We start from the raw sequence: 56,609 nt of genomic DNA, 5'->3' as shown, positions 1-56,609 counted from the left end.
TCCGCACGTGGACGTCGGCCAGGAACTCGCCGCCCTTGCCGGTGAAGCGCAGCGCCAGCGGCCACTTCGCCTCGTTGTGCTGGAACGCCGTCGATTCGTCCTGCCCGACGCCGCCGGACACGAAGGTGACGTCACCCTGCTGGCGCGCGGCCGGCAAGCCGTCGGACTGCGCGTACGCGCCGGTCGCACCGGCTGCGAGGCCGGCGGCCAACGCCACGGCGACGGCAAATCGGGACACGTTGCGTGGATATTGCATGGCTCTCTCCTTGGGGTCGGAACACATACGGGGCGCCGCGTCACGCGGTCGAGCGGCGGCGCCCGCCGCGGCCGGCCGAGCCGGCCGTCGGCCATGCCGGTCAGCTCAGGTCGACCGGCACGAAGATCTGCGCATTATCGCGCTGGATCAGAAGAGCAAGACTGTTGCCCGCGCCCTTGACCGCGTCGCGCAACTGCTCGGGGCTCGTGACCGGGCGGCCGTTGACCGCGAGGATCACGTCGCCGGGCTGGATACCCGCATTGGCAGCCGGACCGCCGGCCTGCTGCACGATCAGCCCGTGCGACAGGTTGTCGGCACTGCGCTCCTGCGGCGACAGCGGACGCACCGCGACACCCAGGCGGCCCTGCTCGACCGGCCCGCCGTCGTTCGACGCGAGCTTCGCATCGGCCATCGCGCCGAGCGTCACGCTGATCGACTTCTTCGACTTGTCGCGCCAGATCTGCAGGTCGGCCTTCGAACCGGGCTTCAGGTTCGCGATCTGCGCGGGCAGCGACGTCGAATCGGCGACCGGCGAACCGTTGACCGACAGGATCACGTCGCCCGGCTGCAGGCCGGCCTTCGCGGCCGGGCCGTTCGGGTCGACCGAGCTGACCAGCGCGCCGTCCGGCTTCGGCAGCCCGAACGAACTGGCGAGCGTCTGGTTCAGCCCCTGCACGGCGACGCCGAGGCGGCCGCGGCTCACGTGGCCGGTCTTCACGAGCTCGTCCTTGACCTTGATCGCCTCGTTGATTGGGATCGCGAACGACAGGCCCTGGAAGCCGCCCGTCTGCGAGTAGATCATCGAGTTGATGCCGATCACCTCGCCCTGCAGGTTGAACAGCGGGCCGCCCGAGTTGCCGGGGTTCACCGGCACGTCGGTCTGGATGAACGGCGTGTAGTTCTCGTCCGGCAGCGCGCGCGACTTCGCGCTGATGATGCCCGACGTGACCGTGTTGTCGAAGCCGTACGGCGAGCCGATCGCGACGACCCACTGGCCGACCTTGCTCTGCGCCGGATCGCCGATCTTCACGGTCGGCAGGCCGCTCGCGTCGATCTTCAGCACCGCGACGTCGGACTGCTTGTCTGCGCCGACGACCTTCGCCTTGTATTCGCGCTTGTCGGTCAGCTTGACCGTGACGACGTTCGCGCCGTCGATCACGTGCGCATTGGTGAGGATGTACCCGTCGGAGCTGATGATGAACCCGGAACCGAGGCTCGCGCTCGGCTGGTCGTCGGGCTGCGCGTCGCCACCCATGCCCGGCACCTGGCCGTAGAAGTGCTTGAAGAACTGGTAGAACGGGTCGCTCGGGTCGATCGGCAGTTGCGGCTGCGGCACGCGCCGCGACACCTGCTTCACGACGTGCTTCGCGCTGATGTTCACGACCGCCGGGCCATAGGTCTCGACGAGCCCGGAGAAATCGGGAATGCCGGTCTTGGCGGCCGCTTCGGCCGGCATCAGCGCGGCCTGCGCGGGCGTGATGATCTGCGGATCGGCGCGGCGCGTACCGGCGAAATAGCCGGCTGACAGGGCGGCCGCCACGGCGACCGCGACGGTGCCGCGCGCAAGGAATCGGGTATTCATCGTAGGACCTCCTCTTTGTTAGGACGCAGCGTAACGACCCTGACTTAAAGGAGGCTTAATCAGCCTTAAGCGGGGCTTAAGCGGCCGCCGGCGGCCGCCTGGCGGCACGCGTCACGCGGATTCGGAAGGCTGCGGCGCCTCGGCGGGCATCTCGGCGTCGCGGAACACGACGCTGACGAGCAGGCCGCCCGCGGCCGCGTCGCCGAGCGACACCGTCGCGCCCTGCTGGGCCGCCACGCGCTTGACGATCGCGAGCCCGAGCCCGCTGCCCGCCACGTCGGTGCGCGCCCGCGCGGAGCTGTCGCGGTAGAAGCGGTCGAACACGCGCTCGCGTTCGTCGGCCGGGATGCCGGGCCCGCTGTCGCCGATCTGGACGCACGCGCGGCCGGCCGCGTCGCGGGTCAGCGACACGTCGATGCGGCCGCCGTCCGGCGTGTACTTCACCGCGTTGTCGAGCAGGTTGCCGAACATCACGCGCAGCGCGCCAATGTCCGCGACGACGCTCGCCGCGCGCGTCTCCTCGAAGCCGAGATCGATGTCGCGCCGCTGCGCGAGCGGCGCATGCGCGGTCACGCATTCGGCGAGCAGCGCCTGCAGGTCGACCGGTTCGCGCATCGTCGCGCCGTCCGGCTCGGCACGCGCGAGCGCGAGCAGTTGCTCCGTGAGGCGCGTCGCGCGCGACACGCCGTCCTGGAGATCCGCGACCGCCTCGCGGCGCGATGCGTCGTCCTTCGCGCGGGCGACGAGCTGCGCCTGGATCTGCACGGCCGCGAGCGGCGTGCGCAACTCGTGCGCGGCGTCGGCGACGAACGCCTTCTGCGTGTCGAGCGCGGCCGACAGCCGCGCGAGCAGCCCGTTCAGCGCGCGCACGAGCGGCTGCACCTCGAGCGGCAGGCGCGCGTCGGGCAGCGGATCGAGCGCTTCCGGCCGGCGCGCCTCGACCGCGCGCGTCACGCGGCCGAGCGGCGCGAGGCCGCGCCCGACGATCACCCAGACGGCCGCGCCGAGGAACGGCAGCAGCACGATCAGCGGCCACAGCGTGCGCAGCGCGACGTTCGCCGCGAGCCGGTTGCGCACCGACAGCGGCTGCGCGAGCTGCACGACGTTGTCGCCGACGATCGCGCCGTACACGCGCCATTCGCCGCGATCGGTGCGCTCGGTCGAGAAGCCGAGTTCCGCGCGCGGCGCGATCGGCGCACGCGGATGCGAGAAGTACATCAGCACGCCGTTGCGGTTCCAGATCTGGATCACGATGCCTTCGTCGCCGTTGGTGCGCGAGCCGAACACCTGCGAGAACGGCTCCGACGGCAGCGCCGCGGCGATTTCCTGCAGCTGGTAGTCGAACAGCTCGTTCGCCTCCGCGAGCGCCTGCCGGTAGATGAGCCAGCCCGCGATGCCCACGCCCGCGACGACGATCGCGAGCAGCCAGATCAGCAATTGATGACGAATCGACCTCACGCGTCAGCTTTCCTTGACGACCATGTAGCCGAGCCCGCGCACGTTGCGGATCAGGTCCGAGCCGAGCTTCTTGCGCAGCGCGTGGATGTAGACCTCGACGGTGTTGCTGCCGATCTCCTCGCCCCAGCCGTACATCTTTTCCTCGAGCTGGCTCTTCGACAGCACCGCACCGGGCCGCGCGAGCAGCGCCTCGAGCAGCGCGAACTCGCGCGCGGACAGCGCGACGGGCGCGCCGTCGAGCGTCACCTGGTGCGAAGCGGGGTCGAGCGTCAGCGCGCCGTGGCGGATCAGCGACTCGCTGCGCCCGGCCTGGCGGCGGATCAGCGCGCGCATCCGCGCGCCGAGTTCGTCGAGGTCGAACGGCTTGACGAGGTAGTCGTCGGCGCCCGCGTCGAGCCCCTTCACGCGGTCGGCGATCGCGTCGCGCGCGGTGACGATCAGCACCGGCAGCGACAGCCCGCGCGCGCGCAGCGTGCGCAGCACGTCGACGCCGTCGCGCTTCGGCAGGCCGAGATCGAGCAGCAGCAGGTCGTACGTCTCGCCGCCGAGCGCCGTGAGCGCCGCGTCGCCGTCCTGCACCCAGTCGACCGCAAAGCCGTCCGAGCGCAGCGCCTTGCGCACGCCCTCCGCAATCATTCGATCATCTTCGACGAGCAGTATCCGCATCGGGACAGGTATCCATGGGGCGAGTCAAACACGCCGACCATTGTAGCGCCGCGAATCGCGTGCGCGGCACCGTGCAATGCAACAGTAAGGCGGATTGCAAGGGGCCTGCGCGGACTTGTCTCTACAATGTGCGCTTTGGCGCCGCCGCGCGCCCTGCCCGAGCCCCTGCTTTTCCCGTATTCGCCCATGCCGATTTCCGATCTTTCCGCCCGGTTCGCCCCCCGCGCCCGCCTGTGCCTGCGCGCGGCCGCCGTCGTCGCCACCTGCACGGCCCTCGCGTTCGCACCGCCCGCGCAGGCCCGCAAGAAATCCCACAAGGACGCGCGCAAGACCGCCGTCGTGTCGCCGGCCGCGCGCGCGGCCGGCCTGCCGGCGTCCGTGCTCGTCGCGCTGCAGCGCGCGAAGGTGCCGGCCTCGGCGATGAGCGTCGTCGTCGAGCGCGTCGGCGATCCCGAGCCGCTGATCGCGTGGAATGCGAGCCGGCCGATGCTGCCGGCCTCGACGATGAAGCTCGTGACGACCTTCTCGGGCCTGTCGATCCTCGGCCCCGACTACCGCTGGCGCACGACCGCGTACACGGACGGCACGGTCGATCCCGACGGCACGCTGCAAGGCAACCTGTACATCAAGGGCACCGGCGATCCGAAGCTCGTGCCCGAGGAGCTGATCGACCTCGTCGACAAGCTCCGCAAGGCCGGCGTCAAGCGCGTGGCCGGCGGCCTCGTGCTCGACAAGAGCTATTTCGCGGCGTCGACGCGCGACCTGCCGTCGTTCGACGACGATGCCAGCGCGCCGTACAACGTCGGCCCCGATCCGCTGCTGTACGCGTTCAAGGCCGTGTCGTTCACGGTCACGCCGGGCGACGACGGCAAGGTGGCCGTCGACGTGCTGCCGCCGCTCGCGAACCTGTCGATCGACAACCAGCTCGTCGAAGGCTCGGGCTCGTGCAGCGCGGCCGCCGCGGCCGCGCGCCCGACGCTGTCGGCCGGCGGCGGGATCATGACGGCCTCGTTCGCCGGCGACTACCCGCTGCGCTGCGGCGCGCACACGACCAACCTCGCGATCCTCGATCACACGACGTTCTTCGCGCGCGGCTTCCTCGCGCTGTGGCAGCAGGACGGCGGCACGATCGCCGGCCCCGTGAGCGAAGGCAAGGTGCCGACCACCGCGCGGCCGCTCGCGGTGCACCACAGCCCGGTGCTCGGCAGCATCGTCTACGACATCAACAAGTTCAGCAACAACGTGATGGCGCGCAACCTGTTCCTGACGATCGGCGCGGTCGGCGGCAAGCCGCCCGCGACGCCCGAACAGTCGAGCCGCGTGATCCAGGCATTCCTGCAGAAGAACGGCATCGCGATGCCCGACCTCGTGCTCGAGAACGGCTCGGGCCTGTCGCGCGAAGAGCACGTGAGCGCGCAGTCACTCGCCGCGCTGCTGCAGGCCGCGAACGCGAGCCCCGTCGCGCAGGCCTTCATCGATTCGCTGCCGATCGCCGGCATCGACGGCACGATGAAGAACCGCCTCACCAACGCCGGCGTGCTCGGCAACGCGCACATCAAGACCGGCACGCTGCGCGACGTGCGCGCGATCGCGGGCTACGTCGGCGGCGCCGACGGCCAGAGCTACATCGTCGTCAGCTTCATCAACAACGATCACGCGGAAGCCGCGCGCGCCGCGCACGACACGCTGCTCGAGTGGATCTACGCGGGCGCGCACTGACGCGTTGACGCACCGCACATCGCGCAACGGGCCGCCCTCGCGGGCGGCCCGCGCCGATTTTCCGCCGCGCCCGCGCTCGCCTTTCGCATTGCCCGGTTTGAAACGCCGCCGCCGCCGGCGCACGCCGCACCGCGCGCCGGCCGCGCCCGTAAAACAGGGCCGCACCGCCCGGCCCCGTGCCGCGCGGCTTCCGTAGAAACCCTGTCCTCAGAGGGAACCCTCTACGCTGCCCCCTCGCCTAGCGCGTGGCGATTGCGTAGGCTGTTGGCCTGACCGATATCTACAACGGGCCACACGCCCGGCCTCATGGCTTGCAGGGGAAAGAAGGAGACACGCCCATGCGATTCGACGTCGAATTGCTTCTGCTCGCGCTGGCGCCCGTCTTCCTGCTCTGCATCGCATGGGAGGCCTGGCACCTCGCCCGCACACGTGCGCAAGACCCTGTCTATGCGTGGCGCGACACGCTGTGCAACGCGGCGCTCGCGCTGATGCACCAGGGCGCCGACAAGATCGCGTGGCTGTTCGTGATTCCCGTCTATGCGTACTGCTACCGGCACTATCGTCTTTACACGTGGCACGACGGCTGGCTGTCGTTCGCGGTGCTGTTCGTCGCGCAGGACTTCCTCTACTACGTGTTTCATCGCGCGAGCCATCGCGTGCGCTGGCTGTGGGCCGCGCACGTCGTGCACCACTCGTCCGAGCGGATGAATTTCTCGACCGCGTTCCGCCAGAGCCTGATGTACCCCGTCGCGGGCATGTGGGTGTTCTGGCTGCCGCTCGCGTTCGCCGGCTTTCCGCCGCAACAGGTCGTCGGCATCGTGCTGATCAACCTCGCGTTCCAGTTCTTCGTACACACGCAGGCGATCGGCAAGCTCGGCTGGCTCGAATACGTGCTGAATACGCCGTCGATCCATCGCGCGCACCATGCGCGCAACGCGCGCTACATCGACCGCAATTACGCAGGCGTCCTGGTGATCTGGGATCGCCTGTTCGGCAGCTATGTCGAGGAAACGCCCGACGACCCGCCGCAGTACGGAATCGTCGAGCGGCTCGGCTCGAACAACCCGCTCGTCGCGACGTTCCACGAATGGGTGTCGATGGCGTCCGACGCGTTGCGCGTCGACGGATGGGGCAACAAGCTGCGCGCGATTTTCGGCCCGCCCGAATGGGCGAGCGCTTATCATGCGCAGATTGCCGAGGCCGCGAACCAGGATCCACGCACCGTGCCGCTGGCGGCTGCGCGTGACCGATAAACCGTTTCAGCCAACGGCCGCCGCGCAGCCCGGAACCGAGCAGGCACGCGGCAGATGAGAAACACATCAGGCCATATCTACGAGGAGATCGAACGATGCAGACACAACAACACGCACCTTCCCGCACCCGTCAGCGCATGCTGCGCACCGCGCAGGTCGCGATCGCCGGCGCCGCGCTCGCGCTGCTCGCCGCGTGCGGCGGCGGTGACGACAACAACGGCAGCAGTTCGTCGAACACGCCGCCGTCGGGCGTGAAGATGCAGGTCGTGTCGTTCGGCGACAGCCTGTCCGACGCGGGCACCTACTCGCAGATCAAGCTCGGCTTCGGCGGCGGCCGCTTCACGACCAACCCGGGCCAGGTGTGGACGCAGAACGTCGCGCAGTACTACGGCGACACGCTGCAGCCCGCGAACCAGGGCGGCTTCGGCATCCCGCTGCAGGCCACCGGCGGCCTCGGCTACGCACAAGGCGGCTCGCGCGTGACGCTGCAGCCGGGCATCGGCCACGCGGACGCCAGCGGGCCGAACGCCGACTACGCGCAGGCAACGACGACGCCGATCGCCGACCAGGTCAAGCAGTACCTGTCGCAGCACGGCAGCTTCAACGCCGGCCAGATCGTGCTGATCAACGGCGGCGCGAACGACATCTTCTATCAGGCGCAGGTCGCGCAGGCGCAAGGCAACACGCCGGCCGCGCAGCTCGCGGCCGCGCAGGCGATCGGCCTGGCCGCGCAGCAGCTCGGCGGGATCGTCCAGCAGATCGTCGCGGCAGGCGCGACGCACGTGTTCGTCGCGAACGTGCCGGACATCGGCGGCACGCCGCTCGCACTGCAAGGCGGCACGCAGGCCGCGTTCACGCAACTGTCGGGCCTCTTCAACAAGACGCTCGTCGGCACGCTCGCCGCGCTGAAGGTCGATACGACGAAGTATGCGGTGGTCGATTCGTTCACGTGGCAGGACGGCATCGCGGCCAACTACCAGGCGAACGGCTTCAGCGTGTCGAACACCGACACCGCCTGCAACCTGAAGGCGATGGTCCAGGCCGCCACGCAGTACGGCGTCGCGAACGCAACCGCCTTCGGCTCGTCGCTGTTCTGCTCGCCGCAGACCTACACGGTCGCGAACGCGGACCAGACCTACATGTTCGCCGACACGGTCCACCCGACGACGCGCCTGCATGCGCTGTTCGCGCAGTACGTCGAGCAGCAGATCGCGAAGTCCGGCGTCGGCAAGTAAGCCGCCGGCCACGCGCCCAAACGAAAACGCCCGACCGGTTCGCCGGTCGGGCGTTTTTTCATGCGTGAAGCGCGATGAACGTCAGTCGCGCGCCTCGAACGCGGCAGCCGCGCGGCCGAGGCGATCGTTGACCGCGATCCATTCGACGGTCTCGGGCAGCTTCTCGACGAGGATACGCGCGACTTGCGCACGGTCGAGCGCGCGCAGCATCCCGTACAGGTCGCGCGCATAGGCCCGCGGATCTTCCGGCGCCGCGACGAAATGCACGCCGTCGGCTTGCGCCCAGCGCCCCGCGCGCGATACACGGGCGACGAGCGCGACCCGTTCGCCATCGGTTTGCGCGGCCGCGAGCAGCGGCTCGAGCGCGTCGAACGGCAGCAGCGCGAGCGGCGTGCGCGGCGCGTAATGCGCTTTCAGCGTGCCCGACGCGCGCGGTGCGGTCGCGTCGCTGCCGTCCGGCAGCTTCGGCGCGCGGCCGAGCACGTCGGCGATCTGTTGCGGCGTCACGTGGCCCGGGCGCAGCAGCGCCGGGAAACCGCGCGACAGATCGAGAATCGTCGATTCGATGCCGACTTCGGATGCTCCGCCGTCGAGCACGTGCACGGTGTCGCCGAATTCGTCGCGCACGTGCTGCGCGGTCGTCGGGCTCACGTGGCCGAACCGGTTCGCGGACGGCGCCGCCACACCGCCGTGGCCGCCGCGCCGCGCGCTGAACGCGGCCAGCAGCGCCTGCGCGACCGGATGGGACGGGCAGCGCAGCCCGACCGAATCCTGTCCGCCGCTCACGGCATCCGGAATGCGGGCGTGGCGCTTCAGGATCAGCGTCAGCGGGCCCGGCCAGAATGCATCGATCAACGCGTGCGCGTCGGCCGGTACGTCGTCGGCCCAGTAGCCGGGGTCACCGCCCGGCGGCAGGTGCACGATCACCGGATGGTTCGCGGGCCGCCCTTTCGCCGCGTAGATGCGCGCGACGGCTTCGGGATTGGCCGCGTCGCCGCCGAGCCCGTAGACGGTCTCGGTCGGGAACGCGACGAGCTGCCCCGCGTCGAGCAGCGCGGCGGCCGCGTCGATCTGCGCGAGCGTCACGGAGGTCGGAAGATCGATGGACATCGGCCGGCGCCTCAGTCGAGCGGCACGCGCAGCAGCTGCGCGCACGCGGTGGCCGCGGCAACGGCCTCGTCGCGCGTCTCGGCCGTGAAGTTCACGTGGCCCATCTTGCGGCCGACGCGCGCTTCTTCCTTGCCGTACAGGTGCAGGTGCGCGGCCGGCATCGCGGCGACCGTGTCCCACGGCGGCGTGACGGCATCGGCCGCCGCACCGTGCGGAAACCACACGTCGCCGAGGATGTTCAGCATCGCGGCCGGCGAATGCTGGCGCGGATTGCCGAGCGGCATGCGCGTCATCGTGCGCACCTGCTGCTCGAACTGGCTCGTTGCGCACGCATCGACCGTGTAGTGGCCGGAGTTGTGCGGGCGCGGCGCCATTTCGTTCGCGACGAACGAGCCGTCTTCCAGCACGAAGAATTCGACGCACAGCACGCCGACGTAACCGAGCGTATCGGCGATCCGCACGGCGGCCTGCTGCGCCTCCGCGACGCGCGCGGCATCGGCGGCCGGCGCCGGCACGACCGTCAGCGCGAGGATGCCGTTGTGGTGCACGTTCTGGGCGAGCGGGAACGCGGCCGAGCGGCCGTCCGCGCCGCGCGCGATCAGCGCCGACACTTCGTATTTCAGCGGCAGGCGCTTCTCGAGCACGCACGGCACGCCGCCGAGCGCCGCATGGGCGTCGCGCGCTTCCCGCGCGGTGCTCACACGCACCTGGCCCTTGCCGTCGTAGCCGAGGCGCGCCGTCTTCAGGATGCCCGGCAGCACCGCGCCGAGCGCGGCATCGTCGAGCGCGGCGAGCGCCGCCGGCGATTCGATCACGACGTGCGGCGCGACCGGCACGCCCGACGCCTCGATGAAGCGCTTCTCCGCGATCCGGTCCTGCGCGACCGCGACGCAGCGGCCGGCCGGCGCGACGAACGTCGTGCGTGCGAGGAAATCGAGGCTCGCGGCCGGCACGTTCTCGAACTCCGTCGATACGGCGTCGCACAGGTCGGCCAGTTCCGCGAGCGCGGCTTCGTCGTCGTACGCCGCGCGCAGGTGGCGGTCGGCGACCGTGCCGGCGGGACTCGTCGGATCGGGATCGAGCACGGCGACGCGATAGCCCATCGACTGGGCGGCAAAGCAGAACATGCGGCCGAGCTGGCCACCGCCGACCATGCCCAGCCACGCGCCGGGCAGGATCGGGGAAACGGAATCAGGAGTTGCGGTCATGTCAGTGGTCGGTCGCGGCGGGCGCTGCCCGCCGCAGTGGGAAAGTCAGGCAGCCGCGACGCGCGGCCGCCGGTGCGCCGTCATTCGAGCGGCGGCAGCACCATCGCGTGCGCGGCTTCGTTCTGGCGCACGCGGAACGCGGCGAGCCGGTTCGCGTAGTCGACCGAGTTGCCGGACAGGATCGACACCGCGAACAGCGCGGCATTCGCGGCGCCGGCCTCGCCGATCGCGAACGTCGCGACCGGCACGCCCTTCGGCATCTGCACGATCGAGTGCAGCGAATCGACGCCCTTCAGGTACTTGCTCGCGACCGGCACGCCGAGCACCGGCACCGTGGTCTTCGCGGCCAGCATGCCGGGCAGGTGCGCGGCCCCGCCGGCGCCCGCGATGATCGCGCGCAGCCCGCGCTCGCGCGCCTTCTCCGCGTAATCGAACATCTCGTCGGGCATCCGGTGCGCGGACACGACCTTCGCTTCGTACGGTACGCCGAATTCCTGCAGGATCGCGACCGCGTGCTTCATCACGTCCCAGTCGGAACTCGAACCCATCAGCACGCCGACGAGCGGCGCGCCGTGCGTGTGGGCAGTCTGGACTTCACTCATGTCGTGCATTCCTTCCTTCTCTCAGACGAGCGACTGGCCCGTGATGCGCTCGAGCGCTTCCTGGTACTTCGCGGCCGTCTTCTCGACGACGTCGGCCGGCAGCGCCGGCGCCGGCGCCGTCTTGCCCCACGGCTGCGCCTCGAGCCAGTCGCGCACGAACTGCTTGTCGAACGACGGCGGGTTCGTGCCGACTTCGTACTGGTCGGCCGGCCAGAAGCGCGACGAATCGGCCGTCAGCACTTCGTCCATCAGGTACAGCTTGCCGTGGTTGTCGAGGCCGAATTCGAACTTCGTGTCGGCGATGATGATGCCGCGCGTCGCCGCGTAGTCGGCCGCTTCCTTGTACAGCTTGATCGAGATGTCGCGGATCGTCGCGGCCAGCTCGGTGCCGATACGGCGCTCGGTCTCCTCGAACGTGATGTTCTCGTCGTGCTCGCCCATCTCGGCCTTCGCGGCCGGCGTGAAGATCGGCTCGGGCAGCTTCTGCGCGTTCTGCAGGCCTGCCGGCAGCTGCACGCCGCACACGGCGCCCGATGCCTGGTATTCCTTCCAGCCGCTGCCGGCCAGGTAGCCGCGCACGACCGCTTCGATCATGATCGGCTCGAGGCGCTTGACGACCACGCCGCGGCCCTGCACCTGCTCGACCTCGTCGGCCGCGACGACCGCTTCCGGCGCGTCGCCCGTCAGGTGGTTCGGCACGATGTGCGCGAGCTTGTCGAACCAGAAGTTCGCCATCTGGTTCAGCACGCGGCCCTTGTTCGGAATCGGCTCGCCCATCACCACGTCGAACGCCGACAGGCGGTCGGTCGTGACGATCAGGAGCTTGTCGTTGCCGACCGCGTAGTTGTCGCGGACCTTGCCGCGACCGAGGAGCGGCAGCGAGCGGAGCGTGGATTCGTAAAGGGTAGACATCGTCTTTTCGCAGATAAGGAGCCAAACAAAAAGGGAAACGCCGTTCCCCGCGGCAGGCGGGAACGGCGGTCTTGCAATGCGTCGGCGAACCGGCGGGCGACGGCGCCCGGCGGTTGCCGGCCGGCCCTTGTTCGGCCGGACGGAGCGGCTACCGGGGCCGGATCGAATCCGGCAACCGGGCGGCCAGCCCTTGCCCGGCGGCAGTACCGGGCGGGGGCAATCGTACTACAGTCTCAGCGCACGACCTGCGCGAGCGCGCCGGACTTGTACTGCTCGGCGATCTTGTCGAGCGCCACCGGCTTGATCTTGCCGGCCTGGCCTTCGCAGCCGAACGCGAGGTAGCGGTCGACGCAGACCTGCTTCGCCGCTTCGCGCGCGGGCTTCAGGTAGTCGCGCGGATCGAACTTGCCCGGGTTCTCGAACAGGTAGCGGCGGATCGCGCCGGTGATCGCGAGACGCAGGTCGGTGTCGATGTTGATCTTGCGCACGCCGTGCTTGATGCCTTCCTGGATTTCCTCGACCGGCACGCCGTAGGTTTCCTTCATGTCGCCGCCGAATTCGCGGATCTCGGCGAGCAGCTCCTGCGGCACCGACGACGAACCATGCATCACGAGGTGCGTGTTCGGGATGCGCGCGTGGATTTCCTTGATGCGCTGGATCGACAGGATGTCGCCCGTCGGCTTCTTCGAGAACTTGTACGCGCCGTGCGACGTGCCGATCGCGATCGCGAGCGCATCGCACTGCGTGAGCTTCACGAAGTCGGCGGCCTGCTCCGGATCGGTCAGCAGCTGCTCGCGGGTCATCGTGCCTTCCGCGCCGTGGCCGTCTTCCTTGTCGCCCTTCATCGTCTCGAGCGAGCCGAGCACGCCGAGTTCCGCTTCGACCGTCACGCCGATCGAGTGCGCCATCTCGACGACCTTGCGCGACACGTCGACGTTGTACTCGTACGACGCGACCGTCTTGCCGTCGGCCTCGAGCGAACCGTCCATCATCACGCTCGTGAAGCCGCTGCGGATCGCCGCCATGCAGACCGCCGGCGACTGGCCGTGATCCTGGTGCATCACGACCGGGATGTGCGGGTAGGACTCGACGGCTGCTTCGATCAGGTGGCGCAGGAACGGCTCGCCCGCGTACTTACGCGCGCCGGCCGATGCCTGCATGATCACGGGCGCGCCGACCTGGTCCGCCGCCGCCATGATCGCCTGGACCTGCTCCAGGTTGTTCACGTTGAAGGCCGGCAGGCCGTAACCGTGCTCCGCCGCGTGGTCCAGCAATTGACGCATTGATACGAGAGGCATTGTGGAACTCCTTGGAATGAAAACCGGTGCGCCCTGACGCCGGCGCGGCATCCGCCCCCGTTCGACCCGGGGCGAGGCGGCGCGGCTGAGCGTCGAATAGCCGCATTTTATCGCGAAGCGCCTCCGATTCCGACCGCCCGGTGGCGCTCACTCGCAATTTGTTACGTTCGCACGGCACAATGCGGGCAAAAAAGAGAAAAAAAGCCGCGCGGGGCTTCGAACCCCACGCGGCTTTCGCGTGAAAAACGGTGCCAGACCAGCTTCCAGCCGATCTCGGCGGCCGGCCCGCCAGGCCGGCCCGATGCTCAGCGGGCGCTCAGTAGTGTTCGCCGACCCGCACGATCTTCAGCGTGTTGGTGCCGCCCGCCTGCCCCATCGGCTCGCCGACCGTCAGCACGACCATGTCGCCGTGCTGCACGTAGCCCTGCTTGACGACGATCTCGAGCGCCGCCTGCAGCGCCGAATCGCGGTCGCTGTTGAAGTCGACGTGCAGCGGCGTCACGTTGCGGTACAGCGCCATCGTGCGCTCGCTGCCGACGCGCGGCGTCAGCGCGAAGATCGGCACGTGCGTGTAGTGACGCGACATCCACAGCGCGGTCGCGCCCGACTCGGTCAGCGCGATGATCGCCTTCGCGCCGAGGTGGTACGCGGTGAACAGCGCGCCCATCGCGATCGACTGGTCGATCCGCGTGAACGTGCGGTCGAGGAAATCCTTGTCGAGCTCGACATGTTCCGACTTTTCCGCTTCGACGCACACGGCCGCCATCGTCTCGATCGTGACGACCGGGTACTTGCCGGCGGCCGTCTCGGCCGACAGCATCACCGCGTCGGTGCCGTCGAGCACCGCGTTCGCGACGTCCGACACTTCCGCGCGGGTCGGCACGGGCGCATGGATCATCGATTCCATCATCTGCGTCGCGGTGATCACGAGCTTGTTCGACTCGCGCGCCATCCGGATCATGCGCTTCTGCAGCGCCGGCACGGCCGCGTTGCCCACTTCCACCGCGAGGTCGCCGCGCGCGACCATGATGCCGTCGGACGCGTCGAGGATGCTCTGCAGCGCCGGAATCGCTTCCGCGCGCTCGATCTTCGCGATCATCTTCGGCTTGATGCCGTACGGCGCGCCCGCGATGTTCGCGAGCTGGCGCGCCATTTCCATGTCGGTCGCGTTCTTCGGGAACGACACCGCGACGAGGTCCGCGCCGAGCGACATCGCCGTGCGGATGTCTTCCATGTCCTTCGCGGTCAGCGCCGGCGCCGACAGGCCGCCGCCCTGGCGGTTGATGCCCTTGTTGTTCGACAGCTCGCCGCCCACCTTGACGATCGTGTGGATCTCGTCGCCGAGCACGCGCTCGACGGTCAGCACGATCAGGCCGTCGTTCAGCAGCAGCAGGTCGCCCGGACGCAGGTCGCGCGGCAGTTCCTTGTAGTCGAGGCCGACGCGCTCGTCGTTGCCGAGCTCGCAGGCGGCGTCAAGGATGAACGGCTGCCCCGGCACGAGCGTGGTCTTGCCGTTCTCGAACTTGCCGACGCGGATCTTCGGACCCTGGAGGTCGGCCATGATCGCGATCTCGCGGCCAACCTTGCGGGCGGCCTCGCGCACCATCTCGGCGCGCTGGCGGTGATCGTCGGCCGTGCCGTGCGAAAAATTGAGCCGCACGACGTCGAGGCCCGCCTGCATCATCTGCAGCAGAATCTCCGGCGAACTGGAAGCCGGGCCGATCGTGGCGACTATCTTGGTGGCGCGCTGCATGAAACTCCTCATCTGGATCAAGGTGGATGCGCTGGGTGAAACGCTGCGAGAGCCGGAAGCGGCGGGCCCAGCGGCGGCCGTTCCGGGGGGCGTGCCGGTGCTTGCGCCCGGCATCGCTTTGTTCTGAATCTCGTGGTGCTGGTCGGCCGCGTCGCCGGCGGCCGCCGGTGCGCGCGGGGCGGTGTTCGCCCGCGCGGGCGCGCGTTTGCGCTTGCCCGCGCCGGCCGGCGGCTCCGCTTTCGCGGAGCGCGCGGCCTTCGTCACCCCTGCGCGCGCCGCCACGCTCAGGCCGCCCGCGTTTCGAGCACTTCCACCGCCGGCAGCTTCTTCCCCTCGAGGAACTCGAGGAAGGCGCCGCCGCCCGTCGAGATGTAGCTGACCTGGTCGTGGATGCCGTACTTCGCGATGGCCGCGAGCGTGTCGCCGCCGCCCGCGATCGAGAACGCGGACGATTTGGCGATCGCTTCGGCGAGCGTCTTGGTGCCGTTGCCGAACTGGTCGAACTCGAACACGCCGACCGGGCCGTTCCACACGATCGTGCCGGCCTTCTCGAGCTGGCTCGCGAGCGCCTTGGCCGTATCGGGGCCGATGTCGAGGATCATGTCGTCCGCTTCGATGTCGGCGACCTGCTTCACCGTGGCCGCGGCCGTCGGCGCGAATTCCTTCGCGGTGACGACGTCGGTCGGGATCGGCACCGACGCGCCGCGCTCGCGCGCCTCGTCGATGATCGCCTTCGCCTCGGCGACGAGATCGGCTTCCGCGAGCGACTTGCCGATCGACAGGCCGGCCGCGAGCATGAACGTATTCGCGATGCCGCCGCCGACGATCAGCTGGTCGACCTTGCCGGCCAGCGACTTCAGGATGGTGAGCTTGGTCGATACCTTCGAGCCGGCGACGATCGCCACCAGCGGGCGGGCCGGATTGCCGAGCGCCTTGCCGAGCGCGTCGAGCTCGGCGGCCAGCAGCGGGCCCGCGCACGCGACCGGCGCGTACTTCGCGATCCCGTGCGTGGTCGCTTCCGCGCGGTGCGCGGTGCCGAACGCGTCGTTCACGTACACGTCGCAGAGCTTCGCCATCTTCTGGGCGAGCTCGTCCGAATTCTTCTTCTCGCCCTTGTTGACGCGGCAGTTCTCGAGCAGCACGACCTGGCCCGGCGCGACGTTCACGCCGTTCTCGACCCAGTTCGACACCAGCGGCACGTCGCGGCCGAGCAGCTCGGCGAGGCGCTTCGCGACCGGCGCGAGCGAGTCTTCCGGCTTGAATTCGCCTTCGGTCGGACGGCCGAGGTGCGACGTGACCATCACGGCCGCGCCGGCGTCGAGCGCGGCCTGGATGGCCGGCACGGACGCGCGCACGCGGGTGTCTTCGGTGATGTTGCCCTGGTCGTCCTGCGGGACGTTCAGGTCGGCGCGGATGAACACCCGCTTGCCGGCGAGCTGGCCGGCGGCGATCAGGTCGGTAAGACGCTTGACTTGGCTCATGTTGAACAGATTGAAGTAGTGGATGGGGAAAGGGGGTTCACGCTGGACGTGCGCGGGCTGCCGCGAAAGGGCGCCGGATGCGGCCGTGGCTGGCGGTTCGCATGACGCGCACGGGTAAAAAATCTCGAACGGGCATTCTAGCCGATCCACCCGGCAGACTGACCCGCGGGCGGCGAATTCCGCCTATTTGGGATCGCGCGCGCAAACCGGCACATTGCCGCGGCGCAGCAATGGCCGCCCGCGGGCGGCCCGTACCCGGCAGGCCGGAACGACGATTCATCAGAAGATCAGGCGCAGCACGGTGAACACGACCATGCCGACCACGATCGTGCCGAGCATGCTGCGGCGCCACAAAAACCAGCCGAGGCCGGCGAGCGCCGCGTAGAACGGATGGTTGGACAGTGCGAACGACAGCCCGGCCGGCGTTTCGAGCACGTCGGGCAGCACGACGGCGACGAGCGCGGCGGCCGGCGCGTAGCGCAGCGCGCGCTGCGCGCGTTCGGGCAGCACGGTGCGCTCGCCGCCGATCAGGAACAGCGCGCGCGTGACCGCCGTGACGATCGTCATCCCGATGATGACGATCCAGATCTCCGTCGCGCTCATTCGATCTCCTTCTCGTGCACGGTTTCGGTGCGGATGCGCCGCCAGTCGGCCCGTTCGACGAAGAAGTCGGCCGTGCAGCCGGCCGCCAGCGCGGCGAGCACCGCGAGCGGCAGCGCGAGCCGGTACGGCAGGTCGAACGCGATCAGCGACACGATGCCCGCGACCGCGACGGCCGCGAGCGTCGAGCGGTTCGCGACCGCCGACACCATGATAGGGATCAGCGCGAGCGTGCCGGCCAGCTCCAGCCCCCAGCTCGCGGGAAAGAAGCTCGCGAGCAGGATGCCGGCGAGCGACGACACCTGCCACGACACCCAGCTCGCGAGCGCCATCCCCCAGAAATACGCTTCCTTGCCCGGCACGTGGCCGTAGGCGAAACCCTGTTTCTGGAACAGCAGGTAGATCACGTCGCCGTTGAAATAGCCGATCGCGAGACGCCGCCACAGCGGCAGGTAGGAAAAATGGGGCGCCAGCCCGGCGCTGAAGATCACGAAGCGCGTGTTGACCATCGCGGCCGTGAGCAGCACGGTCCAGATCGGCAGCTTCGCCGCGAGGAGCGGCAGCACCGCGAGCTGCGACGAGCCCGCGTAGACCAGCAGCGACATCGCGCTCGCCTGCCCGAGCGTCATGACCGACTTGCTCATCGCGATGCCGGTGACGAGGCCCCAGGACAGGATCGCCATCAGTGTCGGGGAATAGTCGCGCGCGCCCTGGATCAGCGCGAAGCGGTCGGTGGCGGACAATCGAGCGAGCATGGGAAAACGGGCCGCAGCGGGCGGTTCGTCGGAACGCCGGCGCCTCCTGCCGATGCATCCCGTCATTATTGGAATCGGTACCGGCCGATTATAGCGCCGGCCCCGCGCCGACCGACCGGATCGCCTTCAAATGACGCTAAAATATGCGTCTTTCCGGCTCAACGCTGCATACAACCGCATCCCAGGAGAAATCTATGTCAATGGCCGACCGCGACGGCAAGATCTGGATGGACGGCAAGCTGATCGACTGGCGCGACGCCAAGATCCACGTCCTGACCCATACGCTGCACTACGGCATGGGTGTCTTCGAGGGCGTGCGCGCGTACAAGACGGCCGACGGCAGCACCGCGATCTTCCGCCTGCCCGAGCACACGAAACGTCTGCTGAATTCGGCGAAGATCTTCCAGATGGACGTGCCGTTCGACCGGGAAACGCTCGAAGCCGCGCAGCTCGCGGTCGTGCGCGAGAACAAGCTCGAGTCGTGCTACCTGCGCCCGATCATCTGGGTCGGCTCGGAAAAGCTCGGCGTGGCCGCGAAGGGCAACACGATCCACGTCGCGATCGCCGCGTGGCCGTGGGGCGCGTACCTCGGCGAGGACGGCCTCGCGAAGGGCATCCGCGTGAAGACGTCGTCGTTCACGCGCCACCACGTGAACGTGTCGATGGTCCGCGCGAAGGCGTCGGGCTGGTACGTGAACTCGATCCTGGCGAACCAGGAAGCGACGGCCGACGGCTACGACGAAGCGCTGCTGCTCGACGTCGACGGCTACGTGTCGGAAGGCTCGGGCGAGAACTTCTTCCTCGTGAACAACGGCAAGCTGTACACGCCCGACCTGGCATCGTGCCTCGACGGCATCACGCGCGACACGATCATCACGCTCGCGCGGGACGCCGGCATCGAGGTCATCGAGAAGCGCATCACGCGCGACGAGGTCTACACGGCCGACGAAGCGTTCTTCACCGGCACGGCCGCCGAAGTCACGCCGATCCGCGAACTCGACAACCGCACGATCGGCAGCGGCGCGCGCGGCCCCGTCACGGAAAAGCTCCAGTCGGCGTTTTTCGATATCGTGTCGGGCAAGAACGCGAAGTACGCGCACTGGCTGACGAAGGTCTGAGCGCGCCGCGCCACCGACCGCCCCACACAAGAGTGATAAGAGAAAGTCTCATGAGTGAAATCAAGGAAATGCCGCTGGTCGAGCTGACGGCCAAGGATCTTCCCGCCTACTGCCCGAACCCGGCGATGGCACGCTGGAGCGCGCACCCGCGCGTCTTCATCGACGTGTCGCACGGCGAGGCGCGCTGCCCGTACTGCGGCACGCGCTACAAGCTGCGCGACGGCGAAGTCGTCAAGGGCCACTGAGCCCGGCCGGCTGGGCCCGCGGGCCCGCCGACCGCAAGGCGGCGCAGCCGGACAGCCGGCGCGCCGCCCTTCCCCATTCTGGCAACCCGAACGCGGCGCGACGCGCGCCGTGCTTCATTACGACATCGGAAGTCCACCTGATGCGTCGAGCGCTGGTTATCGCACCGAACTGGATCGGTGACGCATTGATGGCGCAGCCGCTTTTTGCGCTGCTGAAGAAACTACATCCCCGCATCGCGATCGATGCGGTCGCACCCTCATGGGTCGCGCCCGTGCTCGAGCGGATGCCCGAGATCCACGATGTCTACGCGACCGATCTCGCCCACGGCAAGCTGCAGCTGCTGCGCCGCTGGCAGCTCGCGAGCGACCTGCGCGACGTCGGCTACGACGCGGCGTACGTGCTGCCGAATTCGCTGAAATCCGCGGTGATCCCGTGGCTCGCGAACATTCCGCTGCGGATCGGCTACACGGGCGAGCACCGCTACGGGCTGCTGAACGTGCGGCACGCGAATCCGGCCAAGTCGGGCGAACGCCCGCCGATGACGACCCACTACGCGGCGCTCGCGTACGCGCCGGGCGCGAAGCTGCCCGAGTCGATGAAGACGCTGCCCGCGCCGCGCCTCGACGCGGACCTGAACGAGACGGCGCGCGTGTCCGCGCGTTTCAATCTCGATACGCGCAAGCCGCTCGTCGTGTTCTGCCCGGGCGCCGAATACGGCCCGGCCAAGCGCTGGCCGCCCGAGCACTTCGCGACGCTCGCGACGATCGTCCACCAGTCGTTCCCGTATACGCAGATCGTCGCGCTCGGCTCGCAGAAGGACGCGGCCGCCGCGCAGGCGATCGCCGACCACGCGCCGAACGTGCGCAACCTGTGCGGGCAGACGTCGCTGTCCGAGGCGTGCGCGCTGATCGCGCGCGCGAACGCGGTCGTCACCAACGATTCGGGGCTGATGCACGTCGCGGCCGCGCTGCGCCGGCCGCTCGTCGCGCTGTACGGATCGACCGATCCGCGCCACACCCCTCCGCTGTCGGACCTGGCGAAGGTACAATGGCTGCATCTCGAATGCAGTCCCTGCTTCGAACGCGAGTGCCCGCTCGGCCACCTGAAGTGCCTGCGCGAACTCGGTCCCGAGCAGGTATTCGGCGATTTGCGCGGCATGCTCGTCGGGCAGCGCTGACCCTGACCGGCAGCGTCGCACGGCGCGCCGGGCAATCCGATTCACCGGTGTACGGCGGCTCCATCCGGGCCGCCGTGCTGAATACGGCGCGCGACGCGCGCGAGAGATAACCCCGATGCCACGTTTTGCCCGCCTTTTCGAAGCCGCTGCCGATACGCTCAACGCCTACTACCAGGCCGTCGCCGATGCCAATCTCGACGCGCTGCTGGCGTTGTGGATCGACGAGGATTTCGCCAGCTGCGTATGGGCGGACGGCGAGCATCTGCACGGCCTCGACCAGATCCGCAGCGGGCTCGCGAACCGGCTCGCCACGCGCCCCGTGACGATCGAGCCGCTCGACATCCGCGTGTACGACAGCCTCGGCACGGTCGTCTATACGATCGCCGAAGCGCATCAGCAGGCCGACCTGACGGCCGAACCCGACATGGTTTTCGCGACGTACGTGATGATTCACGAACGCGGCGAATGGCGCATCGCGCACATCCACGCGAGCCCGATTCCCGAACAGGCGGCCGGGCAGTTCGCCGCCAAGATCCGTCACGGTCAGGGTCCGCTGCACTGACGAAAAGACGAAGCAACGCATACGCGGGGCGATCATGAGTACGGCTTCTCCGCCCACCTCGCCGCTGACCGGGGCTCCGGCTCCGGACAACGACACACTGCGCTATCGCGCACCGCGCTGGCTGCCGAACAGCCATGCGCAAACCATCGTGCCCGCGCTGTTCGCGCGGCGTCCGGTCGTCGCCTACCGACGAGAGCGATGGGAAACCCCCGACCACGACTTCATCGATCTCGACTGGGTCGCCCATCTCGACAGCGCGGCGCCCGCGCCCGACGCGCCGCTGTTCGTACTGTTCCACGGCCTCGAAGGCAGTTCCGGCTCGCACTACGCGCTCGCGATGATGGCCGCCGCGCGCGCGAAGGGCTGGCACGCCGTCGTGCCGCACTTCCGCAGCTGCAGCGGCGAGCTCAACCGCCAGCCGCGCTTCTACCATCTCGCGGACAGCGCCGAAGTCGACTGGATCCTGCGCCGGCTCGCCGCGCAGCATCGCGGGCCGCTGGTCGCCGCCGGCGTGTCGCTCGGCGGCAACGTGCTGCTGCGCTGGCTCGGCGAGCATCGCAGCGACACGTCGATCCTGCGCGCCGCCGCCGCGATCTCGACGCCGATCGACGTGCACGCCGGCGGCCGCGCGCTGTCGCAGGGGTTCGCGATGGTCTACACGCGCAGCTTCCTGAAGACGCTCAAGCGCAAGGCGCTGGCAAAGCTCGACCAGTACCCGGGGCTGTTCGACCGCGAAGCGATGCTGCAGGCCGTGACGATGCGCGACTTCGACGAGGTCGTGACCGCGCCGCTGCACGGCTTCGCGGACGCCGACGATTACTGGACGAAGGCGACCACACGGCCGCTGCTCCCCGCGATCGACGTGCCGACGCTGATCCTCAACGCCCGCAACGACCCGTTCCTGCCGGAATCGGCGCTGCCCGGCCCGGCCGACGTGTCGCCGGCCGTCGAGCTCGACCAGCCGGCGGACGGCGGGCACGCGGGCTTCATGACCGGGCCGTTCCCCGGCCGCCTCGACTGGCTGTCGGCGCGGGTGTTCGGCTATTGCGCGAAATTCGTCGACCATGGATGACATCGTCCGGCAGGCGCTCGCCAAATGGCCCAACGTGCCGCACTGTACCGGCTGGCTGCTGCTCGACCGGCGCGGCGAATGGCGGCTGCGCGACGACGCGGCCCAGGCGGCCGGCGAGCTCGGCTCGCCGATCCGGCATGCGGCGCTGAACGCATTCATCGGCCGCAACTACGAATGCGACGCGCAGGGCCGGTGGTTCTTCCAGAACGGCCCGCAGCGCGTCTACGTCGAGCTCGCCTATACGCCGTGGGTCGTCCGGCTCGCCGAGCGCGACGGACAACTCGTGCTCGCCGACCAGACGGGTGCGCCGTTCGAGCCGGACGAAGCGTGGCTCGACGATGCGGGCGGCGTGCTGTTTCGCGACGGCGGCACGCGGCGCATCGCGGCGCTGCACGATCACGACCTCGGGCTGTTCGCCGATCACGCGGATTTCGATGCGGAGCCGCCCGTGCTGCGCTGGCGCGACGGCCGCACGCTGCCGCTCGGCAGCATCGCCTGCGCGGACGTGCCCGCCCGGTTCGGCTATGTCGCGAGCCCCGCCCATGACGCAGGACAGGCGGCCGGCAGCGGCAACTGACGCACCGCCGTCTCGCCCACGCAAGCCGCACAAGCCGCGCGACGGCCGCTATCCGCGGCCGTTCTTCTCGTCCTCGCGCTCTTCCTTGTAGCGCGCCTCGAACTCCAGCAACCGCGCGCCGATGATCGACTGCTCGTAGAACGACACGTCCTTCGCGTCGCGGGCTTCCTTCAACTGCCGGATCGCCGACGGCCACGCGCCGTCGAGCGCCAGTTTCTCCGCGAGCGCGCGGCGCCGCGCGAGCACGTCCCCCTTCCCGTCGCTCGCCTTCGCGAGATAGTCCCACCAGTCGGGCTGCTCGGGATCGGCCTTCGCCTGCGCCCGCGCGAGCGTCTGCGCGTCGGCAAAGCGGCGCGCGGCGATCAGCGCCTGCAGATGCGCGACGATCGCCGCGTGCGACGCCGGCCAGCGCCGCTGCGCGAGCGCCGCGAGCCGCACCGCGTCGTCGGTCCGGCCCGCGCGGCGCGCGATCTCGGCGGCCAGCACGTCGAGGCTCGGCGAACTCGTGTCCGGATCGTTCTCGCGCCGCTCGCGTGCATCGAACGCCGCGCGCGCCGACGCGAGTGCGTTGCCGGCCGCGTCGTATTCGCCGAGCAACAGGTCCGCGAGCGCGATGCCGTACCAGTTCGCCGCGACGTTCGGCGCCGTCCGGTCGTCGATCTCGAGCTGCATCCGGCGGGCCTCGGCCGAGATGTCGGTCGGCGCGCGGTTCTGCAGGATGCGCAGCCGCGCGCGCACGAACCCGTATTCGGCCGACTGGCGCGGTTGCCGGTACGGCGCGCGGCGCGCGCGATCCTCCATGTCCGCGATCCGCTCGCCGGTCAGCGGGTGCGTACGCGCGTAGGCCGGCACGCCCGCGTCGCCCGTCGACGCGCGGTCGAGCCGTTCGAAGAAGCCCGGCATCCCGTACGGGTCATAACCCGCGCCCGCGAGCAGCTGGAAACCGACGCGATCGGCCTCGCGCTCGGCCGAACGCGAGAAGCGCAGCTGGTTGTCGACCGCGTACGCCTGCCCGCCCATCGCGATCGCGCTGCCGAGATCGCCGCTGCGCGCGAGCACGCCGGCCAGCACGCCGAGCAGCATCGTCGCGAGCGCCGTGTAGCCGCTCTTCTCGCTCGCGCCGATCATCCGCGCGATGTGCCGCTGCAGTACGTGACCCATCTCGTGGCCGACCACCGACGCGAGCTCCGACTCGGTCTGCGTCGTGACCACGAGCCCGCTGTTGATTCCGATGAAGCCGCCCGGCATCGAGAACGCGTTGATCTGCGGATCGCGCACCGGGAACAGGTCGAAATCCGGCGTGTAGCCGCCTATGAAGCGCGCGGCGGCGGCCGCCGCGAGCCGTGCCGCCATCGCGTTCAGGTAGTCGCGCACGAGCCAGTCGTCGAGATAGTCGGGATCGCGCCGCACTTCGCGCATCACGCGCTCGCCGAGCCGGCGCTCGGCCTGCGGCGTCAGCGAACCGCCGGAACCGTCGCCGAGGTCGGGCAGCTCCAGCGCACGAAGCGGCGCGCGCAGGCTCGCGGCCGGCGCCGACGCGCCGCCGGCGCCCGAGAACCGGCTCTCCGCGCCGCCGTACGTGCCGAACACGCCGGTCGCGATGCCGGACGGCACGGTGGAAATCGCCGGGGAGCCGCCCGTCGCCGGCTCGAGCGGGGGCGCGGGCGTGCTCTGCGCATGGCCGCCCGGCGGCAGCGCGATCGCGGCCGACAGCGACACGGCAAGCAACTGTTTGACACGCATGGCAGGATGAAAACGACGCCGTCCCGCGCGCCCGGCGCGCATCGCGGCGTCTGGTCTGAATATTCGGGTCATTGTACCGGCGCGGCGGCCACTGTCCCGTGCCGCGCATGCGCCATCTGCGCCCCCGAGGACGCGAACGCCGCTGCTATGATAAGCGCCCGTTGAGACGGAGCATGACATGTCAGGACTCACCCATTTCGACGCCGCCGGCCATGCGCACATGGTCGATGTCGGCGACAAGCAGGAAACCCGGCGCATCGCGATCGCGCGCGGCACGATCCGGATGCTGCCGGCCACGTTCGCGCTGATCCGCGACGGCAAGGCCAAGAAAGGCGACGTACTCGGCGTCGCACGCATCGCGGCGATCCAGGGCGCCAAGCGCACGGCCGACCTCATCCCGCTGTGCCACCCGCTCGCGCTGACGCGCGTGGCCGTCGACTTCGAACTCGACGACGCGCTGCCGGGCGTCCACTGCGTCGTGCAGGTCGAGACGTTCGGCCGCACCGGGGTCGAGATGGAAGCGCTGACCGCCGTGCAGGTCGGGCTGCTGACCGTCTACGACATGTGCAAGGCGGTGGATCGCGGGATGGTGATCACGGAGGTGAGCGTGCGCGAGAAGCGCGGCGGGAAGTCGGGGGACTGGAAGGCGGGAGACGCGGCGGAGTGAGCGCCCGGGCGCCGCCTGCCCGTTATTGCGAGATAAAACCGTTTATCTCATACAATTACCGGATTCCGCACGAGAGAGCGTGCGAACCAGCACAACAAAAGCGAGCACTGGTGATGAATTCGCAAGCGTTAAGAAGCGCCTTGTTGGCCGGACCGGTCCAGCATGAGCGCCTGGTCAAATTGGATACTCCGCTCGGCCCCGACGTCCTGCTGCCGCATCGCGTCACGGGGCGATCACGGCTCGGACGCCATTTCGAGTTCACCGTCGATACCGTGTCGGTATCCGATAACCTCGAACTCAAGAAACTGATCGCGCAGCCGGTGACGCTGTGGATCCAGCAGACCGATCGGTCGTACGCGCCGCACAACGGCTACGTGCATGCGGCGCGCCGACTCGGCTCGGACAGCGGCGTCACGCACTATCAGATCGCCTTTGCGTCGTTCCTCCACTTCCTGAAGTTCCGCCGCGACCAGCGCATCTGGCAGAACCGCTCGGCGGACGACATCATCGCCGACGTGCTGAACCAGCACCCGCAGGCCAAAGGCCGCTTCACGTTCAAACTCTACCAGCCGCTGCCGTCTCGCTCGTTCTGCATGCAACACGAGGACGACTGGAATTTCGTGCATCGCCTGATGGAATCGGAAGGCCTGTACGGTTTCTGGGAACAGGACAAGGACGGCAAGTCGCACCGGCTCGTCATCGTCGATCGCATCGACGCGTTGCCCGCGCTGTCGCCGCGAACCGTGCGCTTTCATCACGCGGGCATGGGCGACGAAGCCGACACGCTCGTCCAGTTCACCGGTACGCGCACGCTGCGAAGCGTCGCGCGCACCACGCGCACGTTCGACTACAAGCAGCCGCCCACCGCGTCGAATCCGAAAGCCACCCATACGCCGACGATCGCCAACCAGGGAGATTTGCCGCCGCAGCTCGAAGTCTACGAATATACGGGTGCCTACACGTATCCCGAGCAGTCACGCGGCGACCATCTGTCGAAGATCTGGATGGAAGAGCAGGAATCGCACGCCAAGCGCTTTCACGGTGTCGGCGGCGTGCGGCGCATGGACGCGGGACGTACGTTCGAGTTCACCGAACACCCCGAACACGACAAGGACGACGCCGGCCAACGCGAATTCGCCGTAATCGAGACGGCGTGGGTCATCGTCAACAACCTGCCTGTCGCGGACGGAAGCGCCCATGCCACATTCCCGCATAGCTTGCGGGCCGAAGTCGACGGCATCACGCAGGCACGCGCCGGCGACGCATCGCGCGTTCGCCATTCCGACGGCAGCGAGGGCTTTTTCCAGGTCAGCGTCGAAGTACAGCGCACGACCATCCCGTTCCGCAGCCCGCTCGAGCATGCGAAACCGCCGATGCAGCTGCAATCGGCGATCGTCGTCGCGCCGCAAGGCGAGGAAGTCCACACCGACGAGCTCAACCGGGTCAAGGTCCGCTTCCACTGGGACCGCCTAAACGACGGCGACGAGCGAGCGTCGTGCTGGCTGCGCGCCGCGACGGCGGACTCGGGCAACGGTTACGGCGCCGTCCACCCGCACCGCGCCGGCGAGGAAGTGCTGGTCGATTTCCTCGGCGGCGACTGCGATCGCCCGATCGTCGTCGGCAAGCTGTACAACGGCGCGACGAGCCCGCAGTGGCACAGCAACGGCATCTTGTCCGGATACCGGTCGAAGGAATACGCGGGTGCCGGCTACAACCAGCTGGTGCTCGACGATGCGACCTCGCAGAACCGCGCGCACCTGTACAGCAGCCAGACCAACGCGCATCTGCATCTCGGCTACCTGATCGACCACACGGGCAACAACCGCGGCAGTTATCTCGGCAGCGGCTTCGACCTGCGCTCGGACGCATTTGGTGCGGTTCGTGCGAACCGCGGCCTGTACGTCACGACGTATCCGAAACCGCCGACGAGCCAGCCACTCGACGTCCAGGAGACGCAGCAGCAGCTCGTCAGGGCGGAAGGCCTGATGGAGGCCATGTCGGAAGTCAGCGCGCAGCATCAGGGCGAGTCGCTCGACCCCGGCCACTCGGCGCTCAAGCAGTTCACCGACGCGACGCAGAACAGCGTGAGCGGCGGCACGTCGGGCGGCCGAACCGCCGGCGGCGGGACCGGCAGCGCCAATGCGTTCAAGGAGCCCGTGATGCTGTTCGGCAGCCCAGCCGGCATCGGGATGTCCACGCAGCAGTCCGCGCAACTTGCCGCGGACCAGCACATCAACCTCGTCAGCGGGCAAAGCACGCACGTCGCCGCCGGGAAATCGCTGATCGCGAGTGTCCTCGACCGTATCAGTCTGTTCGCGCAGAACGCGGGGATCAAGCTGTTCGCCGGCAAGGGCAAGGTCGAAGTGCAGGCGCAGGCAGACAACATCGAGCTGACCGCGCAGAAGGCGCTGAAGTTGATCGCCGTCACGCAATCGATCGAAGGCGCCGCGGCAAAGGAGATCCTACTGACGTCCGGCGGCGCCTACATCCGCATCGCGGACGGCAACATCGAGGTGCACGCGCCCGGCACGATCGACATCAAGGGCGCGCAGCATGCGTTCAGCGGCTCCACGCACCTGTCGCAAACGATGCCGACGCTGCCGAACTCGTCCGGCAACTACGACCAGGCCTTCATCGCGCACTGGGCCGGCACCGACATTCCGGTCGCGAACACGCGGTACCAGATGTTCTCGAACGGCAAGCTGCTCTCGGAAGGCGTCACCAACGCGGCAGGCGAAACCGGGCTCACGCAGAGCCACGTGCCGCATGACGTCGTCGTCAAGTTTCTAGGGAAATCGAATGGCTGACGGACAACAGGAGAAGGTGCTCGGCACCGGTGCGGGGATGCTAACCCCGACGGGATATCAGGATCGGCCGAAGGTGCAGATCAACATCTGCGACAAGCACGTAACGCCGGCGGCCGATTCCATTATCGGAACCTGTCCATACTACTACCGGCCACTGCATGGCGAGTACTGGGAAACGGTCGAAAAGGTCAGCAAATCGAGTATCTGGGCGACCGTCAAGAAATTCGCCACGTCATGGGATCCGTGGAAAGACACGAAAGTTGCCCGTGAGTTGCTGCATCGGCGGGAGAATCTGATAGAAGCCGCAAGCACTGATTCCGACTGGTCACGCCACGGTAATTTCATGATGCGTCATATCGGGTGCGGACATAAGCCGCCGGGATACTATGTCAGCTATGGTTACTACTACTGCTCGAATTACGGTAAATACCTGCTTCCAGAGTTGAGCGACAAAGGCAAGGCATGGCTGGCAAGCGCACGCTGGTTCCTGCAGCACTATCTGGAACAGGGTTTGCAGCAGAACATGCGTGGCGACACCATTTCCATCAGGGGCAAGAAGCCGAACAGCGGCGCCTGCGTGATGAACGTGCCGCAGTACACGCTCGAACTGGACGACGAAACGTTCAAGACATACGCGTTCAAGACCCATCCTCTCGCCTATCTCGACGGTGGTCTGGCCGGGCTCGGGCCTGTCGATATGTTCTATATCCTGAAGCAACCCAACACTCAGGAATGGGGGGATGTCAGAACGCTCTACCAAGCATTCGACAGTGGTGTCGGCGTGGGCAAACAATACGTCGACAATACCGTGGAATACGCGAAAAAAGCAGGTGATGCGGTCAACGAACATGTCATCGACCCTGTTGCACAGGCAATCGAAAAACTGATGCCGAAATGAAATGACGAGAAAACTCCTGAAGCTGTCGCTGGGTGCGGCAGTCGCGCTCATTGTATTGATTGTCGGGTACTCATATATGTCGAATGACTGGCAGGTCGTTTCCAACACTTTCATGAAGAACAGCAAGCCCTATGGCGGGGGCGACTTCGCGATATCGGGAAACGAGGCGATCACGCTGAAGATCAGCGATCCTGAAATCACCTTCAAGCCATACGCCGAATGGAAGGACAAGGAAAAGGCCGAGCCGACCGAAGCCTGGATGAACGACAGCCGTGAAACGCTGAACCGGACGTCGGTCGAATTCTGGCGGGGCCCGGTAAACGGTGACATGACGCGCCATTTCAACCAGGCAGGCCAGAACGCCGCCTGGTGGCACGCGAAGGATTGGACGGTCGAATTCATCAGCACCGGCTGGATGGACTACAAGTCCCCTCAGCCTGCCGACGGCCTGACGCCGCAAGTGACCAAGCTCTGGAAGTCATCCAACGGCGGACGCGACTGGGTGCAGCTCGCGTGGCCAGAAGACCGGAACATCGGTCGCCTGTTGTTTCTCGATCCGCAGCGCGGCTATGCGATCGGCTGGGGCCCGCACGTGTGGCGCACGTCCGACGGCGGTCAATCGTGGCGGGAAGTCGAACTGCCGCCGGGCGCCGCGGAGGCCGGCAAACCTCGCCGCACATTTGACGGCATCGACCTCGGCCCGGACGGTACCTTGCGCGTGGCATACCACGTCGAGAAATCCGCGCACGCTTTCGCCGGAAGCGTCGTCTATCGGCTCGGTTGGGAGCAATCCGCGTTCGCCCTGGATGCCGTTTTGCCTGAACAGGTGATCGTCAACCTGTCCTCGTCACCGGTCGCGTCGAATCGCTATGCGCTCTACGCCCTGTCGCGCCTCGGTGAACCGCTCAATTCCGGCAATCCCGCCGACAAAGGACAACGCGTCGGTGCCATTTCCACCTGGACGAACAGTGCACCCGAGCAGGTTCAGCAGTTGCATACGTTTGACGACAAGCTGACGCTCGATAGCCTGAGCGTCGGCCGGGACGGATTGCTGCTCGTCTACGCAACCGACTCCAGCCGCAACGGCACACCGCTCGATCTCACGTTCGTCAGCAGCGACGCGGGAAAGACCTGGAGCTCGAGCACGGAGAAACCGACTCAGGGAGGATATTTCAACGCCCAAACGAACACGCTGTATTCGCTGGTCGCCTATACGCTCAAGAAGCGGCAGTTCTGACCGTCCCGATGCGGTTACCGCGGGGCCCCCGTCGCGATTCGGGCGTCGGCTCCGCGGCCGGCTGGGGCCCCGCATATGGCGGGCTTCGGACGGCGGAAACACGTGGCAAGCGATCGATCCGCCGGCCGACGCGCACGTCGGCAGCGGAACGCGTCAGAATTTCAATGCAATCAGCCTCGGCCCGGACGGTGCTCTGCGGATCGCCTACCCTGTCGCACAGACTGCCGAAGCACCGGCTCACAGCTCGGTCGACCGGCTCGACTGGGGGCAGCACGCATTCGTGACGGATACCGTGATGCCAGGCCAGGTCATCACAGCGCCCGGCACCACGCCGAAGGGATCACGTCATTCAGTGTACGCGCTGTCGCATCTCGACGAGCCGCAAAACGGCAAGGGGCACGACAATGGCCACCGGACGGGCGCCATTTCCACGTGGACGACCGACCATCCCAAGGTCGTGCAGCAACTGCGCACGTTCGACGAGAAGCTCACGCTCGCCAGTATGAGCATCGGTCGCAACGGCCTCCTGCTCGTCCACGCAACCGATCCGAACTCCGGAAGCGGCGGTACCGGCGGCGGCGTACCAATCGACCTGACGTTCAGCAGCACCGACGCCGGCAAGACTTGGAATAAAACGACCGACAAGTCCGCACGGGGCGGCTACTTCGACGCACAGACCAACTCGCTGTACTGGCTGCACGGATTCACGCTGAAGAAGCGGACCTTCTGAGCGCGTGCTGGGGGCGTTGCCGGCCAGTCTGCGCCGATACGGCGAGCCGGCCCGCTACGGCTCGCCCGAGATGCTGCGCACACGAACCGCGAGCGCTCGGCACCCCTACCGCGTATATCGACTTTCGATAGCCACGCATAACCGGTGCAGCCGCCGACGCACGACGTGCACTGCCCGCGCTTCACTGGCCGCGTGACGGCTCGAACACGAACGGTTGGGTCAGCAGGAACGGATTCGCGGTCGCGCCCGTCTGCACGCAGGTCGCGTGTGTCATCGCGTCGACGGCCGCGCGATCGGCCGCCGCGTTGCGGCTGCTCGTCGTCACGGTGACGTTCTGCGCTTCGCCGGACGTCGTCATCAGCGCGCGCACGAGCACGGTCGCCGGGCGGGTGAGCGGCTTCGCGGTATCCGGATAGACGGCGCGCGGGATGTGACAGGTCAGCTTGCTCTCCTGCGACGACGACAGCATCGCGCAGCCGGAAAACAGCATCGCGACGGCGGGCAGGATCAGGTAGGTCGAGCGAATAGCCATGGTCGAATATCGTTCTGGGTATTGTTCCGTTCCGGACGAACGCGCCATCCCGCGCAAGCGTGCCCCGGGCCGCATCACGTGCGTCACACTGCGCCGCGGCCAGCGGACCGGCGCCCCGTTACGGCCGCGCGGCCGACGATGCTCGGCCGCGATCCTGTCCGGCGGCGCTCCCGGATGACCGGGATGCTGCCTGTCTTCCCGCCGGCCAACCCCGACGGCCGCGGGCACGCGAGCGCTTCCGCGCATTGTGCACGCGCCGCCCGGTCAACGGCGGCAATTTGACAATGGTTGACGCGAATCGGCGCGCATGCAGCCGGAATCCACACGATTCGCGACGTAATCGACATGCGGCGGGCTTCGCCCCGTTCGTCCCGTTTCCCCGGGCCGCCCCGCCCGATGCCCGCCGCCGCCGCATCACACTGCGGCACGCGCCGGCGTGCGCCGCGCACCTCAATCCGAATCGTCGTCGTCCGAATCGTCGGCCGCATCGGCCGGCACTTCCCCGTACTTCGCGACGACGGCCGCCTTGAACGTCTTCAGCGCCGGCTGCTGGTCGCAAAGCTTGTACAACAGCGCCAGTTGCTGCGGCCAGTCCTTCAGTTCCTTCGCGAACACGTGCAGGCGTGCGACGGTATCGAGCGCGTCGGCTTCGCGGCCCGCCAGCGCCTGCAGCGCCGCGAAGCGACGCAGCACCGTCTCGCCGGGCAGCAGCGCGATCGCGCGCTCGTGCGCCGCGAGCTTGGCCGGCAGGTCATCCGCCGAAATCGGCAATAGCGTGGCCGCACCGTACTCGCCCCACGCGCCGAACAGCCGCGACGGCGCCTCGCGGTACTGCGCGGCCGGATCGCTGCCGTAATAGAGCACTTCCGCGCGCTGGTAGTCGCGCAGCACGGGTACCGCCGCCAGCACGCCGCCGAACGACAGCACCGCGAACAGCCCGAACGCGGCGCGGCCCGGCAGGATACGCAACGGCTTCACGTCGAGCAGCCCGATCACGAACATCGCCGGCAGCAGGAAGAACATGTACTGCTGCGGATACTCGACCAGCGCGTGCATCAACAGGATGCCGATCAGCGCGAAGCCAAATACGCGCATGCTCGACTGCGGCGCGCGCACCGCCCGCACGAACCACGCCACGAGCGTGACGACGAGGATGCCGAGGCCAACGAGGCCGGACTTCGCGAGCAGGTCGATGAAGATGTCGTGCGAGTTGTTCGCGATCTCGACGCCGCCGAGCGTGCGCACGAGCGCGAACTGATGCGACGGGAATTCGCCCCAGCCGACGCCGAGCAACGGATGCTCGCGGAACATCGCAAGCCCGTACTTCCACAGCGCGAGGCGCGGCGCGATCTGCCCCGCGTCGCGCATGCGGTCGGCCGCCGATTCCGCGAGATTCAGGTGATAGTGCACGTTCGCCCAGCGCACCGCGACGTTCACCGCGATGAACGCGACCGCGAGCACGACCGGGATCAGCCACGCTCGCGCATTGCCCGGCGCGCGGCGCGATTCGAGCCACGCCATCCAGAAGCCCGCGACGACCATCACCGCGACCTGCAGCCACGGCCCGCGCGACACCGTCAGCGCGAGGCCGACCGACAGCACCAGCGACAGCGCGAGCCATGCCCACACCGCGAGCCGGCGCGTCTGCACGAGGTACAGCGCACCCGCGAGCGCGAACGCGATGTAGCTGGCCAGGTGGTTCGCCTGCGCCATGTTGCCGTACGGACGGCGGTCGACCGCGATGTTGTACATCACGACGAACGGCGAAACGGACGATTCGAGGTGAAACAGCTGCACGATCTGGGTGCCGACCGCGAACACGCCGCCGACGATCAACGCGCCGGCCATCATCCGCGACACCGCTTCGGCCAGCCCGTCGCGCGCGAGCGCATACCCGGCCTGCATCGCGACCAGCGCGGCCGCGAGGTAGCCGACCGCCAGCCAGTTCATCGACGGCACCTTGAGCGGGATCAGCGCGGTCTGCGCGATCAGCACGGCGGCAAACCCGAGCGGCACGACGAACGCGGCCGGCGCGGCAAACGGCTCGGCCGGCCGGTCGGTGCGCGTGAGCAGCACGACGGACAGCCCCACCAGTAGATACAGCACCAGCGCGGAAAACTCGGAATAGAAGGTCGGGATCGGATACGTGTGATTCGTGATCGCGTACGGCACGATCAGGGCGACAGCCAGCGCAACGAGCGACAACGAACGGGAAAAAGTAGAAGGCATGAGCGAACCGGATGTCAGCAACCGGCGCACTATACAAAACTTTCCCCCCTCTGTGCGGGGCCGTCGCGCCGCAGCCGGGCGCGAAACGACGCCCCCGGCCGGCCGAAGCGGCGGCCCGCGCGCCGTACGCGCCGCCGACCGCCGCCTCCGGCGCTATGCGCGGCACTCCGCGGGCGCGAATTTCGCGGGTAGCGTCGCGGTGGCGCTCGGCAACGGCCCGGCCCCCGGCGCCGGCAGCGACGACGCGTCCTTGCCGGCGGCGAAGCACTCCCACGCAATCGCACCGGCCTGCATCGCACCCTTTTTAAGCGCCACGCGCGCGGTGGGCGCATCGGTCTTGTCGGGTACGGACGGCACGAGCACCAGCGTATTCGCGCCGGCCGCGGCGACGCGGGGGGTAAACGCGACGGTGATCTGGCCGGTGTTGCCGTCGATGGCCACCGATTCGACGTTGCGGGTCGCGGCCGGCGGGCCGTAGCCGCCATCGAGGCTCGCGCCGCTCGCCGCGTTGTCGGCCACCGCGAGCCGAGCGGACGACGCAAGCGCAAGCCCCTCGCCGACCCGGGAACGCGCGAGGTAATCCTGATACGCGGGAATCGCATAGGCCGCGACGACGCCGACGATCGCCAGCACGATCATCAATTCGATCAGCGTGAAGCCGGCCGGCCGCCAGCGCGGCGCGGGCCGGTTCGCGCGCCGCAGATCGGCGGCCACGCGACGGAACAGGGAAACGGAAAAGGCTTCGAACATGGCAGGCTCCGGAAACGAAAAACGCCTGCCGATCAAGGCAGGCGTTTCGATCGTAGCCAGCGGGCCGTGAAGCCGGCAGTCGGCCGGACGGCCAGTCAGCGCGCGTGCGGCGCGCCGTGGCGCTTCCTGAGTGCGTAGCCGATCGCCACGACGAACAGCGCGCCCGCGATGCTCGCGCCGTAGAGCACCGGCTGTGTATCCAGCACCGCCCAGCGGTCGCCAACCGGGTCGTTGACGATCAACCCGCCCGCGATCCAGCCGAGCAGTCCGGCGCCGAACGCCACGACGATCGGGAAGCGGTCGAGCAGCTTCAGCACCAGCGTGCTGCCCCACACGATGATCGGCACGCTGACGACGAGCCCGAAGATCACCAGCGCGATCCGGTGCGACGGATCGGCCTGTTCGGCCGCGCCGGCGATCGCGATCACGTTGTCGAGGCTCATCACCGCATCGGCGATCACGATCGTCTTCACGGCGTCCCACAGCCGGCTGGCCGGCTTGATGTCGTCGTGCGCGTCGGCGGCCGGCGCCATCAGCTTGATGCCGATCCACAGCAGCAGCAGCCCGCCGCCGAGCTTCAGGAACGGCACGTCGAGCAGCGCGACCGCGAAGGTGATCAGCGCGACGCGCAGCAGGATCGCGCCGGCGGTACCCCAGACGACGCCGCGCAACCGCTGGTTGGCCGGCAAGTTGCGGCAGGCGAGCGCGATCACGACCGCGTTGTCGCCGCCGAGGAGGATGTCGATGACGATGATCTGGAGAATGGCGCCCCAGTGCAGCGATGTCAGGAATTCGAGCATGGCGGTGAGGACAGGACAGCGGCCGCGTCGCAGGCGGCCCGGTTCATCGCCGGCACATGCGCGACGCATGCCCGGTGCTTACGAATTCATTGCGCGAGCATAACAAAAAACGCCGGCAAAGCCGGCGTTTTCTGCAGGACGAACCCCGGGGAAATATTACAGCGCCTTCTTCAGCAGACGGCCCATTTCCGACGGGTTGCGCGTGACGGTGATGCCACACGCTTCCATGATTTCCAGCTTCGCTTCGGCCGTATCCGCACCGCCCGAGATCAGCGCGCCGGCGTGGCCCATGCGCTTGCCCGGAGGCGCCGTGACGCCCGCGATGAAGCCGACCACCGGCTTCTTCATGTTGTCCTTGATCCACTCCGCCGCATTGGCTTCGTCCGGACCGCCGATTTCGCCGATCATCACGACCGCATCCGTGTCCGGATCGTCGTTGAACATCTTCATCACGTCGATGTGCTTCAGACCGTTGATCGGGTCGCCGCCGATACCGACCGCCGACGACTGGCCGAGGCCCAGTGCCGTCAGCTGCGCGACCGCTTCATACGTCAGCGTGCCCGAACGCGACACGACGCCGATGCGGCCCTTGCGGTGGATGTGGCCCGGCATGATGCCGATCTTCAGTTCGTCCGGCGTGATCGTGCCCGGGCAGTTCGGCCCGAGCAGCAGCGTCTTGCGGCCTTCGCGACGCATGCGGTCCTTCACTTCGATCATGTCGCGCACGGGGATGCCTTCCGTGATGCAGATCGCGAGATCGAGGTCGGCTTCGACCGCTTCCCAGATCGCGGCCGCCGCGCCTGCCGGCGGAACGTAGATGACCGACACGGTCGCGCCGGTTTCCGCCTTCGCTTCCTTGACGCTCGCGTAGATCGGAATGCCTTCGAAGTCTTCGCCGGCCTTCTTCGGGTTCACGCCCGCGACGAATGCTTCGCGGCCGTTTGCGTATTCACGGCAGGCGCGCGTATGGAACTGACCGGTTTTGCCGGTAATGCCCTGCGTGATGACCTTCGTGTCCTTGTTGATCAGAATCGACATGTATTTTGACCTCTGTTCGATGGGCGTCGCGTGCAAACCGCGCCGCCCTACGTGTTCATTAGCGCGTGCTTACTTGCCTGCGGCAGCCGCGACGACCTTCTGCGCAGCCTCTTCCATGCTGTCGGCCGAGATGATCGGCAGGCCCGAATCGGCCAGCATCTTCTTGCCGAGGTCTTCGTTCGTGCCCTTCATGCGCACGACGAGCGGCACGTTCAGGTTCACGGCCTTCGAACCGGCGATCACGCCTTCCGCGATCACGTCGCAGCGCATGATGCCGCCGAAGATGTTCACGAGGATCGCCTTCAGGTCCGGGTTCTTCAGCATCAGCTTGAACGCTTCCGTGACCTTCTCGGTCGTCGCGCCACCGCCGACGTCCAGGAAGTTCGCCGGCTCGCCGCCGAACAGCTTGATGGTGTCCATCGTGGCCATCGCGAGGCCTGCGCCGTTCACGAGGCAGCCGATGTTGCCGTCGAGCGAGATGTACGCGAGGTCGAACTTCGACGCTTCGATTTCAGCCGGATCTTCTTCGTCCAGATCGCGGTAAGCGACGATTTCCGGGTGGCGGAACAGCGCGTTCGAGTCGAAGTTGAACTTCGCGTCGAGTGCGGTGACCTTGCCGTCGCCGGAGACGTTCAGCGGGTTGATTTCAGCCAGCGATGCGTCGGTTTCCCAGAAGGCCTTGTACAGGCCTTGCAGGATCGCGCGCGCTTGCGGGATCGAAGCAGCCGGCACGCCGATCTTCGCGGCGAGGTCGTCGGCCTGGGCGTCGAGCAGGCCCGTCGACGGCTCGACGATGACCTTGTGGATCAGCTCCGGATGCTTCTCGGCAACTTCCTCGATGTCCATGCCGCCTTCGCTCGAACCCATCAGCACGATCTTTTGCGAGATGCGGTCGACGACGAGGCTGACATACAGTTCCTGCTTGATGTCGGCGCCTTCCTCGATCATCAGGCGGTTGACCTTCTGGCCTTCCGGACCGGTCTGGTGCGTGACGAGCTGCATGCCGAGGATCTGGTTCGCGTATTCGCGCACCTGCTCGATCGACTTCGCCACCTTCACGCCGCCGCCCTTGCCGCGGCCACCCGCGTGGATCTGAGCCTTCACGACCCATACCGGGCCGCCGAGCTCTTCCGCCACCTTGACGGCTTCGTCAACCGAGAACGCCGGCTTGCCGCGCGGTACCGCGACTCCGAATTTCCGCAGGATTTCCTTACCCTGGTACTCGTGAATCTTCATGCGTGATTCCCTTCAGTCTGAGAGTTGGATGAAAAGTCGCTTAAGACGCTTCTTCGAATGATTTCCGTTCATTCCTTCGTGCTGCCGTCACCGGGCATATCCGGCCGAATCGGGCCGTACCAGCGCGGGTAGTACTGCCGCACGACCTCGCCGTCGAACCGCAGCGCACGGCAGCGGCCGAGCTGGAACGGCGGTTCGGCGGGCGCGCCGTCGTGATCCGGCCCTTCGCCGCCCTCCTCGCGCACGTTCCACACGTCACCGGCGAACGCCTGGATCGCCGCCGTCGGCAGCACGGCGCACAGTTCGGTGAGATGGGAGCAGCCTGCGACGCCGGCGAGCAGCCGGTTCGCGTTGCGGCGGAAATTGCGGAAGAGATTGAGCCCGATGAGGGCCCGGTAGGCAGGCGGGGCGGATTGACAGTGACCGGGATACGGCACCCATTCCGAAGACGCTTCGGCGTCGACGACATTGAGTTCACGATCGATAGTCACGCGCAGCCAGAGTTCGTGGATCGGCAGGCCTTGGGGCCGGATGCCCGACGCAAGCGCGACATCGCGCGGCTTGTGGTCGGTCAGGCAGGCTTCGATGTCCCACAAGCCGTCGCCGCGCTCGTAAGCTTCCGCTCGGATTGCGCGTCGATGTCGCAACTGACGGGGCACGGGCTCGGATAGCGGCATGCTGGAGGTTGAGGCCGAAGAGGAAAACCCATGGATTTTAGCATATTGGGTATTTGAGACAGTTTGACGCGACGGCGGGTATTCCCGCCTGTCCGGAGGCGGTTGCATTGCAGCAAAATCGCGCGCCACGCGCGCGACCGACCGGTCAGTCGTCGATCGGGAAATCGTCGCCGACCTTCAGCAACTTCACGATGGTCGCGCTCGAGAAGCCGCGCGCGGCAAGAAAGCGGGCCTGCTTCGCACGCTCGGCCGGCGTTTGCGGCAGTGCACCGAATTTCTTGCGCCAGACGGCCTGCGCACGGGCCCATTCGGTCTCGCGCAACTGCGCGTTCACTTCCTCGACGAGCGTGTCGCCGACTGCGTGACGCTTCAGCTCGCTGACGATGCGCGCGACGCCGACGCGCGATGCGCGGCGATGCACGAGGCTCTCGGCGAAGCGCGCATCGGACAACCAGCCGTCCTTTTCCAGCGCATCGAGCACCGGCTCGACGGATTCTTCTTCGCCGACGTAAGGCGCGAGCTTGCGCGCGAGTTCCACGCGACTGTATTCACGCCTCGACAAATAGCCGAGCGCACGGCCCTTCAATGAACGTGGCGGTTTCGACGACTTGCGTTCGGCGGTCCCGGGCGTGTCGCCGGATGAAGTACCGGAAGACGCACCGGACGCACGGCGCGTGCGGCGCGGATGCTGGCTGCTACGGGTATAGACGTCTTCCCGTGCCGGCGCCGACGCATCGGCTGCGCGATCGCCCGGGAAGCGGACACCGGACACGCGACGGCGTGACCGGTCGTGCGCGTCGAACGATTCGTCGTCGTCGAACGGATCGTCGGGCGCGGCAATCTCAAACGAAACGAGGGCATCGCCGGATGCCCTCGTCACGGTGCGGTTCGCGGCATCGCTGCCCGCGGCCCGCCGATCGGCGCCCGAGGATCCGGCTCGCCGGCCGGAGCGACCCGCCGCTTCGGGCGCGTCGCTCTCCGCCGGCTCGCCAGCCTGACCTCGGCGCGCAACCATCACTCTTCTTCGTCCACCGCCTCGGCTTCGTTGCCGACTACGCCATCGGGCATGCTGGCGACACCGAGCGATTCACGGATGCGGTTCTCGATCTCGCGTGCGATTTCCGGATTTTCACGCAGGAATTCACGCGCGTTGTCCTTGCCCTGGCCGATCTTCTCGCCGTTGTAGCTGTACCAGGCGCCCGCCTTGTCGACGATCTTCGCCTGCACGCCGAGATCGATGATCTCGCCCTGGCGCGAAATGCCTTCGCCATACAGGATGTCGAAAATCGCTTCGCGGAACGGCGGCGACACCTTGTTCTTGACGACCTTCACGCGGGTTTCGTTGCCGATCACCTCGTCGTTCTTCTTGATCGAGCCGATCCGGCGGATGTCGAGACGCACCGACGCATAGAACTTCAGCGCGTTGCCGCCCGTCGTGGTTTCCGGGTTGCCGAACATCACGCCGATCTTCATCCGGATCTGGTTGATGAAGATCACGAGGCAGTTCGTGCGCTTGATCGTGCCGGTCAGCTTGCGCAGCGCCTGCGACATCAGGCGGGCCTGCAGACCCGGCAGCGAATCGCCCATCTCGCCTTCGATTTCGGCCTTCGGCACGAGCGCCGCGACCGAGTCGATGACGATCATGTCGATCGAGCCCGAGCGCACCAGCGCGTCGGTGATTTCGAGCGCCTGCTCGCCGGTGTCCGGCTGCGAGATCAGCAGTTCCGGCACGTTCACGCCGAGCTTCGACGCGTATTGGACGTCGAGCGCGTGCTCGGCGTCGATGAACGCCGCGGTGCCGCCCAGCTTCTGCAGTTCGGCGATGACCTGCAGCGTGAGCGTGGTTTTACCCGACGATTCCGGACCGTAGATCTCGACCACCCGGCCGCGCGGCAGGCCGCCGACGCCCAGCGCGATGTCGAGACCCAGCGAGCCCGTGGAGACGACCTGGATGTCCTCGGCCGCTTCGCCGTCGCCCATCCGCATGATCGACCCCTTGCCGAACTGCTTCTCGATCTGCGCGAGTGCGGCCGCCAGCGCCTTGCTCTTCTCGGCGGTCATCCCGGAGCCCTTCTTGCTATCTTCCATGAATCGTCCTTTGCTATGATGAGCAGCGTCTGTTAAAGGCGCGCCCGCTTTCAAGCGCCGCCCACGAATGCAGACACTGTATAAAAAAACAGTAGTTTATGCAAGCCCGCAATGCGGGGCGTTGTACACGAATAACTCCGGAGACAGCCGCGTCGGCGCGAACGCCTCGCCGGCCATCGGTCAGCAACATGCGAATCCTCATCGCCGAAGATGACAGCATACTCGCGGACGGCCTCACCCGGTCACTCCGCCAATCGGGCTATGCGGTCGATCACGTGAAGAGCGGCGTCGATGCCGACACCGCGCTGTCGATGCAGACTTTCGACCTGCTGATCCTCGATCTCGGGCTCCCGAAAATGTCCGGGCTCGAAGTGCTCAAGCGCCTGCGCGCGCGCAACTCCAACCTCCCCGTGCTGATCCTGACGGCCGCCGACAGCGTCGACGAACGCGTGAAGGGGCTCGACCTCGGCGCCGACGACTACATGGCCAAGCCGTTCGCGCTCAACGAGCTCGAGGCGCGCGTCCGCGCGCTGACCCGGCGCGGCGCGGGCGGCGGCCCGACCGTCGTGCGCCACGGCTCGCTCGCGTTCGACCAGGTCGGCCGCATCGCGTACGCGAACGATCACGTGCTCGATCTCTCCGCGCGCGAACTCGGCCTGCTCGAAGTGCTGCTGCAGCGGATCGGCCGGCTCGTGTCGAAGGAGCAGCTCGTCGATCACCTGTGCGAATGGGGCGAGGAAGTCAGCAACAACGCGATCGAAGTCTACGTGCACCGGCTGCGCAAGAAGATCGAACCGAGCGGCGTGCGGATCTCGACCGTGCGCGGCCTCGGCTATTGCCTCGAGAAGGCCGCGCCCGCCGCGCCGGCCGATACGGCAGCGCCCCAGCCCGCGACGGCCGGCACGCCGCTGCGCTGACGGCGGGCGGCGCCGCGATGGCCACGCCGGCCCATTCCCGCCATCCGACCGGCGCGCCGTCGTCGGCCGCCGACGAGGCGCGCGACGCGCGCTACGAGAACCCGTTCGCGCCGCCCGACGAAACCGAATCGCCCGAGGCGCCGCGCCCGCGCTCGCTGTTCGGCGAGATCCTCGACTGGATGCTCGCACCGCTGCTGCTGCTGTGGCCGATGAGCATCGCCGTCACCTACCTCGTCGCGAAGACGATCGCGAACGGCCCGTTCGACCGTGCGCTCGAAACCAACGCGTACGTGCTCGCCCGGCAGATTCATCCGGTCAACGGCGTCGCCGAGCTGACGCTGCCGGAGCAGACGCGCGACTTCCTGCGCGCGGACAACGTCGACAGCGTTTACTTCCAGGTGCTCGGCACGCGCGGCGAACTGGTCGCCGGTGAAGCCGACATGCCGCTGCCGCGCGACGAGGACCGCCCGCCGCCCGGCGTCGTCGTGTTTCGCGACGACCTGCTGCGCGGCAACGACGTACGCGTCGCCTATACGACGGTCGCCCTGCCGCAATCCAGCGGCGCGCAGCCCGTGCTCGTGCAGGTCGGCGAGACGCTCGACAAGCGCAACGCGCTCGCGAACGACATCATCAAGGGCGTGATCCTGCCGCAGTTCGTGATCCTGCCGCTCGCGATCCTGCTCGTGTGGTTCGGGCTGTCGCGCGGGCTCGCGCCGCTCAACGCGCTGCAGGCGCACATCCGCGCGCGGCGGCCCGACGACCTGTCGCCCGTCGAGGCGCAGCGCGCGCCGCCCGAGATCGAACCGCTCGTCACGTCGTTCAACGACCTGCTCGCGCGCCTCGAACAGAACATGGCGCTGCAAAAGCGCTTCATCGCCGACGCCGCGCACCAGATGAAGACGCCGCTCGCGGGCCTGCGCACGCAGGCCGAGTTCGCGCTGCGCCACCCGGTCCCGCCCGACGTGCAGCGCTCGCTCGAACAGATCGCGACGAGTTCCGAGCAGGCCGCGCGGCTCGTCACGCAGCTGCTGGCGCTCGCGCGCGCCGAGAACCGCGCGAGCGGCCTCACGTTCGAGCCGGTCGAGATCGCCGCGCTCGCGCGGCGCGCGGTGCGCGACTGGGTGCAGGCCGCGCTCGCGAAGCGGATGGATCTCGGCTACGAAGGGCCGCCGGACGACGCGCCGCTCGACGTCGACGGCAATCCGGTCATGCTGCGCGAGATGCTCGGAAACCTGATCGACAACGCGATCCGCTACACGCCCGAAGGCGGCCGCATCACCGTACGCGTGCATGCCGACCCGGCGGCGCGGCTCGTGCATCTCGAAGTCGAGGATACGGGCCCCGGCATCCCGGCCGCCGAACGCGAACGCGTCGTCGAGCGCTTCTACCGGATCCTCGGCCGCGAAGGCGACGGCAGCGGCCTGGGGCTCGCGATCGTGCGCGAGATCGCCACCCAGCACGGCGGCACGCTGACGCTCGACGATCACGTCTACCAGCAGGCGCCGCGCCTGGCCGGCACGCTCGTGCGTGTCAGCCTGCCGCTGACCGGCACGGCCCCGGATTAACCCTGACGCGCGCCGCCGGCGGCCGGCGCAAATGCGTCGAAACCGGCGATTTACCGGACGATCGCGCCACAATCGACGCGTGTAGCGGCCGATTCGGCACGGGTTAACGTGCAGTCGTTTTGTGCGCGCGAGTCAGTCCGCCGTAAGTTTCCGTGCCAATAATCGTCGTCAGGCCCGCCCCTCCCAAGGCGGCCGCATATCTATATCAAGGGACTTGGAGACGATTCATGGCAACGTTAGGCGGGCAAATTTCGCACTCGCCGATGACGGGCGAAGAGAAGAAGGTGATCTTCGCGTCGTCGCTCGGCACCGTGTTCGAGTGGTACGACTTTTACCTGGCCGGCTCGCTCGCGGCCTACATCAGCAAGAGCTTCTTCTCCGGCGTCAATCCGACCGCCGCGTTCATCTTCACGCTGCTCGGCTTTGCAGCCGGCTTCGCGGTGCGGCCGTTCGGCGCGATCGTGTTCGGCCGGCTCGGCGACCTCGTCGGCCGCAAGCACACGTTCCTCGTGACGATCGTGATCATGGGCGTCTCGACGTTCGTGGTCGGCTTCCTGCCCGGCTACGCGTCGATCGGCATCGCCGCGCCCGTGATCTTCATCGCGATGCGGCTGTTGCAGGGCCTCGCGCTCGGCGGCGAGTACGGCGGCGCGGCGACCTACGTCGCCGAACATGCGCCGGCGAACCGTCGCGGCTTCTACACCGCGTGGATCCAGACGACCGCCACGCTCGGCCTGTTCCTGTCGCTGCTCGTGATCCTCGGCGTGCGTACGTTCATCGGCGAGGAAGCGTTCGGCAGCTGGGGCTGGCGCGTGCCGTTCGTCGCGTCGATCCTGCTGCTCGCCGTGTCGGTGTGGATCCGGATGCAGCTGAACGAATCGCCGGTGTTCCTGCGCATCAAGGCGGAAGGCAAGACGTCGAAGGCGCCGCTGACCGAAGCATTCGGCCAGTGGAAGAACCTGAAGATCGTGATCCTCGCGCTGATCGGCCTGACGGCCGGCCAGGCCGTCGTGTGGTACACGGGCCAGTTCTACGCGCTGTTCTTCCTGACGCAGACGCTGAAGGTCGACGGGGCCAGCGCGAACATCCTGATCGCGATCGCCCTGCTGATCGGCACGCCGTTCTTCCTGTTCTTCGGTTCGCTGTCGGACAAGATCGGCCGCAAGCCGATCATCCTCGCGGGCTGCCTGATCGCGGCGCTGACCTACTTCCCGCTGTTCAAGGCGCTCACGCACTACGCGAACCCGCAGCTCGAGCTCGCGACGCAGAAGGCGCCGATCACGGTCCTGGCCGACCCGGCCACCTGCTCGTTCCAGTTCAACCCGGTGGGCACGTCGAAGTTCACCAGCTCGTGCGACATCGCGAAGAGCGCACTCTCGAAGGCCGGCCTGAACTACGAGAACGTCGCGGCACCGGCCGGCACGCTGGCCCAGATCAAGGTCGGCGACACGGTGATCCAGACCTACGACGGCAAGGCGGCCGACGCGAAGGCGCAGGGCGCGGCGTTCGACAAGACGCTCGCATCGACGCTGAAGGGAGCCGGCTACCCGGCGAAGGCCGACCCGGCGCAGCTCAACTGGCCGATGACGATCGTGATCCTGACGATCCTCGTGATCTACGTGACGATGGTGTACGGCCCGATCGCCGCGATGCTGGTCGAGATGTTCCCGACGCGGATCCGCTACACGTCGATGTCGCTGCCCTATCACATCGGCAACGGCTGGTTCGGCGGCTTCCTGCCGGCGACCGCGTTCGCGATCGTCGCGGCGAAGGGCGACATCTATTCGGGCCTCTGGTATCCGATCGTGATCGCGCTGGCCACCTTCGTGATCGGCCTGCTGTTCGTCAAGGAGACGAAGGACTCGAACATCTACGCGCAGGATTGAGGTTGTCCGGGCGGGCGGATGCGGGTTGCCGGACGGGTGTTCCGGCGACCGGCAAACCGCCCTGCCGCGAGGGCGTCGTGGGTCATCCGGCAACTTTTTTCACGGGAGATGGAAAAAGCTGTTGACAGCCAGGCGGCCGACCGACATAATTCAATTCTTCACGGCGAATTAGCTCAGTCGGTTAGAGCGACGGAATCATAATCCGCAGGTCCGGGGTTCGAGTCCCTGATTCGCCACCAATAAAAACAAGGGCTTAGCAGCGCTGCTAAGCCCTTGTGTCATTCCGGTTCAGTCGAATATTAGACGCCGTCTAAAAAGCATCGCCCTCGCCGCACTCCAGCGCGCACGTCATATAGCAACGTTGCCTACCTTTCGTAAAGTGTCTCCACCGGGGCACTGACACATATTCATTCTTTCTCGCTGCCCTGAGCCGCGCACCACCAGCGTCATCGTCCCGCCCAAACGTTCTCCTACAACCAAAACCGAAGACGCGCCGCAGTTGGTCCGGCCGGCCTACAAGAGCAACGACTTGCTCGACGCTCACTTTACTCAGCACCGCAGCATAGATCGCGTGGGAGGAATTTGCTGCAGGGAAGCTGCACCAGGCGATGCGGTCGCGCATGCTGCGGCTACTATTTACGGGAATTTTGCGATTTTCGAACGGCATCGTTGAGTTGTGCTGCAATGACATGCTCGCACCCAACCCGATTCAACGCAAATCACAATTTTCTTCACGCATCTCCATATGTGATTTTTGTTCATGTAATCTCGCGCATCACGAAGGCGAATCTAACACCAAGCCATAGCATCCAATCAGCCGTGCGGACCCAGCTTCTTGGAGAAAATTTATGAGCGCAGTCCATAGATTAGCCGCAGTCTTTATGATTTTTTATTATTATCGTCAGCCTAGCGCGATCACTTCCGCGAAAAATAAAAACTTCTCCCAAATATGCTCTTTACGGGGCACAATTATTAGTGACAGCCATCACCGCCCCAGTTATGCTCGACTCATTAAATTCACGAAATAAAATGTAGACATAATTGAATAATATTATTAAATCAAATCATTGTGTTTTTAAACATATTTCATGAGTGCGGCAAATTCAGTGTAGAACCGTTCCGCAGCGTTCGCCTGGAGGGCGAACTGCGTCAGAGAAAGATTTGGACGGGGCTGCACAACCCCGCCCAAATCCAACTTTCCCCGTGAACGGGGAGGTTTTTACCAGAAAAGCCTTTGATAAATAAGTGTTCACGAGAAACTGGTTTGAAATTTGGCTCCATAGCCAGCCAGTAGATCGGCCAGTTCAGCGTCGATGGTTTCCTTGGCCCAGGTGACGAAGCGCCGCCATCGGCATTTCAGTTGCCGCCATACGATCTCGATCTTGTTGAGTTCGGGACTGTAGGCGCGAAGATAGAACAGGACAGCTTTGTGATCGATCAGCCACCGATCCCGTGTCGTTTCGTCGATACCGTGATGGATGCTCGCGTTATCGAGCACGATCACGGTCGGACGGTCATCGTCCACCGCGAGCAGATCGTCGATAAAGCGGACAACGGTTGGGCCTTTGATGCTGCGGGCATGGGTAGCGTGGATCAGCAAGTTCGGGCCGTAGTCCAGGGCGCCAAGAACACTACGGCGGCAGTGTGTGTTCGGTTCGATCTCGTGAGGCAAGCCTCGTGGTGACCAGCTACGCTGAACCGGCGGCGATCCGCAAAAACCTGCCTCGTCGAGGTAGAGCAGGCGAATGGCGTTCTCGCGAGCGGCCTGCTGCAGCTTGTCGAGCGTGGCTTGTTTCACGGCGAATGCCTCTGGGTCGCGCTTTTTTTGAGCGACAGGCGGTTGCGCTTGAACGTAAAGCCCTCCCGCTTGAGCGCCACGCTCAGTGTATCGAGATGCCCGAACGGCAACGGACCGAATTCAGCCTCGAGGCGCTGGACGATTTGCTCGCGCGTCAGCGGTTCGACCGAGGCCATGCGCACGACTGCGGCGATCATCTCGTCACTCAACGCGCGAGGCCGTCCGCCTTTATGACCGATCTTGACCAGCAGCCCGATCACACCCGGTTCGCGCCACGTGTGGGCCCAGTTGTAGACCGACTGACCGCTCACACCGAGCTTCGCGCCGACGGCCACCGGACGCAGCTTGCCGCTCGCAAGCATCAACAGAGCGGCTGCCCGCATGCGCATGTCCTGGTACGGATGGTTGATCGACAACTGCTGCAACGTCTGCTCCTCGGCTTCAGTCAGTACAACGACGCACTTCATGCAGGGCTCCGGCGTATGCGATTCGCCGAAGTTAACAAACTTCAAACACGTTTACCAGCAACACTTAACGCCTGAAAATGCGGGGAAATTTATTATGGAAACGATATGAATAAAGCATTCAAAACATCAGTTGACTACCTTTGTGTATTAATTTCCATTATTTTTTTATGCATTGTTGCATACCGAGCGGATTTTCCGGAGAGGACGAAAGGGGTTGCGTATTCATATTTATTCCTAGCGACAATTTTTCCAATGTCCTTCAGTGTGATATGGTGCGCATTTCGTATAGGTAAAAGTCGCCCTGAATTAATTCGAAAATTAATTTTCAAAAGAGATGGAAATTTATCCTCTTTAAGGATTTTTTTATTTGGTGCATTTGTTGGCGGCCCATCGGTGGTGATTTTAATAAAAATATTTGAAATTTTACTGAAGAGGTTCTAATATATGACCATCTCTGGATTGGTGAATGGGGTGATCAGCTTTTTTGTGGTTGGGGACAATGCAATCTCAGCCGAAGAGGCGGGAAAAAATAACGGTGCTCAGATAGTCTCCGCGTCCGGCCAAATAATCGCGACGATTGCCTCCATTACCCCGACCGGTGCAATTGCAACGACTCCCGGTGCGGCAGTCGTAACTGCAATGAAAATCACCATTGATGTTCAGTCGGGAAACGGTGTTTCTTGGTCGGACGTCGCCTCGTTGATTGGTAATGTCGTTTCTTTTGTAGGTGGCGTGGCTTTTTTTGTGCCGGGGGGGCAAGTTGTTGGCGGTCTGGCACTTGCGGCAGGTCTATTTTTCAATTCGGCGGGCTTGTATCTTGATCGCCAACAGATTTTAAGTACAGTCCAAGGTCTCTTTGGCGCGGCCGCTCAGCAATCGAGCCCACTCGAGCTAGACTTGACTGGCAATGGCGTGCAGACAGTTGGGCAATCGGCCGGCGCGCATTTCGACTATACCGGCAGCGGATTTGCCCAGGCGACCGGCTGGGCCGCGCCGCAGGACGGCATTCTCGTGATGCCCGACGCGAACGGCCGAGTCACCAAGGGTAGCGAACTGTTCGGTAACAACACCGTATTGCCAAATGGAACCCTCGCCTCGAATGGCTTTGTCGCGCTCGCCGCTCTCGACAGCAACCATGACGGCGTGATCGATGCGAAGGATCCCGCGTTCAGCCAATTGCGCCTCTGGGTCGGTGGCAATGGTCAGCCGGGCTCGGGTCAATTGCTCACGCTCGCCCAGGCGGGCATTCAGAGCCTGAATCTGAGCTATACGACGCAAAACTTCACCGATGCCAACGGCAACCAGATTCGGCAGTTCGGCTCCTATACGCTGACCAACGGCACGACACGCGCCATGGACGACGTCTGGTACAGCATCAACAGCGCCGAAACTATCAACGTCAGCACGCCCGTGGCCGTGAGCGCTACCATCGCCGCCCTGCCGAACCTTATCGGCGCCGGTAACCTACACGGCCTGCAACAGGCGATGGCGCTCGACACCAGCGGCAAATTGACGGGTCTAGTGCAAGCATTCGCCTCAGCGGCGAACACCATGACGCTCGCGCAGGCGCGTACCTCGGCAGAGGCGATCCTGCTCGACTGGACCGGTGCCGACAAATATTCCGCGACGAGCCGTGGCCCGTATATCGACGGGCGCGATCTCTACGCGCTTGAAGCCTTCATGGGTCAAGGATACCTCCAGAAGGGCTCCAGCCAACCGGCCCAAGATGCTGCGGTGTATCTACAGCAAGCGTATGGAAAACTGCTGGACTGGACCACCGCTCAGCTGCTCGCGCAGACGAAATTTGCGCCTTGGATCAACGAGGTTGCGCTCACATGGAATGCCACAACCAACAGCTTGGGTATGGACGTGAGCAAGGTCGTTGCAACATTGAGCGGACTTTATAGCAGCGCTCCGACTCAGGGCGCCGCGTGGATGAACGAATTCGCACAAAGCCTCAAAGGCATGGGCACCGCCGGCACCCAGATCCTCACGGCACTTCACCAGCAAGGCAGCGTGAGCGGCACGGGATTTAGCCTTGCCTTGGCGACAATGGGCTACACCCTGGTGAACGGAAGCGCAACGAACGGTACCCTTAGCGGTGTGCTGAATCAGGATTCGATGCTACTGGGCGTGTCTGGCGAATCGCTCGTTGGTGCTAATGGCAACGACCTGCTGGTGGCGGGCGGTGGCGTAGAAACCTTCACCGCGGGCACGGGTAACGACACGTTCATGTTCAACAAAGGCAGCGGTCAGCTTTTGATCAAGCCGAGCTACCAGAAGACCGCAACTACGGATCAGGACGTTGTCAGGCTGGGAGTGGGCCTGACGCCCTCCGGTACGACCATGACGCGCGACCGGTCAAATAACCTGATTCTTAACTTCGGCAATGGCGACCAGATCACCATTTCGAGCTACTTCATTAACGTGCTCAATCAACCGGCTATTGTGTTCGCCGATGGTACGACTTGGAACCCAATCGCGCTCCCGGGCAACCTGTCTCTGCAAGATACGAGCGCAGGGGGCAATACGCTGAATGGCGCAATCGGACTCAACGACACGATTGTGGGTGCGGCAGGCGACACGATTAACGCCGGCAATTTGAACGATACGATCACGGCAGGCAAGAACAGCACCATTAATGCCGGCGCAGGTGTCGACACGATTCTTTACAACGTCGGTAGTGGTCTGGTCGTGCTCAACGAGGCCAACAGCAAGATCGCCGGCACAACGATCAATCTCGACGTGATAAAACTGGGTACTGGCATCACTGCGGCCGCCACGCAAGTCACACGAGATCTGTCGAACAACCTCATTCTCGGGTTCGGTAACGGCGACCAGCTGAAAATCCCCAATTATTTCGACACCGCGCTCAACCAGCCGTCGTTCGTGTTCACGGATGGCACCACATGGAGCCCCTCATCCATCATGAATCAGGTTGTGCTCGTCGACACAACCTCGGGTAACAGATCGCTATACGGCCAGAGCGGCGTGAACAACCATATCGTTGGTGCCGCTAACGATACGATTCAGGCCGGCAACCTGAACGACACGATCACCGTCGGCAAGAACAACACGGTCTATGCGGGTGCTGGCGTCGATACCTTCGTGTTCAATGCCGGCAGCGGCCTCATGGTGCTCAACGAATCGAGCAAGACCGCAGGGACGAATCAGGATGTCGTAAAACTCGGACCGGGTATTACCGCAGCGTCGACAACCATTACCCGAGATTTGTATAGCAATTTGAACCTCGGTTTTGGCAACGGCGATCAGCTCAAGCTAACGGGCTATTTCTACAACACAACGTCTCGACCGACGGTGGTGTTCGCCGACGGTACTACGTGGAATTATGCGGCCATCACGAACCAACTCGTGTTTGCCGATACGACATCGGGCGGCACCTATCTAAACGGCCTATACGGTGTGAACAATCGGATCATCGGTGCGGCCAACGACACAATCACTGCCGGCAATCTGAATGACACGATCACCGCAGGCAAAGGCGATACGATTTTCGGCGGTGCGGGCATCGATACGGTCATCTACAACGCCGGAAGCGGGCTGGTTACACTCAACGAAACCTACACGAGTAAGACCAGCGGCACCAATCAGGACGTCGTTAAACTTGGGGCGGGGATCACCGCAGCAGCCACGCAAGTCTCTCGCGATCTATCGAACAGTCTAATCCTGAGTTTGGGCAATGGCGATCAAATCAAGATCGTCGGTTACTTCAACGGTGCCTCGAATCAGCCGTCAATCTCGTTTGCGGACAGCACTCAATGGAACTACACGAGCATCGTCAGCAAGCTCGTGTTTGCCGATACGACTTCGGGGGGCACACGATTGTATGGCCTGACGGGGGTGAACAACAACATTGTCGGCGCTGCCAATGACATGATTGTGGCGGGCAACCTAAACGATGCGATTACGTCCGGTAAGGGCGATACAATCTACGCGGGAGCCGGCAACGACACGTTCAAGGTCGGGTCCGGGACTGGCGCAGTCACGATTAACGAAGCAACGAAGACCGGTGGCGCCAATCAGGACGTGTTGCAGCTGACCGGCGCGAAATCGAATCAGCTCTGGTTCCGCGCCGTGGGCAACAATCTGGAGATTGACGTGCTGGGCACGACGGACCACGTAACGATTAACAATTGGATGAGCGATCCGACGACACACGTACAGCAAATCCAAGCAGCGGACGCCACTATGTCGCCGGCCGCTAAATCGGTCGCGTTGATGGTTCAGGCGATGGCGTCGTTCGGTGCGCCGCCGGCAACCCAAACAGCCTATACGCCAACCGAACAGGCTGCGCTTGCGCCGCTGCTTGCCTCGAGCTGGCATCACTAAAACGCCCAATAACCCGTGCCACCAAGGGGGCCAAACCCCGGTGGCCGGGTGCATTGAGGCCTTCCTGCCAAACGTAGCCTGTAGGCAGTGCAGGCAAGAGACTGCATAACCAAGGCGCATAAAACTGCATAGCGAAATCCGACTGTCGATCGCCACGCGGGGCGCGCCGGACGGCCCGGCGCGCCCCGTGCATGTCTGCATAAAATTCATTCGTTTTTGCGGGCAGGTGGGGCGGGGTCACAACTGCGCGCGCCGGGTCGAAACACGCATCCTTCGAGGCAGCAGGCCGTGTGCCGCATGGCCACTATGACTTGACAGCGAGCCCATCACGCGGCTGCCGTGTCGGGGCTATCGGTTGCCGATCAAAGTGACTGCAGAGCCCCCCTGCGCTCGCTTACATCGCGATCAGCGATACGCAGAGCTACGGCTCCACGACGAACGAGGTCAATTTGAATCTCGGTAGAACGGGAAGCGCACGCGAATACGCCGGCCGAACCGGTCGGACGTAACGACATAGAGAGGAAGATAAATTGATCAAGCAGGAACGCCGGGCGAGCGTTATTGGGCTGTCGCTACTAGCTGCTGCATATGGCACGGTATTGCTGTGCGTGTCGGTAGCGGGCCTTTTACACAAACCGCCGAACGCCGACCATTGCGCCGCAAATACGTTCGGACAAGCCACACCCACTTCCGTAGCCGACGGAACGCTGAAGAAGGCCGGCGATTTCTACTATGTTCACAACGATGGAAGCGACGACGTGTTCGTAGCCGCTTGCATACGGAACAAGGGCGACGCCGAATGCCACGGGCCTGTGGCATTCGTCCAGGGTCACGTAAACGAATCAGTTCACGTCGAGTTCTGTGGCAAGAGTGTCACCCGACTCATTCTTTCGGGACACGAGGTGTCATTCTCTCTTCCGACCCAAAGTGCGTTGAATGCGAGTGATGCCAAGAAAAAACAGGTTGATTGGGTAATTTTCGGAATTGCGATGCTTGCAATCGCCGGGGGCGCAGTTGGAATCCGTGCCGCGACGCGAAAGCCATAGTCGCAAGCCCGCTATCGTGAAATAGATGGGCCAGCGAACCCAGTATCGTCCCCCACACTACTCGATATCGGCGCGGCGAATTTTTTGTTAGCCCGCCAGCGGAGCGTAGTCGCGAAACCGCACGACCTCGGTCCCGAGCCAGCCGTTCAGTTCGCGCAGCCGTGCCTTCAGCGGTTCGATCTCGAGGTCGTTGAATACCCCGGCCGCCTTCTCTACGTCACCGAACCCGCCCGCGTTCGACGGGATGATCCCCATCAGTTGCGGCGGCACGCGGTGCGCCGCGAGCTGATCCTCGATCGTTACCTTTTTGATGTTCCAGAACTCGTCCTTCGCCGCAACCTCGCCGATCGGCAGGAGCTGAATGCCGTCCTTCTTCCCTTTCGGCGCGTACATGAACAGGTTCCGGAAATTGCCCGGCCCCTTCGCGTTCTTCAACGCCGAGCGCAGGTTGTCGACGTCCTCTTGCTTCTCAGCCGCGTCGGTCATGTACAGGATGAAACCGGCATGGCTACCGTTTTTGTAGTAGCGCCGGCGAAACAGCGTCGCGCTTTCGTTCAGCCAGGTCGAGTTCAGCGCCGACAGGTATTCGGGTAGCCCGTAGATCTCCTGGTTCAGGTCCGGCTCGTACAGGTGATAGACCGAGCCCCTCGGGAACTCGTACGGCTCGCGCACGTTCGTGACGAACCAGTATTGATCCGGCTCGACGCCGACCCGTGTGTACTTCGCGAGCGACGACTTCAGCGCGATCGGCTTGCCGAGCTGGTTCGTGCGCCGCTCGAGGTAGCTGTTCGCGAAGACCAGGTACTCGAGCACGAACCGGCTGAAGTCCGCGCGCGGCAGCAGCGGATGCTCGATGTACGACTGCACGAGGATGTTGCGCTTCACGTAGATGGCCGAGCTGTGGTGTGGCGCGGCCCGAAACGAGCGCGCGAGGCCATCCAGAGGCAGGGGCGGCTCGTACCAATTTCCCATCCGCATGCACTCGACATATTCGAGCAGCTCGCGCCGGTCCATTACCTCGATCGGATCACCAAACGAGAACACCTCCGCGCGCGGCGCCGGTACGGATTCGGCGGCCTGCTCGGCACGGCCATGCGTTCGGCGCCCGGCGCCGCGTGGAATCTTGCGTGACATCAGAAAAGCTCCATAAATCCAGTATTGGTGCTCGTCGCGCCCTCGAGCGGCTCGTTCGCGAGCGCATGCATGCACGCCCAGGCCAGGTCGCCGTGGCTCGCCTCTTCGGATCGGCTCGCCTTGTACGTGACCTGCAGCCCGCTGGGCGTGATCGTTTTCTTGATCGCCATGAATGCGGCGGCGAGATCCTTCCAGCCCGTGTCGAACTCGAGCCGGCCTTTGCGGATCACGTTCTGCGCCTTCATCACGAGCGCGGTCTTGATCTCGACCGAGTAGTGGAACGGCGTCGCGGCCGGGAAAAACTTCGTGACGAGCTGATAGACGCCCTGGCCGATCCCCGTCGTATCAATGCCGATGTAGGTCACGCGGTAGCGCAGGGTCAGCGCCTCGATCTGCGCTGCCTGCGCTTCGAAGTCGAGGCCGTGCCATTGGAACCGCTCGAGCACGCGGAACTTGCCGCCGGGACACTTCGGTGGCGCCAGGACCACGCAGCCCGCACTGTCGCCCGTGTGCGACGGGTCGTAACCGATCCACACCTCTTCATCGCCGAACGGGCGCATGTACAGCGGCTTGAAGTCGTCCCATACCTCCCACGTGTCGACCATGCACGTCTGCAACGTCGCGAGAGGAAAGACCGACAACGAATCGTCAATGAACTGGCACAGCAGCAGGTTCGCGTATTCGTCCGCGCTGTATTCGAGCTTCAGGCGCTCGAGGTCGAACAGGTTGCAGCCGCCGCGCACGGCGTCCTCGACGGTCACGATCTGTCGATACTGTCCGTCCGCGCACGCGCGGCCGGTCGCGAGCGCCGCGTTCGAAATGTCGATCGAAACGCGCTGATCCTTCGGTCGACCGCGGTTGAACAGCGCACCGGACCAGAATGGGTATGCGTCGTGCGCAAGGCTCGACGGCGTCGAGAAATACGTCTGCCGCCACTGCGAATGAATCGCCATGCCGGACGCAACCTTGCGCAGGTCCTGGAAGCGCGGAACCCAGAAGTACTCGTCGAAATACAGGTTGCCGTGATAGCTCTGTGCCGTGCGCGCATTGGTGCCGAGGAAGTACAACGTCGCACCGTTCGGAAGCACCATCGGATCGCCCTTCAGCTCGACGCCGACCGCGTCCTTCGCGAACTGGACGATGTACTGGCGGAATACGTGCGCCTGCGCCTTGCTGGCCGACAGGAAGATCTGATTGCGGCCCGTGGTCAGCGCGTCGAGCAGCGCTTCGCGCGCGAAGTACCAGGTCGCGCCGATCTGCCGGCTCTTCAGGATGTTGCGAATCCGCTCTTTGAAGCCTGCCCGATACCAGGTGCGCTGATAGTCGAAAATCGATTCGAGGAACGCATCGTTCAGCTTCTCGATCTGCTCTTCGCTGAACGCGTTGCGGTCGTCCGAGCTGCGTGATCGGCGCGTGCCGCCCCCGCCCCCGAATTCGCTCACCTTTGCGTCGTTCGCTGGTCGCGACCGCAACCGGTCGAGCTGACGCGTCAGCAGGTCGATCTCCTTGAAGTCGCGCCCTTCCTTCGCCTCCTTCGTGACGAGCTTTATCAGTTGCGCCTCGATCGTCATGTTGACGCGATCGACCGGCTCAGTCTCGTCCCATCCATCGCGCTTTTTCCAGCTGTAGAGCGTGGCCGGCTTCACGCCGAGCAGCTCGGCGATACGTGCGATGCGATACCCCTGCCAGTACAGGTCGCGTGCGCGTCGACGTGGATCAACGTCGGATGAATCGATGGGAAGTGCGGTCATGCAGCAAGGCTACCGACGCGCGCGCGTAGGCCCTACTGCGCACGGTTGTATCGGTTGCTCGCACAACCAACATGCGTTGCGACTCCGGTTCGAACTGCCGAAACTGGAATCCCTGATCACAGCCCCCTCTCAGCGGATTCGCACATGGCACAGGACGCAAAGAAGACGAAGTTTTTCCGGATCGCGACCGAAGGCGCGACGACGGACGGCCGCACGATCGATCGCGCGATGCTCGAACAGATGGCGAGCAGCTACGACCCGAAAACGTACGGCGCACGCATCAACATGGAACACATTCGCGGCTACACCCCGGATAGCACGTTCCGCGCGTATGGCGACGTGATCGCGCTCAAGGCAGAAGAGCAGGACGGAAAAATGCGCCTGCTCGCGCAACTGTCGCCGACCAAAGACCTGGTCGCGCTGACCAACGAGCAGCGGCAGAAGGTCTACACGTCGATGGAAGTCGATCCCGATTTTGCCGGCACGGGAGAGGCGTACCTGGTCGGTCTCGCCGTCACCGACAACCCGGCAAGCCTCGGCACGGAAATGCTGCAGTTCAGTGCGAAACACAAAGCGTACGACGCACGGAAGCAGCGCCCGGAGAACCTTTTCAGCGCCGCCATCGAAGCCGACATCGCGATCGAAGACGAGGACGCACCGCCGCGCACCGGCGATGCCGGCAAGTCGCTGTTTTCGAAGGTACGCGATCTGCTGAATCGCAAGGGTGCGACCGACGACCAGCGCTTTTCCGACCTCTCGCAATCGGTCGTCGCGCTCGCGGAAAACCAGAGCCAGGTGCTCGAGCAGCTCGAGAAGTTCAACACGAACGTCGACGAGCTGAAGCGCGCGCAGCAGGAAAGCGACAAGCGCCACAGCGAGCTGGTCCAGAAGCTTTCGCGCACCGACAGCAGCTCGCAACAGCGGCCGACGTCGACGGGCAGCGACAACGGGGCGCAGACCGACTGCTAACCCGCCCTCATCCCATTTCCCCTAGACGGAGAACCCATGCGGAACACTACCCGCGAGCAGTACAACCGGTATCTGGCTCGCATCCAGGAACTGAACGGCATCAGCGATGCCACGAAGAAGTTTTCGGTCGTGCCGAGCGTGCAGCAAACGCTCGAAACCAAGATCCAGGAATCGAGCGCATTCCTCGGCCGGATCAACATCCACGGCGTCGAAGAAATGGAGGGCGAAAAGATCGGCCTCGGTGTATCCGGCCCGATCGCGAGCCGTACCGATACGACCAAGCGAGCGCGTGAAACGCGCGACGTCTCGGCACTCGACAATCAGAAGTACCGTTGCGAGAAGACGAACTACGACACGCACATCCGCTATCAGCAGCTCGACGCGTGGGCGAAATTCCCGGACTTCCAGGCGCGTCTGCGCGATTCCATCATCGTGCGTCAGGCACTCGATCGCATCATGATCGGCTGGAACGGCGTGAAGGTTGCGGACGATACCGATCTCGCCGCGAACCCGCTGCTGCAGGACGTGAACATTGGTTGGTTGCAGCAATACCGCAACAACGCGAAGCAACGCGTGTTCTCGGGCGTGAAGATCGGCAAGGGCGAAGAATTCAAGAATCTCGACGCTGTCGTTTCGCTCGCGCGCAACGAGTTC

General features: G+C 65.7%; 49 protein-coding genes and 1 tRNA gene (1 of these 50 running past the window's edge). 23 read left to right on the top strand and 27 right to left on the bottom strand.

Going from position 1 to position 56,609, the window contains the following annotated elements; translation table 11 throughout:
• From AC0KUR_RS28445 to AC0KUR_RS28430, 4 genes are all read right to left on the bottom strand, one after another.
• Nucleotides 1–256 carry the 5' portion of a carboxypeptidase-like regulatory domain-containing protein gene (locus AC0KUR_RS28445; RefSeq protein WP_034189093.1) on the bottom strand. The gene continues 182 nt to the left of window position 1, outside the view, so the window shows 256 of its 438 coding nt (coding positions 1–256); its start codon is at nt 254–256; the stop codon falls past the left edge of the window.
• 100 nt (nt 257–356) lie between these two features.
• Complete coding sequence (locus AC0KUR_RS28440) at nt 357–1,838, bottom strand: DegQ family serine endoprotease (RefSeq protein WP_034189092.1); 1,482 nt, start codon at nt 1,836–1,838, stop codon at nt 357–359.
• Nucleotides 1,839–1,949: 111 nt separating this feature from the next.
• The gene (locus AC0KUR_RS28435) at nt 1,950–3,296 is read right to left on the bottom strand and encodes an ATP-binding protein (protein ID WP_034189091.1); all 1,347 of its coding nucleotides are present in this window, start codon (nt 3,294–3,296) and stop codon (nt 1,950–1,952) included.
• Between the two features lie 3 nt (nt 3,297–3,299).
• Complete coding sequence (locus tag AC0KUR_RS28430) at nt 3,300–3,962, bottom strand: response regulator (RefSeq protein ID WP_034189090.1); 663 nt, start codon at nt 3,960–3,962, stop codon at nt 3,300–3,302.
• Between the two features lie 186 nt (nt 3,963–4,148).
• Between AC0KUR_RS28430 and dacB the strand changes: the two genes are divergently transcribed.
• The 3 genes from dacB (at nt 4,149) to AC0KUR_RS28415 (ending at nt 8,169) form a co-directional block, all read left to right on the top strand.
• Entirely contained in the window at nt 4,149–5,681 is a 1,533-nt protein-coding gene (gene dacB, locus AC0KUR_RS28425) for a D-alanyl-D-alanine carboxypeptidase/D-alanyl-D-alanine endopeptidase (protein WP_034189089.1), read from the top strand.
• 338 nt (nt 5,682–6,019) lie between these two features.
• Nucleotides 6,020–6,934 (top strand): sterol desaturase family protein, encoded by a 915-nt coding sequence (locus AC0KUR_RS28420; protein WP_034189088.1) that lies wholly within the window; start codon nt 6,020–6,022, stop codon nt 6,932–6,934.
• A gap of 95 nt (nt 6,935–7,029) precedes the next feature.
• On the top strand, nt 7,030–8,169 hold the full coding sequence (locus AC0KUR_RS28415; RefSeq protein WP_473376714.1) for an SGNH/GDSL hydrolase family protein: 1,140 nt from the start codon (nt 7,030–7,032) through the stop codon (nt 8,167–8,169).
• Nucleotides 8,170–8,250: 81 nt separating this feature from the next.
• Here the strand turns inward: AC0KUR_RS28415 and AC0KUR_RS28410 are convergent, their stop codons facing one another.
• From AC0KUR_RS28410 to pyk, 6 genes are all read right to left on the bottom strand, one after another.
• Complete coding sequence (locus tag AC0KUR_RS28410; protein WP_473376713.1) at nt 8,251–9,279, bottom strand: L-threonylcarbamoyladenylate synthase; 1,029 nt, start codon at nt 9,277–9,279, stop codon at nt 8,251–8,253.
• A gap of 11 nt (nt 9,280–9,290) precedes the next feature.
• On the bottom strand, nt 9,291–10,487 hold the full coding sequence (locus tag AC0KUR_RS28405) for a 5-(carboxyamino)imidazole ribonucleotide synthase (protein WP_034189085.1): 1,197 nt from the start codon (nt 10,485–10,487) through the stop codon (nt 9,291–9,293).
• Between the two features lie 80 nt (nt 10,488–10,567).
• Nucleotides 10,568–11,089 carry a 5-(carboxyamino)imidazole ribonucleotide mutase gene (purE, locus tag AC0KUR_RS28400; protein ID WP_034189110.1) on the bottom strand — a complete coding sequence of 174 codons (522 nt, stop codon included), beginning with the start codon at nt 11,087–11,089 and terminating at the stop codon, nt 10,568–10,570.
• A 21-nt stretch (nt 11,090–11,110) separates the two neighbouring features.
• Entirely contained in the window at nt 11,111–12,001 is an 891-nt protein-coding gene (locus AC0KUR_RS28395; protein WP_034189084.1) for a phosphoribosylaminoimidazolesuccinocarboxamide synthase, read from the bottom strand.
• Between the two features lie 233 nt (nt 12,002–12,234).
• On the bottom strand, nt 12,235–13,299 hold the full coding sequence (gene fba, locus AC0KUR_RS28390) for a class II fructose-bisphosphate aldolase (protein ID WP_034189083.1): 1,065 nt from the start codon (nt 13,297–13,299) through the stop codon (nt 12,235–12,237).
• 316 nt (nt 13,300–13,615) lie between these two features.
• Entirely contained in the window at nt 13,616–15,052 is a 1,437-nt protein-coding gene (gene pyk, locus AC0KUR_RS28385; RefSeq protein ID WP_034189082.1) for a pyruvate kinase, read from the bottom strand.
• On the opposite strand from pyk, the gene AC0KUR_RS28380 reads away from it, so the two are divergent.
• Nucleotides 15,051–15,179 carry a hypothetical protein gene (locus tag AC0KUR_RS28380; RefSeq protein ID WP_021164118.1) on the top strand — a complete coding sequence of 43 codons (129 nt, stop codon included), beginning with the start codon at nt 15,051–15,053 and terminating at the stop codon, nt 15,177–15,179. The genes pyk and AC0KUR_RS28380 overlap by 2 nt on opposite strands.
• 157 nt (nt 15,180–15,336) lie before the next feature.
• Here the strand turns inward: AC0KUR_RS28380 and AC0KUR_RS28375 are convergent, their stop codons facing one another.
• The 3 genes from AC0KUR_RS28375 to AC0KUR_RS28365 all read right to left on the bottom strand — a co-directional run bounded on the left by AC0KUR_RS28375 (nt 15,337) and on the right by AC0KUR_RS28365 (nt 17,888).
• Nucleotides 15,337–16,533 carry a phosphoglycerate kinase gene (locus AC0KUR_RS28375; protein ID WP_049028208.1) on the bottom strand — a complete coding sequence of 399 codons (1,197 nt, stop codon included), beginning with the start codon at nt 16,531–16,533 and terminating at the stop codon, nt 15,337–15,339.
• Between the two features lie 279 nt (nt 16,534–16,812).
• Complete coding sequence (locus tag AC0KUR_RS28370) at nt 16,813–17,136, bottom strand: AzlD domain-containing protein (protein WP_034189080.1); 324 nt, start codon at nt 17,134–17,136, stop codon at nt 16,813–16,815.
• Nucleotides 17,133–17,888, bottom strand: coding sequence for an AzlC family ABC transporter permease (locus tag AC0KUR_RS28365; RefSeq protein WP_059560435.1), 756 nt, complete (start codon nt 17,886–17,888; stop codon nt 17,133–17,135). The genes AC0KUR_RS28370 and AC0KUR_RS28365 overlap by 4 nt, the downstream gene beginning before the upstream one ends.
• Before the next feature lie 194 nt (nt 17,889–18,082).
• Between AC0KUR_RS28365 and AC0KUR_RS28360 the strand changes: the two genes are divergently transcribed.
• The 6 genes from AC0KUR_RS28360 to AC0KUR_RS28335 all read left to right on the top strand — a co-directional run bounded on the left by AC0KUR_RS28360 (nt 18,083) and on the right by AC0KUR_RS28335 (nt 22,640).
• Nucleotides 18,083–19,006, top strand: a complete 924-nt coding sequence (locus tag AC0KUR_RS28360) for a branched-chain amino acid transaminase (RefSeq protein WP_034189078.1) — start codon at nt 18,083–18,085, stop codon at nt 19,004–19,006.
• Nucleotides 19,007–19,056: 50 nt separating this feature from the next.
• Entirely contained in the window at nt 19,057–19,251 is a 195-nt protein-coding gene (locus tag AC0KUR_RS28355; protein WP_006749970.1) for a zinc-finger domain-containing protein, read from the top strand.
• A 140-nt stretch (nt 19,252–19,391) separates the two neighbouring features.
• Complete coding sequence (gene waaF / locus AC0KUR_RS28350; protein WP_049029287.1) at nt 19,392–20,429, top strand: lipopolysaccharide heptosyltransferase II; 1,038 nt, start codon at nt 19,392–19,394, stop codon at nt 20,427–20,429.
• 115 nt (nt 20,430–20,544) lie between these two features.
• Nucleotides 20,545–20,991, top strand: a complete 447-nt coding sequence (locus AC0KUR_RS28345; RefSeq protein ID WP_034178922.1) for a nuclear transport factor 2 family protein — start codon at nt 20,545–20,547, stop codon at nt 20,989–20,991.
• 34 nt (nt 20,992–21,025) lie between these two features.
• Entirely contained in the window at nt 21,026–22,063 is a 1,038-nt protein-coding gene (locus AC0KUR_RS28340; RefSeq protein WP_034189076.1) for a hydrolase, read from the top strand.
• The gene (locus AC0KUR_RS28335; protein ID WP_059560438.1) at nt 22,056–22,640 is read left to right on the top strand and encodes a DUF2946 family protein; all 585 of its coding nucleotides are present in this window, start codon (nt 22,056–22,058) and stop codon (nt 22,638–22,640) included. Before AC0KUR_RS28340 ends, AC0KUR_RS28335 begins: the two co-directional genes overlap by 8 nt.
• A 48-nt stretch (nt 22,641–22,688) precedes the next feature.
• Here the strand turns inward: AC0KUR_RS28335 and AC0KUR_RS28330 are convergent, their stop codons facing one another.
• Nucleotides 22,689–24,383 (bottom strand): M48 family metalloprotease, encoded by a 1,695-nt coding sequence (locus AC0KUR_RS28330; RefSeq protein WP_124609678.1) that lies wholly within the window; start codon nt 24,381–24,383, stop codon nt 22,689–22,691.
• Between the two features lie 178 nt (nt 24,384–24,561).
• Here AC0KUR_RS28330 and moaC point away from each other — a divergent pair, with 178 nt between their 5' ends.
• The 5 genes from moaC to AC0KUR_RS28305 all read left to right on the top strand — a co-directional run bounded on the left by moaC (nt 24,562) and on the right by AC0KUR_RS28305 (nt 30,722).
• Nucleotides 24,562–25,050: a cyclic pyranopterin monophosphate synthase MoaC gene (gene moaC / locus AC0KUR_RS28325; protein WP_034189073.1), complete on the top strand. Its 489-nt coding sequence runs from the start codon at nt 24,562–24,564 to the stop codon at nt 25,048–25,050.
• A 113-nt stretch (nt 25,051–25,163) separates the two neighbouring features.
• Nucleotides 25,164–27,857 (top strand): type VI secretion system Vgr family protein, encoded by a 2,694-nt coding sequence (locus tag AC0KUR_RS28320; RefSeq protein ID WP_473376712.1) that lies wholly within the window; start codon nt 25,164–25,166, stop codon nt 27,855–27,857.
• A complete protein-coding gene (locus tag AC0KUR_RS28315) occupies nt 27,850–28,755 on the top strand; it encodes a hypothetical protein (RefSeq protein ID WP_034189071.1) in 906 nt (301 codons plus the stop codon). The genes AC0KUR_RS28320 and AC0KUR_RS28315 overlap by 8 nt, the downstream gene beginning before the upstream one ends.
• A gap of 76 nt (nt 28,756–28,831) precedes the next feature.
• Nucleotides 28,832–29,992: a WD40/YVTN/BNR-like repeat-containing protein gene (locus tag AC0KUR_RS28310; RefSeq protein ID WP_034189109.1), complete on the top strand. Its 1,161-nt coding sequence runs from the start codon at nt 28,832–28,834 to the stop codon at nt 29,990–29,992.
• Nucleotides 29,993–30,287: 295 nt separating this feature from the next.
• Nucleotides 30,288–30,722, top strand: coding sequence for a hypothetical protein (locus AC0KUR_RS28305; protein WP_473376711.1), 435 nt, complete (start codon nt 30,288–30,290; stop codon nt 30,720–30,722).
• A 181-nt stretch (nt 30,723–30,903) separates the two neighbouring features.
• On the opposite strand, the gene AC0KUR_RS28300 is transcribed toward AC0KUR_RS28305, so the two are convergent.
• The 9 genes from AC0KUR_RS28300 to recA form a co-directional block, all read right to left on the bottom strand.
• Nucleotides 30,904–31,254 carry a TonB family protein gene (locus AC0KUR_RS28300; RefSeq protein WP_049035921.1) on the bottom strand — a complete coding sequence of 117 codons (351 nt, stop codon included), beginning with the start codon at nt 31,252–31,254 and terminating at the stop codon, nt 30,904–30,906.
• Nucleotides 31,255–31,704: 450 nt separating this feature from the next.
• On the bottom strand, nt 31,705–33,483 hold the full coding sequence (locus tag AC0KUR_RS28295) for a PglL family O-oligosaccharyltransferase (RefSeq protein ID WP_473376710.1): 1,779 nt from the start codon (nt 33,481–33,483) through the stop codon (nt 31,705–31,707).
• Between the two features lie 153 nt (nt 33,484–33,636).
• Nucleotides 33,637–34,233, bottom strand: coding sequence for a pilin (locus tag AC0KUR_RS28290; protein ID WP_473376709.1), 597 nt, complete (start codon nt 34,231–34,233; stop codon nt 33,637–33,639).
• 95 nt (nt 34,234–34,328) lie between these two features.
• On the bottom strand, nt 34,329–35,033 hold the full coding sequence (locus AC0KUR_RS28285) for a TerC family protein (RefSeq protein WP_034189067.1): 705 nt from the start codon (nt 35,031–35,033) through the stop codon (nt 34,329–34,331).
• Nucleotides 35,034–35,189: 156 nt separating this feature from the next.
• Complete coding sequence (gene sucD / locus AC0KUR_RS28280) at nt 35,190–36,071, bottom strand: succinate--CoA ligase subunit alpha (protein ID WP_006477916.1); 882 nt, start codon at nt 36,069–36,071, stop codon at nt 35,190–35,192.
• A gap of 69 nt (nt 36,072–36,140) precedes the next feature.
• The gene (sucC, locus tag AC0KUR_RS28275) at nt 36,141–37,307 is read right to left on the bottom strand and encodes an ADP-forming succinate--CoA ligase subunit beta (RefSeq protein ID WP_006477915.1); all 1,167 of its coding nucleotides are present in this window, start codon (nt 37,305–37,307) and stop codon (nt 36,141–36,143) included.
• A gap of 68 nt (nt 37,308–37,375) precedes the next feature.
• A complete protein-coding gene (locus AC0KUR_RS28270; RefSeq protein WP_034189066.1) occupies nt 37,376–37,984 on the bottom strand; it encodes a DUF2889 domain-containing protein in 609 nt (202 codons plus the stop codon).
• Nucleotides 37,985–38,129: 145 nt separating this feature from the next.
• Nucleotides 38,130–38,999 (bottom strand): recombination regulator RecX, encoded by an 870-nt coding sequence (gene recX / locus AC0KUR_RS28265; RefSeq protein WP_301742371.1) that lies wholly within the window; start codon nt 38,997–38,999, stop codon nt 38,130–38,132.
• Nucleotides 38,999–40,072 (bottom strand): recombinase RecA, encoded by a 1,074-nt coding sequence (gene recA / locus AC0KUR_RS28260; RefSeq protein ID WP_034189064.1) that lies wholly within the window; start codon nt 40,070–40,072, stop codon nt 38,999–39,001. The genes recX and recA overlap by 1 nt, the downstream gene beginning before the upstream one ends.
• 188 nt (nt 40,073–40,260) lie before the next feature.
• Here recA and AC0KUR_RS28255 point away from each other — a divergent pair, with 188 nt between their 5' ends.
• The 4 genes from AC0KUR_RS28255 to AC0KUR_RS28240 all read left to right on the top strand — a co-directional run bounded on the left by AC0KUR_RS28255 (nt 40,261) and on the right by AC0KUR_RS28240 (nt 44,679).
• Nucleotides 40,261–40,989 (top strand): response regulator transcription factor, encoded by a 729-nt coding sequence (locus AC0KUR_RS28255; RefSeq protein ID WP_034189063.1) that lies wholly within the window; start codon nt 40,261–40,263, stop codon nt 40,987–40,989.
• 17 nt (nt 40,990–41,006) lie between these two features.
• A complete protein-coding gene (locus AC0KUR_RS28250; RefSeq protein WP_034189062.1) occupies nt 41,007–42,554 on the top strand; it encodes a sensor histidine kinase in 1,548 nt (515 codons plus the stop codon).
• A 227-nt stretch (nt 42,555–42,781) separates the two neighbouring features.
• A complete protein-coding gene (locus AC0KUR_RS28245; protein WP_049029339.1) occupies nt 42,782–44,440 on the top strand; it encodes an MFS transporter in 1,659 nt (552 codons plus the stop codon).
• A gap of 162 nt (nt 44,441–44,602) precedes the next feature.
• Nucleotides 44,603–44,679, top strand: a tRNA-Met gene (locus AC0KUR_RS28240).
• 1,010 nt (nt 44,680–45,689) lie between these two features.
• On the opposite strand, the gene AC0KUR_RS28235 is transcribed toward AC0KUR_RS28240, so the two are convergent.
• Nucleotides 45,690–46,238 (bottom strand): IS630 family transposase, encoded by a 549-nt coding sequence (locus tag AC0KUR_RS28235; protein ID WP_473376708.1) that lies wholly within the window; start codon nt 46,236–46,238, stop codon nt 45,690–45,692.
• Nucleotides 46,235–46,705 (bottom strand): helix-turn-helix domain-containing protein, encoded by a 471-nt coding sequence (locus AC0KUR_RS28230; RefSeq protein WP_473376707.1) that lies wholly within the window; start codon nt 46,703–46,705, stop codon nt 46,235–46,237. The genes AC0KUR_RS28235 and AC0KUR_RS28230 overlap by 4 nt, the downstream gene beginning before the upstream one ends.
• A gap of 444 nt (nt 46,706–47,149) precedes the next feature.
• Between AC0KUR_RS28230 and AC0KUR_RS28225 the strand changes: the two genes are divergently transcribed.
• Nucleotides 47,150–51,055, top strand: coding sequence for a beta strand repeat-containing protein (locus AC0KUR_RS28225; protein WP_473376706.1), 3,906 nt, complete (start codon nt 47,150–47,152; stop codon nt 51,053–51,055).
• Between the two features lie 530 nt (nt 51,056–51,585).
• Nucleotides 51,586–52,101 carry a hypothetical protein gene (locus tag AC0KUR_RS28220; protein ID WP_226158262.1) on the top strand — a complete coding sequence of 172 codons (516 nt, stop codon included), beginning with the start codon at nt 51,586–51,588 and terminating at the stop codon, nt 52,099–52,101.
• Nucleotides 52,102–52,188: 87 nt separating this feature from the next.
• Here AC0KUR_RS28220 and AC0KUR_RS28215 read toward each other — a convergent pair whose 3' ends face one another.
• Nucleotides 52,189–53,235, bottom strand: coding sequence for a phage portal protein (locus AC0KUR_RS28215; protein WP_473376705.1), 1,047 nt, complete (start codon nt 53,233–53,235; stop codon nt 52,189–52,191).
• Nucleotides 53,235–54,986, bottom strand: a complete 1,752-nt coding sequence (locus AC0KUR_RS28210) for a terminase ATPase subunit family protein (RefSeq protein ID WP_473376704.1) — start codon at nt 54,984–54,986, stop codon at nt 53,235–53,237. Before AC0KUR_RS28210 ends, AC0KUR_RS28215 begins: the two co-directional genes overlap by 1 nt.
• A gap of 144 nt (nt 54,987–55,130) precedes the next feature.
• On the opposite strand from AC0KUR_RS28210, the gene AC0KUR_RS28205 reads away from it, so the two are divergent.
• Together AC0KUR_RS28205 and AC0KUR_RS28200 are read left to right on the top strand one after the other, a co-directional pair.
• Complete coding sequence (locus AC0KUR_RS28205; protein ID WP_069245905.1) at nt 55,131–55,955, top strand: GPO family capsid scaffolding protein; 825 nt, start codon at nt 55,131–55,133, stop codon at nt 55,953–55,955.
• A 36-nt stretch (nt 55,956–55,991) separates the two neighbouring features.
• Nucleotides 55,992–56,609 (top strand): P2 family phage major capsid protein (locus tag AC0KUR_RS28200; RefSeq protein ID WP_473376703.1); only part of this gene is annotated, 618 nt, incomplete at its 3' end.

This window comes from Burkholderia sp. YHN3-13 (assembly GCF_055810675.1).
Note: the sequence above shows the minus strand (reverse complement) of the source record. Positions and strands in the feature narration are given on the sequence as shown.

What these genes read in the sequence shown, in the direction of transcription:
- pyk (WP_034189082.1), bottom strand. Translation starts at nt 15,052, where the DNA reads ATGCAGCGCGCCACCAAGATAGTCGCCACGATCGGCCCGGCTTCCAGT.
- AC0KUR_RS28290 (WP_473376709.1), bottom strand. Translation starts at nt 34,233, where the DNA reads ATGTTCGAAGCCTTTTCCGTTTCCCTGTTCCGTCGCGTGGCCGCCGAT.
- AC0KUR_RS28210 (WP_473376704.1), bottom strand. Translation starts at nt 54,986, where the DNA reads ATGACCGCACTTCCCATCGATTCATCCGACGTTGATCCACGTCGACGC.
- AC0KUR_RS28205 (WP_069245905.1), top strand. Translation starts at nt 55,131, where the DNA reads ATGGCACAGGACGCAAAGAAGACGAAGTTTTTCCGGATCGCGACCGAA.
- AC0KUR_RS28225 (WP_473376706.1), top strand. Translation starts at nt 47,150, where the DNA reads ATGACCATCTCTGGATTGGTGAATGGGGTGATCAGCTTTTTTGTGGTT.
- AC0KUR_RS28440 (WP_034189092.1), bottom strand. Translation starts at nt 1,838, where the DNA reads ATGAATACCCGATTCCTTGCGCGCGGCACCGTCGCGGTCGCCGTGGCG.
- AC0KUR_RS28215 (WP_473376705.1), bottom strand. Translation starts at nt 53,235, where the DNA reads ATGTCACGCAAGATTCCACGCGGCGCCGGGCGCCGAACGCATGGCCGT.
- AC0KUR_RS28355 (WP_006749970.1), top strand. Translation starts at nt 19,057, where the DNA reads ATGAGTGAAATCAAGGAAATGCCGCTGGTCGAGCTGACGGCCAAGGAT.
- AC0KUR_RS28330 (WP_124609678.1), bottom strand. Translation starts at nt 24,383, where the DNA reads ATGCGTGTCAAACAGTTGCTTGCCGTGTCGCTGTCGGCCGCGATCGCG.
- AC0KUR_RS28300 (WP_049035921.1), bottom strand. Translation starts at nt 31,254, where the DNA reads ATGGCTATTCGCTCGACCTACCTGATCCTGCCCGCCGTCGCGATGCTG.
- AC0KUR_RS28415 (WP_473376714.1), top strand. Translation starts at nt 7,030, where the DNA reads ATGCAGACACAACAACACGCACCTTCCCGCACCCGTCAGCGCATGCTG.
- AC0KUR_RS28270 (WP_034189066.1), bottom strand. Translation starts at nt 37,984, where the DNA reads ATGCCGCTATCCGAGCCCGTGCCCCGTCAGTTGCGACATCGACGCGCA.
- recA (WP_034189064.1), bottom strand. Translation starts at nt 40,072, where the DNA reads ATGGAAGATAGCAAGAAGGGCTCCGGGATGACCGCCGAGAAGAGCAAG.
- AC0KUR_RS28250 (WP_034189062.1), top strand. Translation starts at nt 41,007, where the DNA reads ATGGCCACGCCGGCCCATTCCCGCCATCCGACCGGCGCGCCGTCGTCG.
- AC0KUR_RS28370 (WP_034189080.1), bottom strand. Translation starts at nt 17,136, where the DNA reads ATGAGCGCGACGGAGATCTGGATCGTCATCATCGGGATGACGATCGTC.
- AC0KUR_RS28245 (WP_049029339.1), top strand. Translation starts at nt 42,782, where the DNA reads ATGGCAACGTTAGGCGGGCAAATTTCGCACTCGCCGATGACGGGCGAA.
- AC0KUR_RS28375 (WP_049028208.1), bottom strand. Translation starts at nt 16,533, where the DNA reads ATGAGCCAAGTCAAGCGTCTTACCGACCTGATCGCCGCCGGCCAGCTC.
- AC0KUR_RS28335 (WP_059560438.1), top strand. Translation starts at nt 22,056, where the DNA reads ATGGATGACATCGTCCGGCAGGCGCTCGCCAAATGGCCCAACGTGCCG.
- AC0KUR_RS28230 (WP_473376707.1), bottom strand. Translation starts at nt 46,705, where the DNA reads ATGAAGTGCGTCGTTGTACTGACTGAAGCCGAGGAGCAGACGTTGCAG.
- AC0KUR_RS28420 (WP_034189088.1), top strand. Translation starts at nt 6,020, where the DNA reads ATGCGATTCGACGTCGAATTGCTTCTGCTCGCGCTGGCGCCCGTCTTC.
- sucD (WP_006477916.1), bottom strand. Translation starts at nt 36,071, where the DNA reads ATGTCGATTCTGATCAACAAGGACACGAAGGTCATCACGCAGGGCATT.
- AC0KUR_RS28360 (WP_034189078.1), top strand. Translation starts at nt 18,083, where the DNA reads ATGTCAATGGCCGACCGCGACGGCAAGATCTGGATGGACGGCAAGCTG.
- fba (WP_034189083.1), bottom strand. Translation starts at nt 13,299, where the DNA reads ATGCCTCTCGTATCAATGCGTCAATTGCTGGACCACGCGGCGGAGCAC.
- AC0KUR_RS28255 (WP_034189063.1), top strand. Translation starts at nt 40,261, where the DNA reads ATGCGAATCCTCATCGCCGAAGATGACAGCATACTCGCGGACGGCCTC.
- AC0KUR_RS28345 (WP_034178922.1), top strand. Translation starts at nt 20,545, where the DNA reads ATGCCACGTTTTGCCCGCCTTTTCGAAGCCGCTGCCGATACGCTCAAC.
- AC0KUR_RS28430 (WP_034189090.1), bottom strand. Translation starts at nt 3,962, where the DNA reads ATGCGGATACTGCTCGTCGAAGATGATCGAATGATTGCGGAGGGCGTG.
- moaC (WP_034189073.1), top strand. Translation starts at nt 24,562, where the DNA reads ATGTCAGGACTCACCCATTTCGACGCCGCCGGCCATGCGCACATGGTC.
- AC0KUR_RS28310 (WP_034189109.1), top strand. Translation starts at nt 28,832, where the DNA reads ATGTCGAATGACTGGCAGGTCGTTTCCAACACTTTCATGAAGAACAGC.
- AC0KUR_RS28410 (WP_473376713.1), bottom strand. Translation starts at nt 9,279, where the DNA reads ATGTCCATCGATCTTCCGACCTCCGTGACGCTCGCGCAGATCGACGCG.
- AC0KUR_RS28380 (WP_021164118.1), top strand. Translation starts at nt 15,051, where the DNA reads ATGAAACTCCTCATCTGGATCAAGGTGGATGCGCTGGGTGAAACGCTG.
- dacB (WP_034189089.1), top strand. Translation starts at nt 4,149, where the DNA reads ATGCCGATTTCCGATCTTTCCGCCCGGTTCGCCCCCCGCGCCCGCCTG.
- AC0KUR_RS28295 (WP_473376710.1), bottom strand. Translation starts at nt 33,483, where the DNA reads ATGCCTTCTACTTTTTCCCGTTCGTTGTCGCTCGTTGCGCTGGCTGTC.
- AC0KUR_RS28285 (WP_034189067.1), bottom strand. Translation starts at nt 35,033, where the DNA reads ATGCTCGAATTCCTGACATCGCTGCACTGGGGCGCCATTCTCCAGATC.
- sucC (WP_006477915.1), bottom strand. Translation starts at nt 37,307, where the DNA reads ATGAAGATTCACGAGTACCAGGGTAAGGAAATCCTGCGGAAATTCGGA.
- recX (WP_301742371.1), bottom strand. Translation starts at nt 38,999, where the DNA reads ATGGTTGCGCGCCGAGGTCAGGCTGGCGAGCCGGCGGAGAGCGACGCG.
- AC0KUR_RS28320 (WP_473376712.1), top strand. Translation starts at nt 25,164, where the DNA reads ATGAATTCGCAAGCGTTAAGAAGCGCCTTGTTGGCCGGACCGGTCCAG.
- AC0KUR_RS28405 (WP_034189085.1), bottom strand. Translation starts at nt 10,487, where the DNA reads ATGACCGCAACTCCTGATTCCGTTTCCCCGATCCTGCCCGGCGCGTGG.
- AC0KUR_RS28365 (WP_059560435.1), bottom strand. Translation starts at nt 17,888, where the DNA reads ATGCTCGCTCGATTGTCCGCCACCGACCGCTTCGCGCTGATCCAGGGC.
- AC0KUR_RS28305 (WP_473376711.1), top strand. Translation starts at nt 30,288, where the DNA reads ATGCCAGGCCAGGTCATCACAGCGCCCGGCACCACGCCGAAGGGATCA.
- purE (WP_034189110.1), bottom strand. Translation starts at nt 11,089, where the DNA reads ATGAGTGAAGTCCAGACTGCCCACACGCACGGCGCGCCGCTCGTCGGC.
- AC0KUR_RS28340 (WP_034189076.1), top strand. Translation starts at nt 21,026, where the DNA reads ATGAGTACGGCTTCTCCGCCCACCTCGCCGCTGACCGGGGCTCCGGCT.
- AC0KUR_RS28395 (WP_034189084.1), bottom strand. Translation starts at nt 12,001, where the DNA reads ATGTCTACCCTTTACGAATCCACGCTCCGCTCGCTGCCGCTCCTCGGT.
- waaF (WP_049029287.1), top strand. Translation starts at nt 19,392, where the DNA reads ATGCGTCGAGCGCTGGTTATCGCACCGAACTGGATCGGTGACGCATTG.
- AC0KUR_RS28315 (WP_034189071.1), top strand. Translation starts at nt 27,850, where the DNA reads ATGGCTGACGGACAACAGGAGAAGGTGCTCGGCACCGGTGCGGGGATG.